At 63.1% G+C, this 55,600-nt stretch carries 56 protein-coding genes (2 of these 56 running past the window's edge); 33 read left to right on the forward strand and 23 right to left on the reverse strand.

The genetic code is table 11. The features are described 5' to 3' along the window. A protein-coding gene (locus CW305_RS05660) for a chemotaxis protein CheV (protein WP_014820785.1) crosses the window boundary here: on the forward strand, positions 1–652 show its 3' portion. It extends 281 nt beyond the left edge of the window; only the last 652 of its 933 coding nucleotides appear in the window; its start codon lies beyond the left edge, outside the window; its stop codon occupies positions 650–652. A gap of 80 nt (positions 653–732) precedes the next feature. Further along, a complete protein-coding gene (locus CW305_RS05665; protein ID WP_104097313.1) occupies positions 733–1,533 on the forward strand; it encodes an MOSC domain-containing protein in 801 nt (266 codons plus the stop codon). A 57-nt stretch (positions 1,534–1,590) separates the two neighbouring features. Here CW305_RS05665 and CW305_RS05670 read toward each other — a convergent pair whose 3' ends face one another. After that, positions 1,591–3,513 (reverse strand): transglycosylase SLT domain-containing protein, encoded by a 1,923-nt coding sequence (locus tag CW305_RS05670; protein WP_104097314.1) that lies wholly within the window; start codon positions 3,511–3,513, stop codon positions 1,591–1,593. Between the two features lie 290 nt (positions 3,514–3,803). Between CW305_RS05670 and CW305_RS05675 the strand changes: the two genes are divergently transcribed. Continuing rightward, a complete protein-coding gene (locus CW305_RS05675) occupies positions 3,804–5,714 on the forward strand; it encodes an ATP-binding cassette domain-containing protein (RefSeq protein ID WP_014820782.1) in 1,911 nt (636 codons plus the stop codon). 167 nt (positions 5,715–5,881) lie between these two features. After that, positions 5,882–6,574 (forward strand): DUF6901 family protein, encoded by a 693-nt coding sequence (locus CW305_RS05680; protein ID WP_014820781.1) that lies wholly within the window; start codon positions 5,882–5,884, stop codon positions 6,572–6,574. Positions 6,575–6,620: 46 nt separating this feature from the next. Here the strand turns inward: CW305_RS05680 and CW305_RS05685 are convergent, their stop codons facing one another. Further along, complete coding sequence (locus CW305_RS05685) at positions 6,621–7,061, reverse strand: universal stress protein (RefSeq protein WP_014820780.1); 441 nt, start codon at positions 7,059–7,061, stop codon at positions 6,621–6,623. 269 nt (positions 7,062–7,330) lie between these two features. Here CW305_RS05685 and CW305_RS05690 point away from each other — a divergent pair, with 269 nt between their 5' ends. The 3 genes from CW305_RS05690 to CW305_RS05700 are packed head-to-tail and all read left to right on the forward strand — an operon-like array spanning position 7,331 to position 9,128. After that, positions 7,331–7,801: an MFS transporter gene (locus CW305_RS05690; RefSeq protein WP_042926897.1), complete on the forward strand. Its 471-nt coding sequence runs from the start codon at positions 7,331–7,333 to the stop codon at positions 7,799–7,801. A gap of 35 nt (positions 7,802–7,836) precedes the next feature. Further along, positions 7,837–8,619, forward strand: a complete 783-nt coding sequence (locus CW305_RS05695) for a class II glutamine amidotransferase (RefSeq protein WP_023445104.1) — start codon at positions 7,837–7,839, stop codon at positions 8,617–8,619. Beyond that, entirely contained in the window at positions 8,613–9,128 is a 516-nt protein-coding gene (locus CW305_RS05700) for a DUF2937 family protein (RefSeq protein WP_041014581.1), read from the forward strand. Before CW305_RS05695 ends, CW305_RS05700 begins: the two co-directional genes overlap by 7 nt. 72 nt (positions 9,129–9,200) lie before the next feature. On the opposite strand, the gene CW305_RS05705 is transcribed toward CW305_RS05700, so the two are convergent. From CW305_RS05705 to CW305_RS05720, 4 genes are all read right to left on the reverse strand, one after another. Then, positions 9,201–10,379, reverse strand: coding sequence for a vWA domain-containing protein (locus CW305_RS05705; RefSeq protein WP_014820776.1), 1,179 nt, complete (start codon positions 10,377–10,379; stop codon positions 9,201–9,203). A 49-nt stretch (positions 10,380–10,428) separates the two neighbouring features. Next, positions 10,429–10,833 (reverse strand): GFA family protein, encoded by a 405-nt coding sequence (locus CW305_RS05710; RefSeq protein ID WP_014820775.1) that lies wholly within the window; start codon positions 10,831–10,833, stop codon positions 10,429–10,431. 51 nt (positions 10,834–10,884) lie between these two features. Further along, positions 10,885–11,733, reverse strand: coding sequence for an AAA family ATPase (locus CW305_RS05715; RefSeq protein ID WP_014820774.1), 849 nt, complete (start codon positions 11,731–11,733; stop codon positions 10,885–10,887). 143 nt (positions 11,734–11,876) lie between these two features. Continuing rightward, complete coding sequence (locus CW305_RS05720; RefSeq protein ID WP_104097315.1) at positions 11,877–12,947, reverse strand: DUF748 domain-containing protein; 1,071 nt, start codon at positions 12,945–12,947, stop codon at positions 11,877–11,879. A 123-nt stretch (positions 12,948–13,070) separates the two neighbouring features. Here CW305_RS05720 and cysK point away from each other — a divergent pair, with 123 nt between their 5' ends. Further along, positions 13,071–14,045, forward strand: coding sequence for a cysteine synthase A (gene cysK / locus CW305_RS05725; RefSeq protein ID WP_014820772.1), 975 nt, complete (start codon positions 13,071–13,073; stop codon positions 14,043–14,045). Positions 14,046–14,069: 24 nt separating this feature from the next. On the opposite strand, the gene CW305_RS05730 is transcribed toward cysK, so the two are convergent. Then, entirely contained in the window at positions 14,070–14,984 is a 915-nt protein-coding gene (locus tag CW305_RS05730) for a DMT family transporter (RefSeq protein ID WP_023445111.1), read from the reverse strand. A 126-nt stretch (positions 14,985–15,110) separates the two neighbouring features. Here CW305_RS05730 and aceK point away from each other — a divergent pair, with 126 nt between their 5' ends. Together aceK and CW305_RS23870 are read left to right on the forward strand one after the other, a co-directional pair. Further along, complete coding sequence (gene aceK / locus CW305_RS05735) at positions 15,111–16,832, forward strand: bifunctional isocitrate dehydrogenase kinase/phosphatase (protein WP_104097316.1); 1,722 nt, start codon at positions 15,111–15,113, stop codon at positions 16,830–16,832. Positions 16,833–17,025: 193 nt separating this feature from the next. Further along, positions 17,026–17,148 (forward strand): PA1414 family protein, encoded by a 123-nt coding sequence (locus CW305_RS23870; protein ID WP_260466202.1) that lies wholly within the window; start codon positions 17,026–17,028, stop codon positions 17,146–17,148. A 12-nt stretch (positions 17,149–17,160) separates the two neighbouring features. Here the strand turns inward: CW305_RS23870 and CW305_RS05740 are convergent, their stop codons facing one another. Further along, a complete protein-coding gene (locus CW305_RS05740) occupies positions 17,161–17,832 on the reverse strand; it encodes a glutathione S-transferase (RefSeq protein WP_014820768.1) in 672 nt (223 codons plus the stop codon). An 86-nt stretch (positions 17,833–17,918) separates the two neighbouring features. On the opposite strand from CW305_RS05740, the gene CW305_RS05745 reads away from it, so the two are divergent. Beyond that, the gene (locus tag CW305_RS05745) at positions 17,919–18,503 is read left to right on the forward strand and encodes a tRNA-uridine aminocarboxypropyltransferase (RefSeq protein ID WP_104097317.1); all 585 of its coding nucleotides are present in this window, start codon (positions 17,919–17,921) and stop codon (positions 18,501–18,503) included. 39 nt (positions 18,504–18,542) lie between these two features. On the opposite strand, the gene CW305_RS05750 is transcribed toward CW305_RS05745, so the two are convergent. Together CW305_RS05750 and CW305_RS05755 are read right to left on the reverse strand one after the other, a co-directional pair. Further along, entirely contained in the window at positions 18,543–18,962 is a 420-nt protein-coding gene (locus CW305_RS05750; protein WP_023445116.1) for a YbaN family protein, read from the reverse strand. A 239-nt stretch (positions 18,963–19,201) separates the two neighbouring features. Beyond that, positions 19,202–19,789, reverse strand: coding sequence for a UPF0149 family protein (locus tag CW305_RS05755; protein ID WP_102832807.1), 588 nt, complete (start codon positions 19,787–19,789; stop codon positions 19,202–19,204). 160 nt (positions 19,790–19,949) lie between these two features. Between CW305_RS05755 and recQ the strand changes: the two genes are divergently transcribed. Then, on the forward strand, positions 19,950–22,073 hold the full coding sequence (gene recQ / locus CW305_RS05760) for a DNA helicase RecQ (protein WP_104097318.1): 2,124 nt from the start codon (positions 19,950–19,952) through the stop codon (positions 22,071–22,073). A gap of 182 nt (positions 22,074–22,255) precedes the next feature. Then, on the forward strand, positions 22,256–22,687 hold the full coding sequence (locus CW305_RS05765; protein ID WP_014820763.1) for a MarR family transcriptional regulator: 432 nt from the start codon (positions 22,256–22,258) through the stop codon (positions 22,685–22,687). Between the two features lie 19 nt (positions 22,688–22,706). On the opposite strand, the gene CW305_RS05770 is transcribed toward CW305_RS05765, so the two are convergent. After that, positions 22,707–24,893, reverse strand: coding sequence for a patatin-like phospholipase family protein (locus tag CW305_RS05770; protein ID WP_104097319.1), 2,187 nt, complete (start codon positions 24,891–24,893; stop codon positions 22,707–22,709). A 69-nt stretch (positions 24,894–24,962) separates the two neighbouring features. On the opposite strand from CW305_RS05770, the gene CW305_RS05775 reads away from it, so the two are divergent. Then, the gene (locus CW305_RS05775) at positions 24,963–25,244 is read left to right on the forward strand and encodes an Rdx family protein (RefSeq protein ID WP_003300657.1); all 282 of its coding nucleotides are present in this window, start codon (positions 24,963–24,965) and stop codon (positions 25,242–25,244) included. A gap of 3 nt (positions 25,245–25,247) precedes the next feature. Here CW305_RS05775 and CW305_RS05780 read toward each other — a convergent pair whose 3' ends face one another. The 4 genes from CW305_RS05780 to CW305_RS05795 all read right to left on the reverse strand — a co-directional run bounded on the left by CW305_RS05780 (position 25,248) and on the right by CW305_RS05795 (position 29,173). Next, positions 25,248–26,126 carry a DMT family transporter gene (locus tag CW305_RS05780; RefSeq protein ID WP_104097320.1) on the reverse strand — a complete coding sequence of 293 codons (879 nt, stop codon included), beginning with the start codon at positions 26,124–26,126 and terminating at the stop codon, positions 25,248–25,250. 126 nt (positions 26,127–26,252) lie between these two features. Continuing rightward, on the reverse strand, positions 26,253–27,011 hold the full coding sequence (locus CW305_RS05785) for an AraC family transcriptional regulator (RefSeq protein WP_104097321.1): 759 nt from the start codon (positions 27,009–27,011) through the stop codon (positions 26,253–26,255). A 198-nt stretch (positions 27,012–27,209) separates the two neighbouring features. Further along, complete coding sequence (locus CW305_RS05790) at positions 27,210–28,598, reverse strand: adenylate/guanylate cyclase domain-containing protein (RefSeq protein WP_104097322.1); 1,389 nt, start codon at positions 28,596–28,598, stop codon at positions 27,210–27,212. 257 nt (positions 28,599–28,855) lie between these two features. Then, positions 28,856–29,173: an Mpo1-like protein gene (locus CW305_RS05795; RefSeq protein ID WP_003300651.1), complete on the reverse strand. Its 318-nt coding sequence runs from the start codon at positions 29,171–29,173 to the stop codon at positions 28,856–28,858. Positions 29,174–29,298: 125 nt separating this feature from the next. On the opposite strand from CW305_RS05795, the gene CW305_RS05800 reads away from it, so the two are divergent. After that, positions 29,299–30,312 carry an AraC family transcriptional regulator gene (locus CW305_RS05800; RefSeq protein ID WP_104097323.1) on the forward strand — a complete coding sequence of 338 codons (1,014 nt, stop codon included), beginning with the start codon at positions 29,299–29,301 and terminating at the stop codon, positions 30,310–30,312. Between the two features lie 79 nt (positions 30,313–30,391). Beyond that, complete coding sequence (locus CW305_RS05805; RefSeq protein WP_104097324.1) at positions 30,392–31,324, forward strand: DUF808 domain-containing protein; 933 nt, start codon at positions 30,392–30,394, stop codon at positions 31,322–31,324. Position 31,325: 1 nt separating this feature from the next. Here the strand turns inward: CW305_RS05805 and CW305_RS05810 are convergent, their stop codons facing one another. Further along, positions 31,326–32,777, reverse strand: a complete 1,452-nt coding sequence (locus CW305_RS05810) for a TrkH family potassium uptake protein (protein WP_014820755.1) — start codon at positions 32,775–32,777, stop codon at positions 31,326–31,328. 188 nt (positions 32,778–32,965) lie between these two features. On the opposite strand from CW305_RS05810, the gene CW305_RS05815 reads away from it, so the two are divergent. Together CW305_RS05815 and CW305_RS05820 are read left to right on the forward strand one after the other, a co-directional pair. Then, positions 32,966–33,337 carry a YkgJ family cysteine cluster protein gene (locus CW305_RS05815; RefSeq protein ID WP_104097325.1) on the forward strand — a complete coding sequence of 124 codons (372 nt, stop codon included), beginning with the start codon at positions 32,966–32,968 and terminating at the stop codon, positions 33,335–33,337. Between the two features lie 259 nt (positions 33,338–33,596). Further along, on the forward strand, positions 33,597–34,160 hold the full coding sequence (locus tag CW305_RS05820; RefSeq protein WP_104097326.1) for an NAD(P)H nitroreductase: 564 nt from the start codon (positions 33,597–33,599) through the stop codon (positions 34,158–34,160). Here the strand turns inward: CW305_RS05820 and CW305_RS05825 are convergent. The 5 genes from CW305_RS05825 to CW305_RS05845 form a co-directional block, all read right to left on the reverse strand. Beyond that, the gene (locus tag CW305_RS05825; protein ID WP_101274948.1) at positions 34,154–35,512 is read right to left on the reverse strand and encodes a sensor histidine kinase; all 1,359 of its coding nucleotides are present in this window, start codon (positions 35,510–35,512) and stop codon (positions 34,154–34,156) included. The two genes, CW305_RS05820 and CW305_RS05825, sit on opposite strands and share 7 nt — an antisense overlap. Positions 35,513–35,602: 90 nt before the next feature. After that, positions 35,603–36,016 carry a Spy/CpxP family protein refolding chaperone gene (locus CW305_RS05830; RefSeq protein WP_023445130.1) on the reverse strand — a complete coding sequence of 138 codons (414 nt, stop codon included), beginning with the start codon at positions 36,014–36,016 and terminating at the stop codon, positions 35,603–35,605. Positions 36,017–36,155: 139 nt separating this feature from the next. After that, positions 36,156–36,833: a response regulator transcription factor gene (locus CW305_RS05835; protein WP_014820751.1), complete on the reverse strand. Its 678-nt coding sequence runs from the start codon at positions 36,831–36,833 to the stop codon at positions 36,156–36,158. A gap of 14 nt (positions 36,834–36,847) precedes the next feature. Next, positions 36,848–37,225 (reverse strand): SH3 domain-containing protein, encoded by a 378-nt coding sequence (locus CW305_RS05840; protein ID WP_104097327.1) that lies wholly within the window; start codon positions 37,223–37,225, stop codon positions 36,848–36,850. Between the two features lie 66 nt (positions 37,226–37,291). Then, a complete protein-coding gene (locus tag CW305_RS05845; RefSeq protein WP_003294265.1) occupies positions 37,292–37,591 on the reverse strand; it encodes a YciI family protein in 300 nt (99 codons plus the stop codon). A gap of 416 nt (positions 37,592–38,007) precedes the next feature. Between CW305_RS05845 and CW305_RS05850 the strand changes: the two genes are divergently transcribed. From CW305_RS05850 to CW305_RS05915, 14 genes are all read left to right on the forward strand, one after another. Then, positions 38,008–38,874 (forward strand): PHP domain-containing protein, encoded by an 867-nt coding sequence (locus CW305_RS05850; RefSeq protein WP_041014367.1) that lies wholly within the window; start codon positions 38,008–38,010, stop codon positions 38,872–38,874. 13 nt (positions 38,875–38,887) lie between these two features. Beyond that, positions 38,888–39,511, forward strand: a complete 624-nt coding sequence (locus CW305_RS05855) for an L-threonylcarbamoyladenylate synthase (RefSeq protein WP_014820748.1) — start codon at positions 38,888–38,890, stop codon at positions 39,509–39,511. A 181-nt stretch (positions 39,512–39,692) separates the two neighbouring features. Then, positions 39,693–40,898, forward strand: coding sequence for a tryptophan--tRNA ligase (locus CW305_RS05860; protein WP_023445133.1), 1,206 nt, complete (start codon positions 39,693–39,695; stop codon positions 40,896–40,898). A 34-nt stretch (positions 40,899–40,932) separates the two neighbouring features. After that, positions 40,933–41,754 (forward strand): segregation and condensation protein A, encoded by an 822-nt coding sequence (locus CW305_RS05865; RefSeq protein ID WP_104097328.1) that lies wholly within the window; start codon positions 40,933–40,935, stop codon positions 41,752–41,754. Positions 41,755–41,773: 19 nt separating this feature from the next. Then, on the forward strand, positions 41,774–42,547 hold the full coding sequence (scpB, locus tag CW305_RS05870) for an SMC-Scp complex subunit ScpB (RefSeq protein WP_104097329.1): 774 nt from the start codon (positions 41,774–41,776) through the stop codon (positions 42,545–42,547). 168 nt (positions 42,548–42,715) lie between these two features. After that, complete coding sequence (gene edd / locus CW305_RS05875) at positions 42,716–44,545, forward strand: phosphogluconate dehydratase (RefSeq protein WP_041014363.1); 1,830 nt, start codon at positions 42,716–42,718, stop codon at positions 44,543–44,545. Beyond that, positions 44,542–45,504 carry a glucokinase gene (locus CW305_RS05880; RefSeq protein WP_014820743.1) on the forward strand — a complete coding sequence of 321 codons (963 nt, stop codon included), beginning with the start codon at positions 44,542–44,544 and terminating at the stop codon, positions 45,502–45,504. The genes edd and CW305_RS05880 overlap by 4 nt, the downstream gene beginning before the upstream one ends. Positions 45,505–45,560: 56 nt before the next feature. After that, positions 45,561–46,295 (forward strand): response regulator, encoded by a 735-nt coding sequence (locus CW305_RS05885; RefSeq protein WP_003280657.1) that lies wholly within the window; start codon positions 45,561–45,563, stop codon positions 46,293–46,295. Further along, a complete protein-coding gene (locus CW305_RS05890; protein ID WP_104097330.1) occupies positions 46,279–47,730 on the forward strand; it encodes an ATP-binding protein in 1,452 nt (483 codons plus the stop codon). Before CW305_RS05885 ends, CW305_RS05890 begins: the two co-directional genes overlap by 17 nt. Before the next feature lie 158 nt (positions 47,731–47,888). Beyond that, complete coding sequence (locus tag CW305_RS05895; protein ID WP_023445140.1) at positions 47,889–49,136, forward strand: ABC transporter substrate-binding protein; 1,248 nt, start codon at positions 47,889–47,891, stop codon at positions 49,134–49,136. A gap of 108 nt (positions 49,137–49,244) precedes the next feature. Then, a complete protein-coding gene (locus tag CW305_RS05900) occupies positions 49,245–50,162 on the forward strand; it encodes a carbohydrate ABC transporter permease (RefSeq protein ID WP_014820740.1) in 918 nt (305 codons plus the stop codon). Then, a complete protein-coding gene (locus CW305_RS05905) occupies positions 50,155–50,997 on the forward strand; it encodes a carbohydrate ABC transporter permease (RefSeq protein WP_104097331.1) in 843 nt (280 codons plus the stop codon). The genes CW305_RS05900 and CW305_RS05905 overlap by 8 nt, the downstream gene beginning before the upstream one ends. Before the next feature lie 11 nt (positions 50,998–51,008). Beyond that, the gene (locus CW305_RS05910; RefSeq protein ID WP_104097332.1) at positions 51,009–52,181 is read left to right on the forward strand and encodes an ABC transporter ATP-binding protein; all 1,173 of its coding nucleotides are present in this window, start codon (positions 51,009–51,011) and stop codon (positions 52,179–52,181) included. 110 nt (positions 52,182–52,291) lie between these two features. Beyond that, positions 52,292–53,515 (forward strand): maltoporin, encoded by a 1,224-nt coding sequence (locus CW305_RS05915; protein WP_090523053.1) that lies wholly within the window; start codon positions 52,292–52,294, stop codon positions 53,513–53,515. A 10-nt stretch (positions 53,516–53,525) separates the two neighbouring features. Here CW305_RS05915 and CW305_RS05920 read toward each other — a convergent pair whose 3' ends face one another. Both CW305_RS05920 and CW305_RS05925 read right to left on the reverse strand, forming a co-directional pair. Then, the gene (locus tag CW305_RS05920; protein ID WP_104097333.1) at positions 53,526–54,305 is read right to left on the reverse strand and encodes a hypothetical protein; all 780 of its coding nucleotides are present in this window, start codon (positions 54,303–54,305) and stop codon (positions 53,526–53,528) included. 81 nt (positions 54,306–54,386) lie between these two features. Beyond that, the gene (locus CW305_RS05925) at positions 54,387–55,349 is read right to left on the reverse strand and encodes an alpha/beta hydrolase (RefSeq protein WP_104097334.1); all 963 of its coding nucleotides are present in this window, start codon (positions 55,347–55,349) and stop codon (positions 54,387–54,389) included. A gap of 145 nt (positions 55,350–55,494) precedes the next feature. Between CW305_RS05925 and aroC the strand changes: the two genes are divergently transcribed. Next, a protein-coding gene (gene aroC, locus CW305_RS05930) for a chorismate synthase (protein WP_104097335.1) crosses the window boundary here: on the forward strand, positions 55,495–55,600 show its start. Its footprint extends 986 nt past the window's final position; the window shows 106 of its 1,092 coding nt (coding positions 1–106); the start codon lies at positions 55,495–55,497; its stop codon lies beyond the right edge, outside the window.

Consider the following 55,600-nt stretch of genomic DNA (forward strand, 5'->3'; position numbering starts at 1 on the left):
CACCGAGTACAACCGCACCGTACAGGCGTTTCTGGTCGGCGGCGTGGATCGCATCGTCAACCTGAACTGGGAAGAAGTGATGCCGCCGCCAACCACGGCCGGTCGTCAGCATTACCTCACTTCCATCACCAAGGTCGATAACGAGCTGGTGGAAGTGATCGATGTGGAGAAGGTGCTCGCCGAGATCGTGCCCTACGACACCAGCATTTCTGCCGAACGCCTGGCTGATCCGATGCTCGAGCGCGCCAGAGGCCGCGAAGTGCTTTGCGTGGACGATTCCACCGTCGCCCTCTCGCAGCTGCGCGAAACCCTCAGCCAGCTCGGGCTGAAGGTTCACACCGCCAGCGACGGACTGAAGGGCCTGAACATGCTCAAGGCCTGGGCCGATGCCGGCGAGGTGCTGACCGACAAGTTGCTGATGGTCTTCACCGACGCCGAAATGCCGGAGATGGATGGCTATCGCCTGACCACGGAAATTCGTCACGACCCGCGCCTGCGTGATCTGTACGTGGTGCTGCACACTTCGCTGTCGGGCAGTTTCAACCTGGCGATGGTGCAGAAAGTCGGTTGCGACAACTTCCTTTCCAAGTTCCAGCCGGAAAAGCTCGTGGACGTGATCCAGGACCGTCTGAAAATGGAAGAGCAGGACTGATCAGTCCCTCGCTCTGTCGGCTGCTGAACATCGCAGTCGAGCCCTGATATGCTGCTGCGCTTCCCCTCAGGAGGCGCCGCATGCATCTCTCCTCGCTCTATCGCTTCCCTCTCAAATCGGCCGCTGGCGAAGCGCTGCAGCAATGCGCGAGTGACGCGCTGGGTCTGGTCGGTGATCGGCGCTGGATGGTGGTTGCGGCCGGCACAGGTCGCTTTCTTACCCAGCGTGCTGTACCAACAATGGCGCTTTTACAGGCGCACTGGGACGGCGAAACCGCGCTGCGGCTGACTGCGCCCGGCATGCAGGAGCTGCTGGTTGCCGTGCCGGATGCCAAGGTAATGCGCTGCGTGCAGATCTGGAGTTCCAATGCCGTGGTGCCTGATGCCGGCGATGCCGCAGCGGCCTGGCTGACGGATTTTCTCGGTCAGCCCTGCCGTCTGGTGTATCTGCCCGAAGACGACGGCATTCAAGTCGATCTTGACTACGCAAGGCTGGGCGAGCGCACGGCATTCAGCGATGGATTTCCCTTTCTGCTGATCGGTCAGGGCTCTCTGGACGACCTGATTCGCCGCGTTGGGCGCCCGCTGGAAATGTTGCGGTTTCGCCCGAATCTGGTCATCAGCGGTACGCAGCCTTATGCCGAGGACGGCTGGACGCGTATTCGCATCGGTCAGCTGGCGTTTCGCATCGTCAAGCCCTGTTCACGCTGCGTCATTCCCACCCTCGACCCGTTCACCGCCGAGCGCGATCCCGATCGTGAACCGCTGAATACGCTGCTCACATATCGCAAAGGGAAGGGCGGTGTCTTCTTCGGTCAGAACCTGATCGCCGAAGGCACCGGTGAGCTGGAGGTGGGGATGCCGGTGGAAGTGCTGGAGTAATTTCAGCCAGGCCTGCCCAAGTGAGCAGGCCTGTTCGGTTGCCTGAAAGCCGCCGCATCACTGAGATTCGAAGAAGCGCTCGTGCCATTCCACCAGCGGTTGCGGCGAGTTCAGTTTCTGCCCGTAGATGACCGAGTAGGTCAGCACGTTCTGCACGTACTGGCGGGTTTCGTCGAACGGAATGCTTTCCACCCAGACATCGAATGACAAGTGCTCGGCGTTGCGCAGCCATTGACGTACGCGACCCGGCCCGGCGTTGTAGGCGGCCGAGGCGAGCACGCGGTTGCCGTTGAACTGGCCGTAGATCTGGCTCAGATAGGCGGTGCCCAGCTGGATATTGGTGTTGGGGTTGAGCACCTGCTGCTGTGAGGCCAGCGGGATATTGAAACGTCTGGCAGTTTCCTTGGCCGTGGCCGGCATCAGCTGCATCAGTCCAGTGGCGCCGACATGGGAGCGGGCGTCGGCCATGAACGCGCTTTCCTGGCGGGTGATGGCGAATGCCCAGCTCGGGTGAATCTCTCGGGCCCTGGCTGACTGAATAAGCGTGCTGCGGTGGGCCATGGGAAAGCGAATGTCCAGGTCGTCCCAATACTGCGCCTGGCTGATGGTGCGGATCGCCGGGAAATACCATTCCTTTTCATAGGCAAGCCGCGCCTGCGCCACCAGTTCGTCCCTGCTAAAGAGACGGCTGACGTGGTACCACTCGCGGCGGCCATCGACGATCTGCCCGCGGTCGTGAAATTCCAGCGCGCGGCGGATGCCAGCGGTGTTGCGCACCTTTTGCACGACCTTGCTATCGAGCGCCAGTGGCTGGTGGTTGAGCTTGTACGGTGCCTGAATGCGGTCGGCAGAAAGAAAGCCGTAGAAGTCCCGCTCCTTGGCAACCGGCTGGTAAAGCTGTGCCGCTTGCTGGCTTTCGGGCTTGGCCAGTTGCAGGCTGCGTGCCTGCCAGTAGCGCCAGCGATTGGTATTGGCCAGGTCTTCGGGGAAACGTTGGGTAAGCCGGTACGCGTCATCCCACTGGCCCAGGCGCAGCAGCAGCCGGGCGCGCCATTCGCTGACGGTGTTGTCACGCAGTTCGGGATCGTACTCGGCCATCACTTTCAGGGCGCGTGCGTCGAAACGCTTGGCCAGCGTCAGACCGATCTGCCGGGCGATGGCGACCTTCTCTTCGGCCGAGAAGGCGAAGCGCCGAGCGTAGCCGTCGAGCAGATTCAGCGCCTGCTCCGGGTCCTGACGGGCTAGGCGGCGCAATCCGAGCGACACGACGTCGGCCATTTCCGGGCTGGTTGGCACGAAGCGATCAGACTGGCGAAGCATTTGCGGCTTCTGCGCGACATCGATCATCAACTGCCCCTGAGGTTGCAGGGTCGGCAGGCGTTTGACCAGATAGCTGGCCACGCCGTAGTTACCGCTCTCGACTGCCAGCTTGGTGCGCTTCCAGCGGCGCTCTTCGGTCAGCAACCCTTTGATATCCCACAGTTCGAACAACGGATCACAGGCGTTGTGCTGCGACTTGCCGACCAGCCAAAGGCGCTCGGCCGTGGCATCGGCACCTGGCAGGTCGTTGCGTAGCTGATACTGGCCGAACAGGCAGTCGAGCTCGGTGAAATTCATCTTCGGGTCGTAGTAGCGGATGAAGGTCTGCCAGTCCCCACGCGCGGCCAGAAGACGCAGCCAACGCAGCTTCATCCAGCTGATCTGTGGCAGGTCACCGTGCTCGGCAAGAAACTTCTCCACCTCCTGGTTGCTGGCCGATTTCAGGCGATGGGTGAGGTCGTCGTACGCGAGATAAGGTTCGAGCGGGTAGTCGCGCAGGGCGTTGTAATAACGCCGGTAGGGGCCGCTGTCGCCCTTGGCCATGGCCTGCTTGGCCTGGTCGTAATACTGGCGCTGCTGACTGAGACTGGCGGCGGACGCATCCAGGCCGAGGGTTGAAACGAACAGGCAGAAACACAAACTGGAGAGTCGGCCGCGCATGGTACATCCGTAAAACGGGGGCTTGAGATGACAGGTGATCGGCTGCGCCTGGGCACAGCCGCAATCGGCCTGTTGCAGGGGCTAGCTTAGCCTGCCGCACGGGGCAGTTAAACGCGCATTAAGCTCCCGTAACAAACAAAGGCAGACTTCCGACGAGCGTACCTGCCATGGCTCGTGTGGCCATCGACAGCAAACGGATGCGATAGCCCCGTGCGGCTGATAAAGCTTGCTCACAGCGGGTGGGCCATGGCGATCTGTTAGACTGCGCGCCCTGTTTTCCGGAGGTAGTCATGACCCTGCTCAAGTTCACCGATGTATCTCTCGCCTACGGCACCACGCCGTTGCTGGACGGCGTGTCCTGGCAAATCGCGCGAGGCGAGCGGGTCTGCATCATTGGCCGTAATGGCACCGGAAAATCCAGCATGCTGCGCCTGGTCAAAGGTGATCGTGCCGCCGATGATGGGGAAATCTGGCGTGCCCCGGGGCTGAAGATCGGCGAACTGCCGCAGGAGCTCCCGCGAGCGGACGACCGCACGGTATTCGATGTGGTCGCTGAAGGCCTGGCCGGGGTCGGCGAGCTGCTCGCCGAGTACCATCACCTCAGCCAGAACATCCAGAACGACGCCGATCTCGAGAAGCTCATGCATGTGCAGCAAGCGCTCGAGGCGAAGGATGGCTGGCGCTTGCAGCAACTGGTCGACAGCACCCTGAGCCGCCTGCAGCTGCCGGCTGACCGCACCCTGGCCGAACTCTCAGGTGGCTGGCGCCGCCGCGTGCTGCTGGCCCAGGCACTGGTGTCCGAGCCGGATCTGCTGTTGCTCGACGAGCCCACCAACCACCTGGATATCGGTGCCATCGCCTGGCTGGAAGAGGCGCTTACCGGTTTCAACGGTGCCGTGCTGTTCATCACCCACGACCGGGCATTCCTGCAGAACCTGGCGACCCGCATCCTCGAACTGGACCGCGGCCACCTGATCGACTGGAATGGCGACTACGCAAGCTTCCTGGTGCACAAGGAGCAGCAGTTGGCGGCTGAGGAAACGGCCAATGCGCTGTTCGACAAGAAGCTGGCACAGGAAGAGGTGTGGATTCGCCAGGGCATCAAGGCGCGGCGTACCCGCAATGAAGGCCGCGTGCGGGCATTGAAGGCGCTGCGCGCCGAGCGCAGCGAGCGCCGTAACGTGCAGGGCAAAGCAACCTTCCAGGTGGAAACCGCTGAGAAGTCCGGCAAGCAGGTCATCGTTGCCGAGGATGTGACGTTCGCCCATGTCGGCGGCGATCCGCTGATCAAGAACTTCTCCATGGTCATCCAGCGCGGAGATCGCATCGGCTTGCTCGGTGCCAACGGTACCGGCAAGACCACGTTGCTCAAGCTGCTGCTGGGCGAGCTTCATCCGAGCAGCGGTTCCATAGAGTTCGGCACCAAGCTCGAAGTGGCGTATTTCGACCAATTGCGTCACCAGCTGGAGCTGGAAAAGACCGTGGTCGACAACCTCGCCGAAGGACGTGAGTTCATCACCATCGATGGCCAGAATCGTCATGTCCTGAGCTATCTCGGCGACTTCCTGTTCAGCCCGCAGCGGGCACGGACGCCCGTCAAGGCGCTGTCTGGAGGCGAGCGGGCACGGCTCTTGCTGGCCAAGCTGTTCAGTAAGCCGGCCAACCTGCTGGTGCTCGACGAACCGACCAACGACCTCGACGTGGAAACTCTCGAGTTGCTCGAAGAGGTGTTGCTCGGTTTCCAGGGCACCGTATTGATGGTGAGCCACGACCGGGCCTTTCTCGACAACGTGGTCACCAGCACCTTGGTGTTCCAGGGCGGCGGTGAGGTACGCGAATACGTTGGCGGCTACCAGGACTGGTTGCGCCAGGGTGGTTCGCCGCGTTTGTTGGGTGTTGCAGAGTCCGGCGGCGAGACGAAGGACGCCAAGAAAGCGCAGCAGACTCCGGTCGCGTCGGCAGCTGCCGAGGTCGCGCCGGCGAAGAAGAAGCTCAGCTACAAGTTGCAGCGCGAGCTCGAGGCCTTGCCGGGCAAGATCGATGAGGCGGAACAGGCTATCGAGGCGCTCCAGACGCAGATCTCCGATCCGGCCTTCTATCAGCAGCCGGCAGACGTGACCGCTGCGGTGCTGAGTCGCCTTGAAGCGCTGCAGCTGGAGCTGGACGGCTTGCTGGAGCGCTGGGCAGAGCTGGAGGAGTAATCCCGCCACACTGGCGAGCAGGAGTGCGGGTTGCTGGGGCCCGCGCCACACCAATCGCTGCCCGACGATGCGGCTCCCCATCACGGCTTATGAGATGGATCAATGCCCGGCGTGCTGGCGCGTAGTTAAGTATCCGCATCGGATCATGCAGTAATGATGGAGCGTTAATGGCAATCGAATACCGCATTACCCTGGATGATGAACACGACTTCAGCTACAGGATCGAGCTGGATCGTGAGTACGACAGGGAGGTCGCCGCGCAGGCGCCGAAATGGACCCGTCTGGAGCATCAGCGCTGCTCGAATTGCCCACTGAGCAAGGACGATTTCAGCCATTGCCCAGCGGCGGTCGACCTGCACCGGGTGATCGAGGATTTCCAGGGCCTGCCGGCAGTGAAGAAGGCCTTGGTATGGGTGCGCACCCCGGAGCGTGAGTACACCAAGCAGGTTGGTCTGGACGAGGGGCTGCGGGCACTGCTCGGGGTGATCATGGCTACCAGTGCCTGCCCGGTGCTCGGCGGACTCAAGCCCATGGCCAAGCAGCATTTGCCATTTGCCAGCAACAACGAGTTCGTTTTGCGGGCGGTATCGCTCTATCTGGCGCGGCAGTATTTCAACCTGCGCGAGGGTCGCCATGCGGACTGGGAACTGCGCGGGCTGGTGCGTTCATTTCAGCAGCTGCAACTGGTCAACCAGGCGTTCTGGCAGCGTATTCACGATACCTGTCACGCCGACTCCAATCTCAAGGCCTTTCTGACCTTCTTTTCCATGGCGTCGAGCCTGACCTATTCGCTCGAGACGCAACTGCAGAAGATCCGCCCGCTGGTGATGAGTGCGGGCGAGGGCGTCGAAGCGGTCTGAGCTCGCCAGCTTGCGCAGAGTGGCTTCACCCTGCGCTGCGCCCTGGCTAATCGGCCTTTTTCAAACGCACGGCCAGTACATCGCACGGCGCGCCGTGGAGGATGTCGTTGGCGGTCGACCCCAGCAGCAGGGCGAGTCCGTGGCGACCATGGCTGCCGACCACGATCAGATCACAGCCCTGTTCCTTCGCCAGGCGGTGTACTTCCTGGCGGGGCTGTCCGTAGGCGAGGTGGCGATTCTCCGGTGCCAGGCCCGGGTAGCTGTCGGCGAAGCCGTTCATGCGCTCGCGTGCCTGGTCGAACTGCTGTTGTTGCAGCATCGAAAGGTCCATCGGCACGTCGCCGCCGAAGGCCATGGCCATCGGCTCGATGATGTGCACCAGGCTCAGCTTGGCATTCGAGGTGCTGGCCAGCGCCTGGGCACGAGCCACGACCGGATGGCACTCTTCGGTCAGGTCGATGGCGACCAGTATGTGTTGGTAGGGCATGGCGTGTTTCTCCTTGCTTGCCGGTTGCCTGAGGCAGCCGTCCCGGCGATGTTTGGGGATAACCCCTCGTTTAAGAGGTTTATACGACCTTGCTTCGGCCTTCGCCAGTGGCTTGTTGTCACCATCGATGACGGCTGAGGGACACAGGCTGCTATCATGGCCGCCCTTGTCGCTGCGACGCATAGCATGCCCGTGGCGACGCTGAATGCGCCCTGTTGCCTGGCCAGCCGCCGCTGGCAGTTGTGAACGGCTGTCACCGAGAAAACACCATGCTGATGTTCGACTCCGATTACTCGCTCGCCTGGGCTCTCTACGGGATAGCCGCGCTGGGATGCCTGCTGTTCTGGTTCCGGGTGACGCGCGGAATGTGGCGCTGGTTGCGCGAGCCGCTACGACTGATCGCGGCTGTGTTGCTGTTCACGCCGACCATCGTTGACCCGGCGAAGGAACTCTTCGCGCCAGCGGTGGCCATTACCGCCATGGACATGATCTTCCAGGTGGGCAACAACGCCTGGCGCGCCGTGGCGGATCTGGCCATGTACGGGCTGATCGCGTTCGGCCTGTATCTGCTGCTCGTCGCCATACGCTGGCCGATCGAGCGAAAGTATCGACGCCGCCGCGACACTGCGGACGAAGCCGAGGACAGCCGGACGCTGCGCGAACGCATGGAAGATGACAGCGATGACGAGCTGGACTACACGCCGTCACGCGGGCGGATGCGCACCGAACCCAGGCTCTAGTCGAGCGATTCACAGAAACCGAGCGGAGATGACGCATGTGCGAGCTGCTGGGCATGAGCGCCAATGTTCCAACCGATATCGTTTTCAGCTTCACCGGTCTGATGCAGCGGGGCGGCAAGACCGGCCCACACAAGGATGGCTGGGGTATCGCCTTCTATGAGGGGCGCGGCTTGCGGTTGTTTCAGGACCCCGTCGCCAGCTGCGAATCCGAGGTGGCGAAGATGGTGCAGCGCTACCTGATCAAGAGCGAAGTGGTGATCGGCCACATTCGTCACGCCAATGTCGGCAAGGTTTCCCTGGTCAATACCCACCCCTTCGTCCGCGAACTCTGGGGGCAGCACTGGTGCTTCGCGCACAATGGTCAGCTTTCGGACTTCGAGCCTGGCAAGGGCATCTATCGCCCGGTCGGCGACACCGATAGCGAGCGCGCCTTCTGCGACCTGCTGAACCGCATCCGACTGGATTTCCCTGACCGTTGCGACCCGCAGAGCCTGCTGCCCGTGTTGCTCGGCGCCTGCAACGAGTATCGCCGCAAGGGCGTGTTCAATTGCCTGCTCAGCAACGGTGAATGGTTGTTCAGCTTCTGCAGCACCAAGCTTGCGGAAATCACCCGGCGCGCCCCGTTCGGCCCTGCTCAACTCAGAGACGCCGAGTTGACGGTGAACTTCCATGCCGAAACCACCCCTGACGATGTCGTCACCGTGCTGGCGACCGAACCGCTGACCAATAACGAGCAATGGACCCTGCACGAGCCCGGTCAATGGAGCCTCTGGCAACAGGGCGAATGCGTCGCGCAGGGCAAGGTGGCGGCATGCTGAGAAGTTATCTGCGCCTGACCCTGTTTGCGTTCGGCTTGCTGGTGGGCGTACAGGTGCCGGGATTCATCGATGCCTATGCCAAGCACGTCGAGGCGAGGCGCCTTGAGGCCGAGCAGGGTTTGCACGGCTTTCAGGACACAGCGCGGCGCTTCTTCAGCGGCGATCTGGATGCGCTAGTGCAGCACTATCGAGATAGCGACGACCCGGTTTTCCAGAACGACGCTCAAAGCGTCGAGCATCTGGTGGCGCGGGCCCGCCTGCTCGAGCGCGAGTGGCAGGCGATGCAGCGACCGTGGTACGCACGCGCCATTCACGTACTGCTCGGCGCCGAGCGCAGTCTGCGCGAGCAGGTATGGAGCAGCTATCGCTTCCAGGTCCTGCTGGCGCCCGAAGCCATTGCCTGGGGGCTGAGTTGCGCACTGTTGCTGGCCTGGCTGGTGGAGAGCCTGCTGCTGGCGGCAAGCTTCCCGTTCCGCTCGCGGCGCCGCTACCGTGCCTTTCGCTCGTGAGTTGATGGTTGCACTGCCGATTGCCTGGGCTAGTCGCGGCCCGGGTAGCGGCTGGCGAACGGACGGATCAACTCACTTCGCCAGAAACTTCATCCCGTCTTCGAGCCCGCTCAGCGTCAGCGGATACATGCGGTCCTCCACCAGCTCGCGGATGATGCCGGTGGACGTGGTGTAGCCCCAGGTGTCTTTTGGGTAGGGGTTGATCCAGATGAGCTTCTTGTACTTCTCCATGAAGCGCTGCATCCAGACGTAGCCGGCTTCCTCGTTCCAGTGCTCGACGCTACCGCCCGGCTGGGTGACCTCATAGGGTGCCATCGCCGCGTCGCCGACGAACACCACCTTGTAGTCCGCGCCGTACTTGTGCAGCACGTCCAGGGTCGACGTGCGTTCCGAAGTGCGGCGGAAATTGTTCTTCCACACCGACTCGTAAATGAAGTTGTGGAAGTAAAAGTACTCGAGGTGCTTGAACTCGGTCTTGCAGGCCGAGAACAGCTCTTCGCAGACCTTCACGTGGGCGTCCATCGAACCGCCGATGTCGAACAGGATCAGCAGCTTCACCGCATTGCGCCGCTCCGGGCGCATCTGGATGTTGAGCAGGCCGGCATCTCGCGCGGTATGGTCGATGGTGCCGTCGATATCCAGCTCGTCCGCCGCGCCCTGGCGGGCGAACTTGCGCAGGCGGCGCAGGGCGATCTTGATGTTGCGCGTACCGAGCTCGACCTGGTCGTCGAGGTTCTTGTACTCGCGCTGGTCCCAGACCTTCACCGCCTTGCCCTGGCGCTTGCCGGCGTCGCCGATGCGGATGCCTTCGGGGTTGTAGCCGCCCGAACCGAAGGGGCTGGTGCCGCCGGTGCCGATCCACTTGTTGCCGCCGGCGTGGCGCTCCTTCTGTTCCTCGAGACGCTTCTTGAACTCTTCGATCAGCTTGTCCAGGCCGCCTAGGGACTGGATTTGCGCTCGTTCCTCGTCCGTCAGGCTGCGCTCGAATTCCTTGCGCAGCCAGTCTTCGGGGATCAGCGCCTCGAGATGCTGATCGAGATTTTCCAAACCTTTGAAATAGGCACCGAAGGCCCGGTCGAACTTGTCGAAGTGGCGCTCGTCCTTGACCATAACCGTGCGTGCCAGGAAATAGAACTCGTCCATGTCGGCGAATACGACGCGGTGCTTGAGCGCATCGATCAGGTCCAGCAGTTCGCGCACCGATACCGGCACCTTGGCAGCGCGCATCTCATTGAACAGGCCAAGCAGCATGGCAGAAAACCTCTGACGCACCGTGGATAGTGCGCAATGTTCGGGGCGCTCAGCGGGGGCTGTCGCCGTTGTGTTGGGGCAGTGCGTCGTGAATCTCGTACCACGCCGCCTTGGAGTCGACGAAGATGTGCGATTGCGGCGGTGCCGGCAGCGGTGAATCGAGGGTCCCGGCAGCGACGCCGACCTCATGCTCGCGGTTGTCGACGAACAGCAGATTGGAGCCGCAGCGGATGCAGAAGGTGCGCGTCACATGTTCGGAGGAGTGGTAAACGCCCAGCTGATCCTTGCCTGACATGAAGTGCAGGGCGTCCAGTGGCACGCTCGCGTAGCTGGCGAAGGCGGCGCCATGGGCCTTGCGGCACATCTTGCAGTGGCAGTGGGTCAACTCGTCGATGGGGGCGTCGATGCGATAGCGCACGACGCCGCACAGGCAACTACCGGTATGCGTTTGCATGGTTTGTTCCTCCAGTGAGTGCGCGACCGGCGCCACCGAAGCCGGCACCGATCAGCGGCTGTTGGCGCGTCGACTCATGAAGGCTAGACGCTCCAGCAGCATCACGTCCTGCTCGTTCTTCACCAGAGCACCAGCCAGCGGCGGGATGGCGCGGGTCGGGTCGCGCTCGCGCAGCACTGCCTCGCCGATGTTGTCGGCCATCAGCAGCTTCAGCCAGTCGACCAGCTCTGAGGTCGAGGGCTTCTTCTTCAGCCCTGGCACCTTGCGCACGTCGAAGAACACGTCCAGCGCCTCGCTGACCAGATCCTTCTTGATGTCGGGGTAGTGCACATCGACGATGCGCTGCAGCGTTTCCCGGTCCGGGAAGGCGATGTAGTGGAAGAAGCAACGGCGGAGGAAGGCGTCAGGCAGCTCCTTCTCGTTGTTCGAGGTGATGATGATGATCGGCCGTTGGGTCGCCTTGATGGTTTCGTTGGTCTCGTAGACGTAGAACTCCATCTTGTCGAGCTCCTGCAACAGGTCGTTGGGGAACTCAATGTCGGCCTTGTCGATTTCGTCGATCAGCAGGATGACCCGCTCCTCGCTCTCGAAGGCCTCCCACAGCTTGCCTTTCTTGATGTAGTTGCGGACGTCATGGACCTTGTCCACGCCCAGCTGGGAGTCGCGCAGGCGGCTTACCGCATCGTATTCGTAGAGGCCCTGATGCGCCTTGGTGGTGGACTTGATGTGCCAGGTGATGAGTTTGGCATCGAAGGATTCGGCCAGTTGCTCGGCCAGCATGGTCTTGCCGGTGCCGGGTTCGCCCTTGACCAGCAACGGGCGCTGCAGGGTGATGGCGGCGTTGACCGCGAGTTTCAGGTCGTCGGTGGCGACGTAGGACTGGGTGCCTTCGAATTTCATTGCGGATTCCTTCGGCGGGCCTGGCACGCAGGCGCTCGTTGTAGTCAGGAGGGGACTATAAGGGAAGCTCGTGTGAGTGTGAACGCGAGAGCATCATTCAGTCACTGAATGGCTGCGCGTGCGCTTCTGGTGGCGCCGCTTGGTCACTCGTCATCGCTCACGGATCGTTCGAATCGAGCCGAGAAAGCTTCGACGAAGGCGTTGCGCAGTATCTCGACGAAGGCCTGGAATGGGCTCACGTCGGTTTCGCGGGTGGTGCCGGACAGCTCGACACGGGTCGCGAACTGATCCTTGCGCTGGTTTTCCAGCACCTCCTGGCCGCCGCCAACCACGGCCTCCCAGAGGCCGCGGAAGAAGCCCTTGTGCTCGTTTGCCACGTCCTGTTCGTAATCGAAGATATCCACGTTGCGCAGCAACGGCTTGATGTAGCCGTCGAGTTGACTGTCGGTGGCCTGCACTTCGAGGACGAGATCACCCGTTCCGCCGGCGAAATCGAAGTCGGCATAGGCGCGACTGAGGTCGTTCAGCTGCTTTAGCGGTACCTCGGTGACGCGCAGATTGACCTCGAAGTCCTCCCAGTCGGTAAATGGGTCGAAGCTGGCCGTCGCCTCGATCGGCGCCTGGTCGAACAGCTTGCCGGTGCCCTCGAACGCTGCCGTGCGGGTGCCATCGGTATCATCGGTGTTGGTCAGGTTATACAGGCTGGCCTGGATGTCGCTGGCGTAGACGTGCACCTGTGGGTCGGAAGAGAAGTTGCGAAAGGACAGCTGTCCATCGACAACGCGAATCTCGTTCAGCGTGATCGGTATCAGGGCATCGAGCTGGTCGCGCCAATCGACTCCTTTACCGCTTTGTGAATCGCCGCTGTCGCCGCCATCGACGAAGTTCAGGTGCGGTTGTTCGAAGATCACCTCACCGACGATCTCGCGGTGCCGCAGGATTGCGTCCCAGCTGATGGCGATATCGATACCTGGCGCCTTCAACAGCGGCGCCTGTACGCGCTTGTCCTTCTTCTCGATCAACAGCCCTTCGACGCGATAAGCCCCGCGCCACCAAGCCAGATCGACGTCTTCGACATGGCCCTGATAGTCGCCCATGTCGGCCATCTTTTCGTTCAGGTAATTGCGTACCAGGTGGGGCAGGGCGAGGTGCACCACGATCAGCAGCAGGCCGAGTGCGAGAAGAATCCACAGGGGAAGCAGGCGACGGGTCATGGCATTCCGGGGATGTGGGCGTGTTGACGATGGACCCCAGGTTTCCGCCGTGAGTTCGGCTGGACTGACGCCTGGACTGCGCATAGGCTGATTGGTCTGGTACACCTCGGACAGGGCATTCCCATGAGTCGCATATTCGCAGACAACGCACGCTCCATCGGCAACACCCCGTTGGTCATGATCAACCGCCTTGGTCCCAAGGGCGTCAGCATCATGGCCAAGATCGAAGGCCGGAACCCGGCCTACTCCGTCAAGTGCCGAATCGGTGCCGGGATGATCTGGGATGCCGAAGACAGCGGCCGGATAAAGCCCGGCATGACGCTGGTCGAGCCAACCTCGGGCAATACCGGGATCGGTCTGGCCTTCGTTGCCGCTGCACGCGGCTACAAGCTCATGCTCACCATGCCGGCTTCCATGAGCCTTGAGCGGCGCAAGGTGCTGAAAGCTCTTGGTGCCGAACTGGTGCTTACCGAGCCGGCGAAAGGCATGAAGGGCGCGATCGAGAAGGCCGCCGAAATCGCGGCTTCGAACCCCGAGCAGTACTACATGCCGCAGCAGTTCGAGAACCCGTCCAACCCGGCGATCCATGAAAAGACCACCGGCCCGGAGATCTGGAACGACACCGACGGCAGCATCGATGTGCTGGTGGCCGGCGTCGGAACGGGCGGCACCATTACCGGTGTTTCGCGCTACATCAAGAACACCAAGGGCAAGCAGATCCTCAGCGTTGCCGTGGAGCCGACCAGCTCGCCGGTTATCAGCCAGACCTTGGCGGGTGACGAGGTCAAGCCCAGCCCGCACAAGATTCAGGGGATCGGCGCAGGCTTCGTGCCAAAGAACCTCGACCTGTCCATGGTCGATCAGGTCGAACTCGTCGACGACGAGGAGGCCAAGCAGATGGCGCTGCGGCTGATGCGTGAAGAGGGCATTCTTTGCGGCATTTCCTGCGGCGCAGCGATGGCGGCGGCGGTCCGTCTGGCTGAGCGTCCAGAGATGCAGGGCAAGAACATCGTGGTGATCCTGCCGGATTCCGGCGAGCGCTACCTATCCAGCATGCTGTTCACCGACATGTTCAGCGAGCAGGAACTGGTGCAGTGATGCGGTGCGACGCAGCTGAGCAATTCAGCTGCGTCGCAACTGCGCCGTTGGCCGTGTGGTTGGCGCCTGGCGCAGAATCAACCACAGCGCGAGCGCGATCAGCGCACCGCCCTGGACGTAAGCCCAGGAAAGTGGCTCATCAAGAAAGATAACGCCCCACAGCACGCCAAATGGCGGGATCAGGAAGGTCACCGTCAGTGTCTTGACCGGTCCGATATCCGCCAGCAAGCGGAAGTAGAGGATGTAGGCGAACGCCGTACAGACCAGCCCCAGACCTAGCAGACTCAGCCAGACCGTCGAATCGCCCCAGTTCACCGGCGGCGCATTCAGTAACGACAGTCCGAACAATGGCAACAGGCACAGCGCCGCACCGAGCTGGCTACCGAACGCGACCACCTCGCTGTCCAGGCCTTCGCCCTGGTTGATCCAGCGGCGGGTGAGAAAGCCGCCGAAGCCATAACAGGCGGTGGCGCCCAGGCATGCCAGTGCGCCGAGCAGCAGCTCCGTGTCGAATGGCACCGGCCCGATTCGCATCAGCAATGCCACGCCTCCGAGCCCGCTGAAAACGCCGATAATCTTCGCGAGCGTCAACTCCTCGGCGAAGAACAGGGCGCCGATCAGTACGCCCATCATCGGCGTGGTGGCATTGAAGATCGCCGAATAGCCAGCCGGCACCAGCTGCGCGGCCACCGAATACAGTGCGAACGGCAAGCCGGAATTGATCACGCCCAGCACCAGGCACAACCCCAGCTTGCCGCGAAAATCCCAGCGCGTGCGCAGTAACAGCAGGATGACCAGCAGCCCTGCGGTTGCCAGCAACACACGAAAGAACGCCGTGGGAAAGGTGCCGAGCACTGGGGCAATGATGCGTAGAAAAAGAAAACTTGCGCCCCAGATGGCGGCGAGAGCAAGCAGGCGGAACATGTCGAGCGGGCGCATGGGGCGGCTCCACCGGAAGGGAGCTGCAAGTGTTGTCGCCCATCAGCCAACTGGCAATCCGAAACCGACTTTCAAACTGCGTGCTGCTAAGCTCGGCGGACGTTCATGTCCTGCAGTGGGTGCATCATGGTGCAGCAGAAACTGGCCGCTGAAATCGCTCGGCAGATCCTTCTGGGCTTCGACGACTACCGAGAGCACTTTCGCCTGATCACCGAAGGCGCGCGGGCGCGCTTCGAGCAGGCGCAATGGCAGGAAGCGCAGCGCGCATCGGCGGCGCGGATCAACCTCTACGAAGAGAAGGTTGGTGAAACCCGGCGTGGCCTGCTGGCCGGTTTCGATCACGCCGACCTGCTTCAGGTCGAGGCCTGGCCGCAGATCAAAAGTGCCTACATCGAGTTGATCAACCCACGCTTCGACGACGAGCTGTCGGAGACCTGGTACAACTCCATCTTCTGTGGGCTGTTCAGCCATGACTGCATCAGCGACGGCACCATGTTCATCCATACCACCCGACCGGCGGTGCGTGCTCATGAACGGCTGGCGCAAACCCGTACCTACCAGCCCAACGGCGACTTGAGCGGGATGCTCGAACAGATCCTTGGCGATTACGCATTCGCCGTGCCCTACTGCGACTTGCCAGGAGACCAGCGGCGCCTGCAGGCGCAATTGCACGAGACCCTGCCCGACTGGGTCTGCAAGGATCCGGAGCTGACCGTGGAGCTGTTCGTCTCGGTGCTCTATCGCAACAAGGGGGCATACCTGCTTGGGCGGATCTTCACCCGCGACGAACAGTGGCCGCTGGTCATCCCACTACTGCACCGCGAGGGTGAAGGCATCATTGCCGACGCGCTGATCACCGACGAGGCGGAGGTGTCGATCATCTTCTCCTTCACCCGCTCGTATTTCATGGTCGAGGTGCCGATTCCGGCGGAGTTTGTCGGCTTCCTCAAGCGCATCCTGCCCGGCAAGCACATCGCCGAGCTGTACACCTCGATCGGCTTCTACAAGCACGGTAAGTCGGAGTTCTATCGTGCGCTGATCGATCACCTGGCCAATACTGACGACCGCTTCGTCATGGCGCCCGGCGTTCGCGGTATGGTGATGACGGTGTTCACGCTGCCGGGCTTCAATACGGTGTTCAAGCTGATCAAGGACCGCTTCTCGCCGATCAAGAGCGTCAACCGAGCCACTGTGATCGAGAAGTATCGGCTGGTGAAGAGCGTCGACCGGGTAGGGCGCATGGCCGACACCCAGGAGTTCGCAGATTTCCGTTTCCCCAAGGCGAAATTCGATCCGGAATGTCTGGCCGAACTGCTGGAGGTGGCGCCGTCAACGGTCGAGGTGCAGGGCGATACCGTGCTGGTGCGCCACTGCTGGACCGAGCGCCGTATGACGCCCCTGAATCTCTACCTCGAGCATGCCAGCGACGAGCAGGTGCGCGAGGTGCTGGAAGACTACGGGCTGGCGATCAAACAGTTGGCGGCGGCGAATATCTTTCCCGGCGACATGCTGCTGAAGAACTTCGGCGTCACCCGCCATGGTCGGGTGGTGTTCTACGACTATGACGAGATCAGCTTTCTAACCGAAGTGAATTTCCGCCATATTCCGCCGCCGCGCTATCCCGAGGATGAAATGGCGTCCGAGCCCTGGTATTCGGTGGGGCCGAACGATGTATTTCCCGAGGAATTCCCGCGCTTTCTGTTCGCCGACCATGGTCAGCGCCGGCTTTTCGCCAGCTTGCATGGCGAGCTCTACGATGCTGATTACTGGAAAGGGCTGCAGGACGCCATTAGCAGCGGCAACGTGATCGATGTGTTCCCTTATCGACGCAAGGCCGATCGCAACTGAAGACCGGCGGCGAATTCGTTTGAACGCCTCAGCGCCGCCTCGGTCGCAGTTGTAAAGCGCCGTAACAAAGCGGCGCTCCATTCGGGGATTGCGCTTGCAAAGGGCACGAGCGCCGGAGCCAAAGTTGAATTATGCTGTCCACGAAGCCCGCATGGCTCCGATGTAGCCCGTTATTTCGCAGGAGGGTGTGACCATGAAAGCAAGGCTCAACGAGATGTTCTGGAAGTTGGCGGTCGCTCTTGGTTTGATCGAACCGCCTCGTATGCAACCTATCCCGGTACGTGCCCCGCGCGAGCAGGATCACCGTCGCCGCTGAGTTTGGTGGCGTCTACGCGGTGGGCAAGGCGGGTCCTCCGCGCTCCACGGCTCGTTTGTAAGCGGGCCGCTGCTGTATCCGCTGCAAAAAATCCATCAGGCGTGGGCGACTCTCGTCCAGGCCGGCTCTGGCACGGGCAGCTTCCAGCGGGAAGCTCATCTGTATATCCGCTGCGCTGAACGTGTTGCCTGCAAACCAGTCGGCCTTCTCCAGTTCCGCTTCCATGTAATCGAGATGGGTCTTCAGTTGTGGCCCGATGAAGGCGCTGTTAGCGCCCTTGGCGATTGCGCGTGCGATGGGGCGAACAAAGAACGGCATCGGCCCATTGGCGACGCGGTCGAATACCAGCCGCAGTAGCAGTGGGGGCATCGCAGAGCCTTCCGCGTAGTGCATCCAGTAGCGAAAACGACGGTATTCCGGAGTGCCGCCCTGCGGCATCAGGCGTCCGTTGCCATAGCGTTCCAGCAGGTATTCGAGGATGGCTGCCGATTCGGCCAGCGTCAGGTCGTCGTCGGTGATCACCGGAGACTTGCCCAGTGGGTGTACGGCTTTCAGCTCTGCTGGCGCGAGCATGGTCTTCGGGTCGCGCGGGTAACGCTTCAGCTCGTAAAGCAGTTCCAGTTCTTCCAGAAGCCACAGGACGCGGTGCGAGCGGGAGTGGTTCAAGTGGTGGACGGTGATCATGCCTGCTCCTCATGCGGGGACGTCGCAAGCATAGCCGCTCTGCAGAGCAGTGGCCGTTATGGCAGACTCCGCCGCCGAGGTGAACCATGTCCCGTCCACGATGCTCACGCTGCCAGCGCCCGTCTTCCCTGTGCCTTTGCGCGCTGATACCTGCGCTGGATAGCCGTACCCAGGTGCTCGTCCTCCAGCATGCCAGTGAAGCGAGTCATGCGCTCAATACGGCGCGCCTGGCCGCGTTGGGGCTGCGCAATGCAGAACTGCGGGTGGGCGAGCGCTTCGAGGACGATTGCAATGCCGCACGGCCGAGCTACCTGTTATTTCCCGGGGAAGATGCCATGCCGCTCGAGAGTCTGGCCGATGCCGCCCAACCCTTGCGCCTGATCGTGCCGGATGGGACCTGGCGAAAGGCGCGCAAGATCCTGCATGTTAATCCATGGCTGACTGGGTTGCCGCGGGTCGCGCTGCCAGAAGGGCTGAGCTCCCGCTATCGCTTGCGCAAAGCGCCAATGCCCGGCGCGTTGTCGACCATCGAGGCGATCGTTACGGCACTTAACCTGCTGGAAAGCCCCAGCCGATTCGATGAGTTGCTTTGTCCGTTCGACGCCTTGATCGAGGGCCAGATCGATGCGATGGGGCGGGAGGTATATCAGCGTAATCATGCCGACACCTAAGGTATGCGAGCGAAAGCGCTATGGCCGTGCGGAGCTGATTTACCTGAAGCCAGTGTCATTGCTGACCGGCAATGTTTTCTGCCTGAGGATGTAGAGCGTCACCAGCGTCGCGCTTAGTAGCATCCCGATGCGGGCCCACATCAGTGGCACCAGCCAGCAGGATATGCCGATGCTTATCCACATGGTGGCGATGGCGTATACCTTGCCCTTGAGCGGAATACCGTTCCCTTCCAGGTAGTCACGAAACCACGGACCGAGCCGTGGGTGGCCTACCAGCCAGTCATAGAAACGTTGCGAGCTACGCACGAAACAGGCCGCGGCCAGCAGCAGGAATGGCGTGGTCGGCAGGACGGGCAGGAAGATGCCGACGACGCCCAGCACAACGGCCAGCCAGCCGACGCCGAGCAGGATCGATCGGATCAGAGGGTTGCGATGCTGCCGGATATCGCGATGGGCCATGGTACTAGTCAGCCCGGTTCTTCGATTCGCTGCGATCTGTGCGCGGCTGGCTCACGTCAGCGTCGTCAGATATTCGCGATGGGCATCGAAATGAGCAGAACAATGCCTTTCCCTCCTGTGGTGCTAGCCAGCGGGACAGGTCCGGCAGTGGGGCGACGCGCCGGCGACTGCGCTCCGGCAGTCGCACCGTTGCAGGTGAGCGTGACGCCCACCTTGACGCTTGGCCATGTCGCAGCCGGTCAGTGGCGACGCGGCTTGAGCAGGGCTGGCTTTTCCTCGGGGGCATGGCAGATCAGGTAGAGGGCCGTCAGTAGCTCGGGGATCTGCGCCACCATTTCGTCGACCAGCTCCGGGTTGTCGGCGATATCGGCGAATTCCGGTTGCTCGTCGAACAGGCCCGAACCGACCATGATCGGCAGCAGCAGTTCGCTGACTTCCTCTTCGGAGTCCTCGAACCAGATCGCCTCGCGCATGAACACGCCTTCCATGAAGCCGATGCACCAACCGCGCAGATCGGATTCATCCGGCTCTTCACCCAGGTCCAGGTCGCACGGCAGTTCCATGTCCTCGTCACTGGCCAGCTGGCGAGCAATATGTGCCTTGAGCTGAACCAGCGTGGCCTCGATGGCTTCCCGCTCGGTGTCGTCCTTGTACTTGGGTGGTTCGGAGAACAGCGCGTCGATCCATTCACGCTCGGGCACCTGTTCGGAGCAGATGCACAGCGCTGTCAGGTAGCCATGGGCGGCGATGTAATCCAGTGCTTCCTCGTGCAGGTCATCTGCATCAAGAAAGACTTGCAGGCGGGCGAGTTGCTCGGCGAATGACATCGGGAACTACCTTGGGGGCTGGAAGACAACCCGGATTCTAGACGAGGCGCGGGGCGCAGGCTACTCGTGCCTTCGGATGACGCCTCGTCCGTATTGGCCGCGCGATCCTGAACTCCATGGTTCGCTCGCGTATACTGCGCGCCTTGTTTCGGAGACCGGCATGCTCGACCAGGCACAGCGCATCCTTAAAGACGTATTCGGCTACGACGCGTTTCGTGGCAACCAGGGCGCGATCATCGAGCGTGTCGGCAGTGGCGGCGATGCGCTGGTACTGATGCCGACCGGCGGCGGCAAGTCCCTGTGCTACCAGGTTCCGGCGCTCTTGCGCGAAGGACTGGCGGTGGTGGTTTCGCCGCTGATCGCGCTGATGGACGACCAGGTCGCGACACTCGACGAGCTGGGCGTCTCGGCCGTTGCGCTCAACTCGACGCTGAGCGCCGATGAGCAGCGCGAGATCGCTGAGCGCATCCGGCGCAGCGAGATCAAGATGCTCTATCTCGCGCCTGAGCGGCTGGTGCAGCCCCGCATGCTGGCGTTCCTGCAGCGGCTGGAGATCGCCCTGTTTGCCATCGACGAGGCCCATTGCGTCTCCCAGTGGGGGCACGACTTCCGTCCCGAGTACATGCAGCTGGGCCAGCTGGCCGAACTGTTTCCTGGCGTGCCGCGTATTGCGCTGACCGCGACGGCGGACAAGCGGACGCGGGAAGAAATCGTCCAGCGTCTGCATCTGGAGAACGCCGAACGGTTTCTCTCCAGTTTCGACCGACCGAACATCTTCTATCGCATCGTGCCCAAGGAGCAGCCGCGCAAGCAGCTGCTGGGTTTCCTAGCCGAACGCCGCGGCGATGCCGGCATTGTCTATTGCATGTCGCGCAAGAAGGTCGATGACCTGGCTGCGTTCCTCAGCGAGCAGGGCTTTCCGGCACTGCCATATCACGCGGGCCTGCCCAACGAGCTGCGCGCCTATCACCAGAAGCGTTTCCTCAACGAGGAAGGCCTGATCATGGTCGCGACCATCGCCTTCGGCATGGGGATCGACAAGCCCAACGTGCGCTTCGTCGCCCACCTCGATCTGCCCAAGTCGCTGGAAGCCTACTATCAGGAAACCGGACGGGCAGGGCGCGACGGGCTGCCTGCCGACGCCTGGATGGCCTATGGCCTGCAGGATGTGATCTTCCTCAAGCAGATGCTCAACAACTCAGAGGGTGATGAGCGGCACAAGCGGGTCGAGCAGCACAAGCTCGATGCCATGCTGGCGCTTTGCGAGGAAACCCGCTGCCGGCGCCAGGCGCTGCTCGCGTATTTCGATGAAGAGCTGCCCAAGCCCTGCGGCCATTGCGACAACTGCGTCGATGGCGTGCAGACCTGGAATGCCACCGAGCCCGCCCGTCAGGCGCTATCGGCGATCTACCGCAGCGGCCAGCGTTACGGCGTCGGCCATCTGGTGGACATCCTCCTCGGGCGTGACAATGACAAGGTCCGCGGCTTGGGCCATCAGCATCTGTCGGTGTTCGGTATGGGCAAGGCGCTGGCTGAGGCTGAGTGGCGTTCGCTGTTTCGCCAGCTGGTGGCGCGCGGGCTGGCGGACGTTGACCTGGATGGTTTCGGTGGGCTGCGTCTGAGTGACAGCTGCCGGCCATTGCTGCGTGGAGAGGTGAGCCTCGAACTTCGCCGTGATCTGACCAGCAAGGCACCGAAGCCGGCAGCCAGTGCCGCCAGCCAGCTGGTGCGCAGCGAGGAACGGGAAACCTGGGAAGCGCTGCGCACCTTGCGCCGCAAACTGGCCGAAGAACACGGTGTGCCGCCGTATGTGATTTTCCCGGATGCCACGCTGCTGGAGATGCTACGCAGCCAGCCGGCCTCGCTGTCGGACATGGCCACCATCAGCGGTGTCGGCGCGCGCAAGCTGGAGCGCTACGGTCAGGCCTTCCTGGAGGTACTGCAAGGCAGCGTCGAAGTGGCCAAGTCACCTGCCGATATACGACACGAATTGATCACGCTGGCGCGCGCAGGCATGACCCCTGCACAGATCGCGCGTCAGCTCGACTGCAGTGAGAAGAACGTCTACGCAATGCTCGCCGAAGCCATCGGTCTGCAACAGCTGAGCCTAGAACAGGCGCTGGATCTGCCCGAGGATCTGCTCGGGGAAATCCAGGAGGCCTTTCTCGACGGCGAGGGCGAGCTGCCACCGGTGAGCGCCGTGGCCGAGCAGTTCGCTGGGCGGGTACCCGAACAGGTGCTTTATTGCGTGCGTGCCGCACTGCAGGTCGAGTTCGAATTGTAACCAGGTGCATCCCTGCAGCTCGGTCGGAAGCTGCTGCGACAGCGGGTGTCTGCCGGGCTGCAACGCCCGCCGTGCCATCATTACGACTTCTGTCGCTCGATCAGGGATCGAAGGTCGTCTTGCCTGCTTTCCGGAGCTGTGGTTAGCTCACTAATAATTAGTTTTTGCAGGAATGGCCGTACATGTACGCCGAGCAACATCGCTTTGCCATGCAATTGGCGCAACTTTCTCGTGGCTGGCGCGCTGAACTGGATCGACGCCTGGCTGATCTCGGACTCTCGCAGGCGCGCTGGCTGGTGCTGTTGCACCTGGCCCGTTTCGATCACGAACCCACCCAGCGCGAGCTGGCCCAAAGCGTTGCCGTTGAAGGGCCGACGCTGGCCCGCTTGCTCGATAGTCTCGAAGCGCAGGGGCTGGTGCATCGCAAGGCGTCTGCAGAGGATCGCCGGGCCAAACGTATTTCCCTGGGTGCGCCGGCACGGCCGCTGATCGAGAAGATCGAGGCGATTTCCACACAGGTGCGTCAGGAAGCCTTTGCCGGGATCGACGAGGAAGATCTGCGCAAGTGCCAGCAGGTGCATGCACGGATCCTGGCCAATCTCGACCGGCGCTGATCCAGGCCGGGCACGCCGGCTAGAAGCTGCGCCCCAGATTCATGTACAGCGCCTGTTCGTCCTCGTCATTGAAGCCGTAGCCGAAGTTCAGTGGCCCCAGTGGCGTGTCGTAGCCGAGAAAGATGCTCGCGGCGTTGATATAGCCGCTGTCGAAGGCATTGTCGGCATTCCAGGCGCGACCGCGCTCCAGTGATCCACCGAGATAGAGCGGGAAGTCCAGCGGCTGAAACGCTCGCGGCGTCACGCGACGGTAGTACACCATGCGCGCCAGGCTGACGTTCTGGCCGGCCAGGGCATCCTGACGGAAGCCCGACAGCTGACGCGCGCCGCCAAGCAGAAAGCTCGACGTCACCACTTCCGCGTCATCCAGCGTGCGGCCATAGCGGCCACCGAGCACCCAGGTGTTGGCACCGTGACTGAGTGCCTTGTCCAGCTTGAGGTGCCACTGTCGATAACGCTGGTCCGAACTCAGGCTGGGGTCGTACTGACGCATGGTCAGGCGGATATCCTCGCCTTCGCGGGGAAAGTCGATGTTGTCGAGGGTGTCGAACGAGTACTGCAGCTCGTAGTAGCCCTCGGTAAAGCTGAAGTCGGGTAGATCCTGTTCGCCGATTCGCACATCGGCCTCACCCCAGGCCTGGCCGATTCCAAAGCGGATCTCGCCATTATTGGCGATCTGTCTGCCGAGATTGAGACCGTAGCCGTAGCGTTGCAGGCGGTACTCGGCAATCGGATCGTTGTCGAGAATGGACTCGACGTTCTGCGCCTCGAGGAACAGATTCGGCGCGACGAACCAGCGCGAGCCGGCATCCAGCGGCTGGTAGAACTCGCTGTAGAGTTCCTGCCGATCACCCAGCTGCAGCCGGGTAAGCCACTCGGCACCCAGTTCGTTGATGCCGTTCTTCCGATAACTCGCACCGAGGTTGAATACGCTGTCGCCGCGGAAGTCGTCGGACAGGCTCAGGCCCAGTCGCAGGTAATCGGTGCCGGTGCGCTTCTCGCGGGCGTTGATGACCAACGTATTGCCGAGCTTGCCGCGTTGAACGCGATATTCCACGCGCTCGAAATAGTCCAGGCCATAGAGGGTGCCCATGTCCTTCTGCAGGTCCTCCAGATCCAGCGGTTCACCAATCGGCTGGCGGACATGCCGGCGGATCACCGCATCGCTGACCTTCGAGTCGTTCTCCACCCTAATAGCGGTGATGACCGGTGTTCGCGGGTCGCTGGAGCGCGCAAGGCTCAGTGCCGGATTGCCACCGGTGGTGATGCGCATTTCGGCAAGACGTCCCTCCAGAGCCAACGTGGCACGGTAGCCGGCATCGACCAGCTGTTCGGCGCGGGCGAAGTCGGTGGAGCCGTAAGCGGCCAACGGCGGCTGGATCAGAAGGTCCTGCGACTGCAGGGTGGCCAGCTGCGCTTCGGAGTTGCGGCGGGTCATCATGGTGGTGGTCTGGTTGAGCACGTCGACTACTGTCAGCAATTCCTTGCGCGGCTTGAGCGGCGTGCCGATGTCCACCACGATCAGGCGGTCGACACCCATGTCGCGTGCCACGTCCATCGGGATGTTGTCGACCATGCCGCCATCCACCAGCAGGCGGCCGTCCAGCTCCACCGGTGCGAACACGGCCGGAATCGACATGCTGGCGCGAATCACCTGGGGCAGGTGGCCGCTGCGGAAGACCACCTTTTCATCGTTGGCAATATCCGTGGCCACCGCACGGAAGGGGATCGGCAGCTGGTCGAAGTCGCGGGTGTCGCTGGCGTGCACCAGCAGGCGCTCGAGCAGCAGCGCGAGGTTCTGCCCTTGAATCACGCCCAGCGGCAGGCCGAGGCTGCCGTCGTCGCGGAAGCTGAGCTTCTGCTTGATGAGGAAATCACGGTCGTCCTGCTTGCGGCGGTAGGGGATGTCCTGGCGCGGCGGATCGTCGGACAGCACTTGCTGCCAGTCGAGGGTCAATGCCAGGCGCTCGAGTTCGGCAACGCTATAGCCTGCTGCGTATAACCCGCCGACCACCGCGCCCATGCTGGTGCCGGCGATGGCGTCGATGCGTACGCCTTGTTCTTCCAGCGCCTTGAGCACGCCGACATGAGCCAGCCCGCGCGCCGCACCGCCAGACAGGACGAGCCCGGTCTTCGGCTGAGCCGGCTCGGCGAACAGCGGCGGCAGGGTTAACAGCATCAGCAGGGAAACGAACAGGCGGAGCATGGCTGAACCGGGGAAGGGTGGAGAGGCGGCTATTATAGGCTGCCGTATCCCCCTTCGGAGCTGTCCTGAATGACCGCAAGCAAACCGGAAATCGTCATTACGTATTGCACCCAGTGTCAGTGGCTGCTGCGTGCTGCCTGGCTCGCACAGGAGCTGCTGTCGACCTTTGCCGATGACCTGGGCCGCGTCTGTCTGGTGCCCGCCACAGGTGGCACCTTCCATATCAGCTGCGATGGCGTGCAGATCTGGGAGCGCAAGCTCGACGGCGGCTTTCCCGAGGCGAAGGAGCTCAAGCAGCGCGTGCGTGATCGCATCGACCCGCAGCGCTCGTTGGGGCATAACGACCGCTGAGCGTCAGCTGGCCAGTTTCGGAACGACACTCGGCGGGCTTTTCAAGCGGCTGGTAACCACGCTGGCGGTGATGATCAAGGCGCCGCCGAGCAGCATGCGCAGTGTTGGCTGCTCGCCGAACAGCCACCAGGCGAAGGCGATGCCGTAGACCGGTTCGAGAGCGAAGATCACCGACGTCGTACGCGCCTTCAGGACCCGCAGGCTAGCGACGAACAGGCTGTGTGCGAGTCCGGTGCAGAGCACGCCGAGCAGAGCCAGCCAGAGCCAGTCCTGCGCGGGTATCGCAGGTATCGCCGACCAGCTGAATGGCAGCAGGGCTGCGAGGATCGCCAGGTTCTGCCAGAGCGCCGAGCGAACCGGATCGAGGCCGCGGGTGACGGCACGGTTGAGCAGCGACAGGAACGCGAACAGCAGGCCGGAAAGCACACCGTAGAGCAATCCTGCAGTCGGTCCGCTGCTGAGATCGAACGCCGGCGCGACAAGCAGCAGGCCGGCACAGACCAGCCCGACCATGGCGAACTCGATGGCGCGGGTGCGTTCGCGGAACAACAGGCCTTCGAGCAGCACGGTGAAGGCGGGGAAGCTGGCAAAGCCCAGGGTCGCAATGCCGACGCCAGCGATCTTCACTGCGATGAAGAACGTCAACCAGTGCGCACCCAGCAACAGCCCGCCCAAGGCCAGACCGCCACGCTGCCGCCAGTTTGGCGTCGCCCCGCTGGGTCGCAGCAACTGCGCCACCAGTAGCAGGGCCAACACGGCGAACAGTGCACGACCTAAGGTGATGATCAGCGCCGAGCTTTCGGCCAGTTTTCCGAGCACGCCGGACAGGCCGAACATCAGCGCGCCGAGATGGATGGCCAACAGGGCGTTGCGCGGCGTCATGGAACGATCCACCCGAGCGAGTGGTGTGTGCGTGCGGTGTGGTGTGAACGGATGAGTAGGGTCATGGCTACTGAACCTTGCGAATCAGGACCATGCTAGGCCGTGGCTTGGAGTGTGTCTGTCGCGTCAGTCACCGGTTTTGTCGCGCAGCTCGCGTCGCAGTGCGCGGGGTGCGCAGCCTCGTGCGCGAACCAGTGCGGCGGTGAAGGCGCTTTGCGAGGCATAGCCCACCTGCGCGGCGATCTCGCCGATCGGCAGGAGGGTGTCCTGCAACAGCGCCTCGGCATGCTGCAAGCGGCGCTGGCGTACGTGTTCCATCGGCGTTCGGCCCGTCTCGCGAAGAAAGCGCGCGTGCAGACCTGCCACCGACAACCCGGCGATACGGGCCAGGTCGGCAACCTGAAGTGGGTGGGATAGATGCTGATCGATGAAGGCGTCGATAGCGGCGACCGGCAGCGCGTGTTGGTCATGGTGGATATGTTGTCCACTGGCCAGACTGGCGAGCAGGAGTACGGCGCCCTGTTCGGCAATCAATGGATCATTGATCGGGCTGTGCGCCAGCCAGGCGACCAGGCGCTGCTGGCTGGCGTTCAGGCGCACGGTATCCGGTCGATCGATCAGACGCAGGCTGGGTTCGGTGTGGTGGCCCAAGCGCTGACGAACCCAGCTCTCCGACGGGAGATCGAGCACCAGGCAGTGACTGCCGGTGACACTGGCACAGGCATGGTGAGTGGCGGACGGAATTACCGCGAGACTCTGCTCGCCGACGCGGCTGCCGCGCCCGGCAATCTCGAATTCCAGCAGTCCTTTCAGGCCGAACACCAGTTGCGGGTGTTCGTGGCTATGGGCGATGAGGTGGTGATGGTAGTTGCGCAGCGATAGCATCTGGCGGCTGTCCCGAAGCAGGCCCGCTGACCATTGGTCTGTGCGGTGAGTTGGTTGAGGCAAGTTCGGGTGAACATGGCTCCGAGACAATGCGCTGCGACGAGTCATAGCGGGCTATGGCGAGGAGCTGCAACACCGTATCGGGGCCTTGGGTGCCGAAATTGGTTAGTCAACGGCTGGCCGCCAGCGGTCAGAGAATCAGAGGATGACCTTGTCGCGAAGTTTCTCGGCCGCTTGCTGCAGTGCCTGAATCACGCGCTCCTTGTCGAAGTTCTGCACGCCGTTGGTATCCAGGTACATGGAGAAGCCGGGGAGTTCGTGCTCGACGAAACTGCAGGTGGCGCCAAGGTCGCGGCGGAAGTCCACCACCTGGTAGATCTGCACCGGGCGGGAGAAACCCTTGACCGCGATCTGGCCCTTGTCGCGGCACATGATGACGTCCTTGATCAGCGAATAGGTTTCGTGGGAGATCAGGATCTCGCTGGCCTCGGCGGCGCTTTCAAGACGGCTGGCCAGGTTCACTTCGCGCCCGATGATGGTGTAGTCCATGCGCGTATCGGCGCCGAAGTTGCCCACCGTGCAATAACCGGTGTTGATGCCCATGCGGATTTCCATGGGTTTGGTAATGCCCTGTGCGCGCCATTGCTGGCGCAGCACCTTCATGTGTTTGCGCATGGCGATGGCCATGGAAACCGCTGCCACCGCGTCTTTCTTGGCACCCTGGCTGGAAGGGTCACCGAAGAACACCATCACGCAGTCGCCGACGAACTTGTCGATGGTGCCACCGTACTTCAGGGCAATCTTCGACATCTCGTTTAGGTAGTTGTTGAGCAGGTCGGTAAGGGCCTCGGCCTCCAGTTCCTCGGCCAGCTCGGTGAATCCTTTGATGTCGGAGAAGAACACGGTGAGCCGCTTGCGCTGGGTTTCCAGGCGAACGCTGCGTTTGCCGGTGAAGATCGACTCCCATACCTGGGGCGAGAGGTATTTGGCGAGGTTGCGTGCCAGGCGCGCGGCCTTGGCCTGCTCCGTTTCGATCTCCTTGCGCGCCTGGGCGAGGCGCTGGCCCTGCTGGTGCACGAAGTAGGCGGTGGCGCATATGTAAAAGGTCGTGAACAGGATGCTCACCAGTGAAACCAGCGGCGGTGTCGTACCGCGGTAGCTCAGGGGAACCACGAGAGATGCCAGGCCGATCCCGACACCCGCGCAGATCAGCGAGATGGCGAGGTTGCGCAGGCTGCCGCTCACCAGCGCGCTGAAGCTGAGCGTCAGCAGAAACATCAGGCTGGGCACGATCGAGAAACCGAGCAGCAATATGCCGGCACCGGCGTTCAACGCATCCAGGCAGAGCAGAGCCAGCGCCGTACGCTCGGGATGATCGCGCTTGAAGCGATAGCTCAGGTGGTAGGCCAGGTGTGGATAGAGCAGGGTGTACGGCACCATCCACAGCAGGTCCATCGAGAAATACTGGGTGTAGGTACCAGCTGCAAGCGTGGCGGCGCAGATCAGGTAGGCGAGCACGCGGGAGTAGTACTCGCGCAACGGGCGAGTGGCGAGGCCATTGCGGCGCTCAACCGGAGTGGAAGTCATGTGTGCGTACGATCCCTGGTAGTTTTTTCGACGCCGTTCTCTCGCGCCTTGCAGACTGACGCCAGGCTCGATCGACGGGTCACCCTGCGAAGGCGACAGCTTTCGAGCACATCAGCGACAGCCTCGCGATCACGGGGCCAGCTCGGCGATGGCCGGCCCGCGCGAAAGCCGTCAGATCATAACCAAGCAACGCCGCATCGCCAAACCAGAGGATGAAAACAATGATGGCACCGGTCGGATAGCCGCTGTCATCAGGCTCAGAAGCGAATCCGGCCCGTCAGCATGTCCTTGAACATCACCCAGTCGCCGAGAAAGCTGTAGAGCGGATACTGGAATGTCGCCGGCCGGTTCTTCTCGAAGATGAAGTGGCCGACCCAGGCGAAGCCATAACCGGCCACCGGCATCGCCAGCAACCAGAGCCACTGCTGGGTAAGGAGTGCGTAGCCAAGTATGCCCAGCACCAGCAGGCTACCGACGAAGTGCAGGCGACGGCAGGTGGGGTTGCTGTGCTCGGCGAGATAGAACGGATAGAAATCGGCAAAGCGGCTGAAGCGTTCGGCGGTTTGCGTACTCATGGCGTACCTCCTGTTATTGTCGCGCACAGACTAGTCATCGCTAACCTTGCGTGTCAGTGACAATCAGGGCCAGTTTAGTAGCCTTGGGCGCAGCTGCCCCACCTATCGAAGAACAAGAAAACCCCATGACCGAACGCACCACTTCCTCGAGCTGGGCGCTGAGTATCGTCCAGGCCCTGGAATCCGCCGGGATCGATTGCCGCCAGTTGTTCATTGAGCTGCATCTGGACTATGCCGCTCTGGACGACCCCGACGCGCGCTTTGCCCAAGATGACATGACGCGCCTTTGGCAACGCGCGGTGGCGGTTTCCGGTGACCCCGCCATTGGCCTGAACATGGCGCGCCAGGCACGGCCGGCTGCGCTGAACGTGGTCGGCTATGCGCTGATGTCCAGCCGCAATCTCAAGGAAGGCTTCGCCAGATTGGTGCGCTACCAGCGGATCATCGCCGAGGGTGCCGATCTGGATTTCCAGCCCTGCGCACAGGGCTATCGGTTGAGTCTGACGATAATCGGCGACCGCTTGCCGCCAGCTAGGCAAAGTGCCGAAGGCTCCCTGGCAGGCTGCCTGACATTCTGCCGCTGGCTCACCGGAACGGCGTTGCTGCCGCTGGAAGTCAGCTTTCAGGGCCAACCGCCGGATGATCTGGAGCCCTATCGGCAGCTGTTCCAGGCGCCTTTGCGCTTCGACGCGCCTCGCTACGCGTTGCTGTTTCGCGAAGAGGATGGGGAAATGCCGTTGCCGACCGCCAATGAAGCGCTGGCGCAATTGCATGATCGTTTCGCCGGTGAGTACCTCTCACGCTTCTCCGACAGCAAAGTTATGCATCGCGCGCGGCAGATACTCTGTCGATTGCTGCCGCAGGGCGAGCCCAGGCGCGAAGTCGTGGCGCAGGCGCTGTGCCTGTCGGAGCGCACCCTGCAGCGGCGTCTGCAGGAGGAGGGCAGCAGCTTCCAGCAATTGCTCGACGATACGCGTCGCGATCTGGCGGTGCAGCACCTCGCCCAGCCGGACCTGGCGCCGCTGGAAATCGCCTATCTGCTTGGCTTCGCCGATCCGAGTAATTTCTACCGGGCGTTCAAGCGCTGGTTCGGCGTCACGCCCGGCGAATACCGTCTGGCCGCGCGCTCACGCCAGTAGGAACCTGTGAAAGCCCACATAGCCTTAGCTAGAGCAGATCGGTTACTTATATGCGCCTTTCCATGATGGAGTGACCCAATTGGCCACCAGCCTGCTCGCGTTAATAGACGATATTGCGACCGTACTCGACGACGTCTCGCTCATGACCAAGGTGGCGGCCAAGAAGACCGCTGGCGTACTGGGCGACGATCTGGCACTCAATGCGCAGCAGGTGACCGGGGTGAATGCCGACCGGGAACTGCCTGTGGTGTGGGCAGTGGCCAAGGGCTCGTTTCGCAACAAGGCGATCCTGGTCCCCGCTGCGCTGCTGATCAGTGCCTTTCTGCCCTGGGCAATCACACCGCTGTTGATGCTCGGCGGCGCGTTTCTCTGTTACGAGGGGTTCGAGAAGCTGGCACACCGCTTCCTTCATAGCGATGACAGCGATCACGCGGAGACGGTGAAGGCGCTCGCCGACCCGTCCGTGGACATGGTGGCGTTCGAGAAGAAAAAGATCAGCGGCGCGGTGCGTACCGACTTCATCCTCTCCGCCGAAATCATCGCCATCACCCTCGGCACGGTCGCGGCCGCGTCGTTCAGTCAGCAGGTCATGGTTCTAGTGGGCATCGCCATCCTGATGACGATAGGCGTCTACGGGCTGGTAGCCGCCATCGTCAAGCTCGACGATCTTGGTCTGGCCCTGAGCAAGCGGGCCAGCGGTGTGGCCAGCGCCATCGGGCGAGGCATTCTGAGCGTCGCGCCGTGGCTGATGAGGTCGCTGTCGGTCATCGGCACCGCGGCGATGTTCATGGTGGGCGGCGGCATCCTCACGCACGGTATACGCGCTGTGCATCATTTCATCGAGAACAGCGCCCACGAAGCGCTCGGACTGCCTTATATCGGAGCGGTACTCGGCGGCCTGTTGCCGACGCTGCTCGACGCCGCATTCGGCATCATCGCCGGCGGTGTGGTGTTGGCGTTGGTTACGCTTGGCGGCCGGCTGTTCAAGCGCGGCTCCGGCGCCGCGGCCTGAGTCAGTGGCGCCAGAAGGCCGGGGTCAGCAGCACCAGCACCGTGATGATCTCCAGGCGTCCCAGCAGCATGCCGATCGACAGCAGCCATTTTGCCGTGTCGGGCAGTGTGGAGAAGTTGCCGGCTGGCCCGATGATCTCGCCCAGCCCCGGGCCGACGTTGCAGACCGCGGTCGCCGCGCCCGTGAGCGCGGTGATCGGGTCGAGGCCTAGGAGCGCCAGGCACAGCGCCAGTACGCCGATGGTCATGGTGATGAAAAAGGAAAAGGTCAGGATCGAGCGAACAATTTCTTCGTCCAGATTGTGCCCGTTGTACTGCTGGCGGATTACCGCGCGGGGGTGAATCAGCTGCTTGAAGTTGGCGCGTAGCAGCGAGTAGGCCACCTGGAAGCGGAACATCTTCAGCCCGCCTGACGTCGAGCCCGAGCAGCCGCCGACGAAGGTCAGGTAGAAAAATGCCATGACGGCGAAACCGCCCCACTGGGTGTAGTCATCCACCGCGAAACCGGTCGTGGTAACCACGGAAACCACGCTGAAGGTCACGATGCGCAGTGCATCCAGCGCCGGAATGTCATTGTTCAGCCAATACCAGCCGCTGAACAGCACGCTGGTGATGGTGAGCATCAGGACGAAGCCTCGCACCTGCTGATCCTTGAGCAGCGCCGTGCGATGGCCTCGCAGCGTCATCACGTAAAGGGTGAACGGCAGACTGCCGAGCAGCATGAAGAATACTGCGACCCAGTGCGCGGACGGCCCGAACTTGCCCATCGATGCATCGGAGGTGGAAAAGCCGCCAGTGGCGACGGTCGACATCGCATGGTTGATGGCATCGAACATGCTCATGCCGGTCAACAGGAAGGCCAGAAACGCGGCGACGGTAAACGTCACGTAGATGACCAGCAGGTACTGCCCGGCCACGTGCGAGCGCGGCATCACCTTCTCCGACCAGTCCGAGGACTCGGTCTGGAACAGCCTCATGCCACCGACTCGCAGCAGCGGCAGAATCGCGATCGCCATGCCGATGAAGCCGATGCCACCTAGCCAGTGCAGCAGCGAGCGCCACATCAGCAGCCCGGGCGATGCGCTATCCAGTCCCGAGAGCACGGTGGCGCCAGTGGTGGTGATGCCGGACATGGTTTCGAAGAAGGCGTCCGAATAGCTGATGTGCTGAATCAGCATCAGCGGCAAGGCGGCGAAACAGCAGACCACCACCCAGCTGATCGTGGTCAGGAAGTACATGTCGCGCGGCCGCAGGTTGGTGTTGGCCGGTCTACCCGGTGCGACAAGGGCGAAGCCGCAGGAAAAGGTGATCAGACTGCCCCAGATGAATGCCTGCAGGTCATCGGTGCGTTCGAATGCCAGCAGGGTCAGCATCGGAATGATCATGCTGACGGCCAGGGTGATCAGGAAAATGCCGAGGATGAAACCGATGATGCGTAAGGTCGGCAGGGCCATGTAGAGGGTGCTCGGCACGGTGAAAGAGGGCGGACATTCTACTCGCGTCGCTCCGCCAGTAAACCGCCCGACGGCTGGTATAAAAATGTTTTCTCGGCAGCCGCGGAGCCTCTTCCCAAGCGCAGCGCCATGAATAGAATAGCCGCCCGGGCGCCGGCCCATTTCCGGTATCTGGGTGTTCACCTTCCATGTCAATCGACAATCCCTGCCTCACGTGCGGCGCCTGCTGCGCGTACTTTCGTGTGTCCTTCTATTTTGGTGAATGCGTTTCTGCCGGCGGTGCGGTGCCGGACCAGCTGACGGTTCAGGTTTCGCCGTTCCATGTGGCGATGCTCGGTACCGAGGGCAAGCCTGCGCGCTGCGTCGGACTGCTGGGCGATGTCGGTTGTGGCGTGCGCTGCAGCATGTACGAGCAGCGTTCGAGCACCTGCCGCGAGTTCGAGGCGTCCTGGGAGAACGGCGAGCACAACGCCCATTGCGACGCGGCGCGGGCGGCACACGGCCTGCCACCGCTGGTGCCGCCGCTGCAGCCGCATCTTTCGCCGGATCGGGTGGCTTGACCTGTGGGCTGTTTGGTAAGTTCAGTTGGTCAATTTCGGCGACCATGGCCCGATATTGCGTTGTCTGCTCCTCACCATAGCCCCGCCATGGCTCGTCGCAGCGGCTGGCCTCGGAGCCATGTTCATCCGAACTTGTCTCAACCAACTCACCGCACGGGCCACTAGCGCAAGTCGGTGCGTATTTGCCTGTCGGCCGGCCATCACTCGCGGTACGGCGCCAACACCCTCTAGAATGTCCGACCCTTTCAGGAGGTAATGGATGGACGCTCTGGACCTGTTGCTCAACCGTGTATCTGTCACTCGGCTATGCGAGCCGGCACCCGATGCCGATCAACTCGATCTGCTTTTTCGTGCAGCCTTGCGTGCGCCGGATCACGGCCAGTTGCACCCCTGGCGCTTCCTGACCGTCGAGGGCGATGCGCGCGGCAAGCTCGGTGAGCTGTTTGCCGCCGCTCTGCAGGCCCGGCAGACCGATGCCTCGGACGAAGCGCTGCAGAAGGCGCGCAACATGCCGCTGCGTGCGCCGATGTTGATCGTGGTGATCGCCAGTCCGAAGGCGCACCCGAAAGTCCCGGAAGGCGAACAGTTGCTGGCTGCCGGCTGCGCGGCGCATGGTCTGCTGTTGGCCGCCCATGCTCAGGGGATCGGCGCGGTGTGGCGCACCGGTGAGTTCGCCAATGACCCGCATGTAATGAAGGGGCTGGGCCTGGCCGAGCAGGAACGTCTGCTGGGCTTCCTGTACCTGGGCACGCCGGAGGGCCGCATCCGTAGCGCTCCGGTGCTCGAGCCCGAGGCTTTCGTCAGCGCCTGGAATGGTCAGTGATGGGCCTGGATTTCTGACACCGTGCCTGCAGCGTTTGCCAACGGCAGACGCAGGCTCGCGATGAAGCCGCCATCGGGGTGGTTGGCCAGCTGCAGCTGCCCACCGTGGCGCTCGGCCGCACGGCGGGCGATGGCCAATCCGAGGCCATGCCCGGCCGCCGTTTGTCCTGGCGCTCGGAAGAAGGGTTGGCTCAGTTGCGGCAGGTGTTCGTCGGCGACTCCTGGCCCGTGGTCGCGCACACTCAGTACCAGCTCGTCACCGTCGCGCTGCGCGCGCAGCTCTACAGGCACGCCCTCGGGGTTGAAGCGCAGGGCGTTGCGCAACAGATTGTCCAGCGCACGTTCGAGCATTTCCGTCCAGCCAGTGAATGCCAGGCCTGGCTCGACCCGGCTGTCGATACGCTGAGCGGGCGCGACGATCCGGGCGTTGTCCTCCAGTTGTTCGAACATCGCTGGCAGGTCGACGGCCGTTGTCGTGCCGGGTTCCGCATCCAAGCGCGAGAGTTCGAGAATCTCGCTGATCAACGCTTCCAGCCGATCGCATTCCTTTGCCAGTCGCGGCCAGATCACTTCGCGTTCGCTCGGGCTGGCGCGCTCGGCCAGTGCCTGGGCAATACGCAGGCGCGCCAGCGGTGAGCGCAGTTCATGGGATACGTCGCGCAATAACTGGCGCTGACTGCCGATCAGCGCCTGCAGCCGTGCGCCCATGCGGTTGAAATCGCTCGCCAGCACGCCGAGTTCGTCGCGCCGTGTTGCCAGGCGGGCAAGGGACTGCTGCTGATAGCTGGTCTGTCCCAGATCGTGCACGGCACGGCGCAGGCGATCCAATGGGCGGGTGATGGACAGCGTCAGTAGCAGGCTGAAACCGGTGAGCACCACCAGCGCGATGCCCAGCGCGCTGAGCGGCCACGCCAGGCTGCCGCGATGCCAGGCCTGCAGTTCGGGATAGGGAATGCGGTAGATGAACAGGTAGGTTTCACCGCTGGTCGGGCTGGTGTAATCGGCGGTGAGGCGTCGCCAGGGCAGTGGGCGCTCGCGATCCTGATGGCGCGCCTCGAAGGCGGCGGCGCGGGCGGGGAAGGTGCCGCGGATGATTGGCTGGCCGTTTTCCGCCAGCACCTGTACATCGACCCGTGCACGATGGCGGTGTTGTTCCAGCAGGCGCTGTGCAGCCAGGGGGCCCTGGCGCTCGTAGACCTCGGTCCAGGTTTCGGCGAGACCTTGCAGCGCCGGGTGGCGGCCGAGAATCCAGGCGTCCTGGTTCAACGCATGGCCGAGCAGCATGGCCAAGCCGGCAACCAGCGCAATGGCCAGCCAGAAGGTTGCGAGTATGCGCCAGAACAGTGATCGCACTGGATCTCTCCACGGCAAAGCCCGGCAGCTCCCACCGGCGTTCTGAACGCTTGGCGGAGCCTGTCGGGCAGGTTTCAGGAAGGGCGCAGATCAGTTCTTCTGATCGCGGTCCGCTTTCCATTTGAGGAACTCGGCACGTTCGGCGCGCTTTTCTTCCATCTTCTTCATGCCTTCGTCGAAGGCCTTGTGCTGCTCGGGCTTGAGCAGCGCGCGCATGCTCTGGTGGGTCTTCTCGCGGCTGGCGTCGAGATCGTTCTGCATGGCCTTGCGCTCGGCTTCGGGCAGCTTGTCGAGGTAGCGCTGGGTGATCTGCTGGCGCTGGCGCATCTGCTCGCCCATCAGCTTGCGCATTTCGCGTTGCTGGTCCTTTGTCAGGTCCAGGTCCTGAAACATGTGCGGGGCGTTCTTGCCGCCGTGATGACCGTCCTGCATGCCGCCAGGCATGGCGAAAGCGAGGGTCGGAACGGCAGCGGCGAACAGTAGGGCTACGAGTGATTTGCGCATGGTGAAAACTCTCCTGTGTAGGTAAACCGGCCATACCGACGCGTTGCTCATTGGCGGCAGGTCTGTGACCGGATGAGTTCAGTCTACGCAGGGTAAGGTCAAGGGCAGTCAGCTCAGGGTAAAGCCTCGGTAAAGACGATCAGACGGCGTACAGATAGCCGCGACTGCGCAGGGCGACGATCCGTGGGCTGCCGTCGGCGTGCGGACCAAGCTTGCGCCGCAGGTTGCTGACGTGCATGTCGAGGCTGCGGTCGTAGAGGGTGAGCTTGCGTCCCAGGGCGTGCTGGGCAAGGGTCTGCTTGTCGATCGGCTCGCCTGGTTGCGCGAGCAGCGTTTCGAGGATGCGGCCTTCGGAGAGCGTCAGGCTGACGTCATGACCGCCGACGCTGGCCACGCCGCGTGCCGGGCTGTAGCAGAGATCGCCGAACTCGACCTGGCTGGGCGTCGCGGTCGGCTGGCTGCGGCGCAACACGGCACGCAGGCGTGCGGTGAGCTCGCGCGGGTCGCAGGGCTTGGCCAGGTAATCGTCTGCGCCAAGTTCGAGGCCGAGAATCCGATCCAGCGGCTCGCCGCGACCCGACAGCATCAGCACCGGCAGATCGGGATGTTCACTGCGCAGTTGCTTGAGCAGCTCCAGGCCACTGCCGTCGGGCAGCATCACGTCCAGGACCACCGCGGCTGGCTGGTGCTGCGCCAGCGCTTGGCGTGCACTGTTGCCATCGTGGCAGGCATGGGCGACGAAACCTTCCTGAGCGAGCCAGCTGATCAGCAGCTCGCAGAGTTCTTCGTCATCGTCGATAAGCAGCAATTCACTCATGTCGGCTCAGGTACTCAGTTGAGCCACTGGCGTCGACGGCGACCGCGCGTGACCAGCAGGCCCAGGGTGAAACTGACGACCCCGACAGCACCACCGACGGCGAACCACTGTTGCTGTTCGTTCAACATCGCGGGCAGCACTTTTGCCTGCTCGGTCTGCAACTGCAGGCGCAAGCGGCGATTTTCCTCGCGCAGACGCAGCAGCAAGGCCTCCGTGGTGTCGGTGCTCGGGCCGGCAGGCTCTGGCTCGGCTACGGCGTCAAGCTCGTCGTATTCGGCGGGGTCGCCGGGCTCGGTCACCGGAACAGCAGGTTCCGTTATTGCTTCCTCGGCATACAGCGGCGGGGTGAGCAGGGTCAGGGCAAACAGCAGGGCAAGCGATCGTTGACGCATCGGAACTCCTATTTCCTTACGAGGCCGTGGGCTGCCAGCGGCCGGGCTATTCCCTGCTGTGTCGGCTCAGGGCAGTACTTTCTTGAAGGGCTTGACCACCACGTTCACGTATACGCCGGCGGCCTTGTACGGATCGGCGTCGGCCCACTGCTGCGCGGCTTCCAGCGAATCGAACTCGGCGACTACCAGACTGCCGCTGAACCCGGCTTCGCCCGGGTCGTTGCTGTCGATGGCTGGGTGCGGGCCGGCGAGAACCAGGCGACCTTCGTTCTTCAGCTGCTCCAGGCGTGCCAGGTGGGCCGGGCGAGTGGCGAGGCGGTCCTGCAGGGAATTCGGTGCGTCGGTGGCGATAACGGCGTAGAGCATGGTCGATCCTCGTTCGCGTAGGGGCGTATATAAAAAGTACAGAAAGCCCGGCATGGTGACAGTGCCGGCGCGGCTTCTTTGTCGCGCGGGTCCAGGCGCTACACACAACGGACCGCGCCGTGCAGCGCGGCATCATAGCAAACGGCGCTTGCGACGGAAGCGCTGCGCTTTCCCCCGCTGCAGCGGTTGATGGCACGCAGGATCGTATCGGCGGTCGAAGTAAGAGCGGTTTGCGGCGCCTGCAGCGCTGGCTGGCCGTAATGACGGTGACGACACGAGCCAAAGCGCCGGTGCGGCGTTAGACTAGTCGGCCGTTTGCGCCGGAGCACCCCGTCTTTCGGGCCGGTGAAGCCTTACCGCCGCAGGCTTACGGATTCTTATCGAGGTGTCTGCATCTCACTGGAGCGCGTAACCAGATGATTGTCGATCTGCATTGCCACAGCACCGCCTCGGACGGCGCGCTGGCGCCTGCCAAGCTGGTGGAGCGAGCCCATGCGCGTGGTATCGAGATGCTGGCGCTCACCGACCACGACACGGTCGACGGCCTTGCCGAGGCGCGGGCAACTGCGCAGGCGCTCGGTATGCAGCTGGTCAATGGCATCGAGCTTTCTTGCCTGTGGAACGGGGCTACCATTCATGTATTGGGCTACGCCTTCGACGCTGATGCGCCTGCGCTGCAGCAGGCGATCGCACAACTGCACGAAGGACGTTGGCGCCGCGCCGAACTGATCGGCCAGCGCCTCGAAGCGAAGGGGATGCCGGGTGCGCTGGAAGGCGCGCGGGCGCTTCAGCAGGAACTCGGCGACAGTGGCAACGCACCGGCGCGGCCGCATTTCGCCGATTTTCTCGTGCGTGCCGGTCATGTCCGCGACCGTGCCGAAGCGTTTCGCAAATGGCTGGGTTCGGGCAAGCTCGGCGACGTCAAGCAGCATTGGCCGAGCCTGGAGCAGACGGTCCAGACCTTGCGTGACGCAGGTGCGTGGATCAGCCTGGCGCACCCGTGGCAGTACGATTTCACTCGCAGCAAGCGGCGCCGGCTGGTGATCGATTTCGCCCAGGCCGGCGGTCACGCGCTGGAGGTGGTCAACGGCATGCAGCCGCTGGAACAGGTCGGCGGTCTGTCGATCCTGGTACGTGAGTTGGGCCTGATGGCCACAGTGGGCAGTGATTTCCATGCGCCCGGCGACTGGTCGGAACTGGGGCTGTACCGCAGCCTGCCGGAGGACCTGTCGCCGCTTTGGAGACATTTCGATCATGAGCGCCGCATACCTGCTGCCAGCTGAACAGGGAGTTTCCATGAGCCAGTTCTTTCAGATCCATCCGGACAACCCGCAACCGCGCCTGATCAAACAGGCCGTGGAAATCATCCGCAAGGGCGGGGTAGTGGTCTACCCGACCGACTCCAGTTATGCCGTCGGCTGCTCGATGGGTAACAAGGCCGGCATCGAACGCATTCGCCGGCTGCGCCAGCTCGATGACAAGCACAACTTTACGCTGGCCTGTCGCGATCTGTCGCAGCTTGGCCTTTTCGCCAAGGTCGATACCGCGGCCTTTCGCCTGCTCAAGGCTCATCTGCCCGGTCCCTACACTATCATCCTGTCGGCTACCCGCGAGGTGCCGCGCATGTTGCTGCACCCCAAGCGCCGCACCATCGGCCTGCGCGTGCCGGCACAGCCGATCGCCCAGGCGCTGCTGGAAGAACTCGGTGAGCCGCTGATGAGCGTCAGCCTGATCCTTCCCGGTGAAGACCTGCCGATGAGCGACCCCTACGAGATGCGTGACGCGCTGGAGCATCAGGTAGACCTGATCATCGATGGCGGTTACGGTGGCCTCGAAGCATCGACGGTGGTCAGTCTGGTCGACGATCGGCCTGAAGTGATACGGGTCGGCTGCGGCGATCCCGAACCCTTCATGGCTTGAGCCTGGATGGCGAGCGTGCCTGTACACCATCTGGCCTGTCGGTGAGAGGGTTGAGGCAAGTTCGGGTGAACATGGCTCCGAGACAGGGCGCAGCAACGCGGTATCTGGGCCATGGCCGCCGAAATTGACCAACTGAACTTACCAAACAGGCCAATTAATCAAGGACACCCTTTTGAGCTCCATGGATTCACAGCGGCGCGTGGTTTCCGGCATGCGTCCCAGCGGCCGGCTTCATCTCGGTCATTACAACGGCGTATTGAAGAACTGGGTCAGGCTGCAGCACGAGTACGAGTGTTTCTTCTGCATCGTCGACTGGCACGCGCTGACCACCGACTACGAAAGCTCCGGCGAAATCTCGCAGAACATCATGGATATGGCGGTGGACTGGCTGGCTGCCGGCGTCAGTCCCAGTTCAGCGACGCTGTTCATCCAGTCACAGGTGCCGGAGCACGCCGAGCTGCACCTGCTGCTGTCGATGATCTGCCCACTGGGCTGGCTGGAGCGGGTGCCATCCTACAAGGAGCTGCAGCAGAATCTGCAGCACAAGGACCTGGATACCTATGGCTTCCTCGGATATCCACTGCTGCAGGCCGCGGACATCCTGATCTATCGTGCCGGGCTGGTGCCGGTCGGCGCCGACCAGCTGCCGCATATCGAATTCGCCCGCGACGTGGCGCGACGTTTCAACCATCTCTATGGCCGCGAAGCGGATTTCGAGGATAAGGCCGAAGCGGCGATCCGAAAGCTCGGCAAGAAGACCTCCAAGCTGTACGTCAGCCTGCGTAAGAGCTATCAGGAGCAAGGCGACGTCGAGGCGTTGAACACCGCCCGTGCGGTCATCAAGGAACAGCAGACCATCACCATCGGCGATCAGGAGCGGCTTTACGGCTACCTGGAAGGCTGCGGCAAGCTGCTGCTGCCGGAACCGCAGGCGCTGCTCGGCGAGCAACCGAAGATTTCCGGGCTCGATGGCGGCAAGATGGCCAAGTCCAACAGCAATGCGATCTACCTGCGTGATACGTCGAACGAGATCGAGGAGAAGATTCGCCGTATGCCCACCGATCCGGCCCGCGTGCATCGCAGCGACCCTGGTGAACCGACGCGCTGCCCGGTGTGGCAGATGCATCTGGTGCACTCCGAAGAGGCCGTCTGCCAGTGGGCAGAGCAGGGTTGCCGCAGCGCCGGCATCGGCTGCCTGGAGTGCAAGGGGCCGCTGATCGACTCGATCAAGGCTGATCTGACACCCCTGCAGGAACGCGCGCTGGACTACGAGCAGAATCCCGACCTGGTCCGCAGCATCCTCGCAGAAGGTGCGGAGCACGCTCGTGACGAGGCCCGTGAGACGCTGATCGAAGTTCGCCAGGCGATGGGCCTGAATTACCGCTGAGCGGCGCCTAAGCGGCCGGCTCCGAAGGATTTTCATGCAGCACACCGAGTCCCCCAGTCCCGAAGCGATCCAGCCCGGCGAGCAGCTACGCCTGGCGCTGGTCTATGGCGAGGCGGTGACCGAGCTGCCGCTGGACCTCTACATTCCGCCGGATGCGCTGGAAGTCTTTCTCGAAGCCTTCGAAGGCCCGCTGGATCTTCTGCTCTACCTGATCCGCAAGCAGAACATCGACATCCTCGATATTCCGGTGGCCGAGATCACCCGGCAGTACATGGGTTACGTCGAGCTGATGAAATCGGTGCGCCTGGAGCTGGCCGCCGAGTATCTGGTGATGGCTGCGATGCTCGCCGAGATCAAGTCACGCATGCTGCTGCCGCGCTCGGCCGAGGTCGCCGAAGAAGAGGATGATCCGCGCGCCGAGCTGATCCGCCGGCTGCAGGAGTACGAACGTTTCAAGGCCGCCGCCGAAGACATCGACGAGCTGCCACGGGTCGGCCGCGACCTGCAGGTGCCGCGTCTCGATGCACCCGAGGCGCGGGCGCGCAAGCTGCTGCCGGAAGTCAGTCTGGAAGAGCTGCTGGTGTCGATGGCCGAAGTGCTGCGCCGCGCCGATATGTTCGAGAGTCACCAGGTCACCCGCGAAGCGCTGTCGACCCGCGAGCGCATGAGCGAAGTGCTCGAACGACTGAAGGACGGTGGTTTCGTCCCCTTCGTGACGCTGTTCCGCATCGAGGAAGGGCGACTCGGCGTGGTGGTGACCTTCATGGCTGTGCTCGAGCTGATCAAGGAGTCGCTGGTCGAGCTGGTGCAGAACGAACCCTTTGCGCCGATTCATGTGCGCAGCCGTACCGAATAGGCATTTGCAGGAGTCAATCGTGGACCTGTCCGATCCAAAGGATCTCGCTTCGCTGCTCGAAGCCTTTCTGCTCGCATCCGGCAAACCGCTCTCCCTGGAGCGCCTCGGCGAACTCTTCGAGGAAGCCGAGCGGCCGTCTTCGGCACAGCTGAAGAAGGCCCTCGAAGTGCTGGAAAAGTCCTGCAAGGGCCGCGCCTTTGAACTCAAGGAGGTCGCCAGCGGTTACCGCCTGCAGGTGCGTCAGCGCTTTTCGCCGTGGGTCGGTCGGCTCTGGGAAGAGCGTCCGCAGCGTTACTCCCGGGCGATGCTGGAAACCCTGGCGCTGATCGCCTATCGCCAGCCGATTACCCGTGGTGAGATCGAGGACATCCGCGGCGTCGCGGTTAACAGCCAGATCGTCAAGACGCTGCAGGAGCGCGAGTGGATTCGTGTGGTTGGCCATCGTGACGTGCCGGGACGCCCGGCGATGTTCGCCACTACCCGGCAGTTTCTCGACCATTTCAACCTGAAGAACCTCGATGAGCTGCCGCCACTCGCTGTATTGCGCGAGATGGAACCGGAGCTCCGTCCGATGCTAGACGACGAGGATGCCCCCGTGCCTGTCGCCTTGCAGGCGCGGGCCGATGAAGCTGCAGATGAGCCGCAGGCCCCGCTGCGTGAACAGACCAGCTTCCGCAGCCTGCTGGCCGAACTCGACGGCATGGAGCAGGGCCTGAAGACCGACTTCGACGATCTGCTGGAAGCCGAAGAGACATCGGTAGACGAGCCGCGCGGAGACGAGCCCGCGCACTAAGCGCCAAGCCACCCCAACCGGCGTACTCAGGCTCCTGGTTGCCGCTTCCACGCCGGCATCGCGTCGTATCCGAACGCCAACTGACCCTGGATGGTTTATGGTTGTCTGAGCTTTCAACCAAGCGTTGAGCCCTTCAACCACAGTTGAATTTTGCAGCAGGAGTGAGGCATGCATCCGCGAGTTCTAGAAGTCACCGAGCGCCTGGTCGAGCGCAGCCGCAAGACCCGCGAGCGCTATCTGGCGATGATGGCCGCCGCCGCCAGTGAGGGTCCGCAGCGCGGCAAGCTGCAGTGTGCCAACTTTGCCCACGGTGTCGCCGGCTGCAATTCCGGCGAGGACAAGCAGAGCCTGCGCCTGATGAACGCGGCAAACGTGGCCATCGTCTCGGCGTACAACGACATGCTCTCGGCGCATCAGCCCTATGAGCATTTCCCGGAAATGATTCGCCAGGCGCTGCGTGAGATCGGCTCGGTCGGCCAGTACGCCGGCGGCGTCCCGGCGATGTGCGATGGCGTGACCCAGGGCGAGGCGGGCATGGAAATGAGCCTGGCCAGCCGCGAAGTGATCGCCATGAGCACGGCAGTCGCGCTGTCGCACAACATGTTCGATGCGGCATTGATGCTCGGCATCTGCGACAAGATCGTCCCGGGTCTGATGATCGGCGCGCTGCGCTTCGGCCATCTGCCGACCATCTTCGTGCCGGGCGGGCCGATGCCCTCGGGAATTCCGAACAAGGCGAAGGCCGAGGTGCGCCAGCGTTACGCCGAAGGCAAGGCCAGCCGCGAGGAGCTGCTGGAGTCGGAGATGAAGTCCTATCACAGCCCCGGCACCTGCACCTTCTACGGCACCGCCAACACCAATCAGGTGGTGATGGAGATCATGGGCCTGCACCTGCCGGGCTCGTCGTTCGTCAACCCTTACACGCCGCTGCGCGATGCGCTGACCCGGGAGGCGGCGCATCAGGTCACGCGCCTGACCCATCAGGCCGGCAACTACACACCGCTATGTCAGGTGGTCGACGAGAAATCCATCGTCAACTCGGTGGTCGCGCTCAATGCCACCGGCGGTTCGACCAACCACACCCTGCATATCCCTGCGTTCGCCCGCGCCGCCGGCATCCAGCTGACCTGGCAGGACATGGCCGATCTTTCCGAGGTGGTGCCGACGCTGGCCAAGGTCTACCCCAACGGCCAGGCCGACGTGAACCATTTCCACGCCTGTGGCGGGGTGCCGTTCATGGTGCGCACGCTGCTCGACGCCGGTCTGTTGCACGAGGACGTGCATACCGTCGTCGGCAAGGGCCTGCGGCGCTACATCCAGGAGCCGTTCCTCGACGGTGACAAGCTGGTGTGGCGCGATGGCCCGGCGCAGAGCCTTGACGAAAACATCCTCCGCCCGGCCGAGCGGCCATTCTCGCCGGAGGGCGGGCTGCGTGTGCTGGAAGGCAACCTCGGCCGCGGCGTGACGAAGATTTCTGCCGTGGCGCCCGAGCACCGTTTTGTCGAGGCGCCGGCGCGGGTATTCATCGACCAGAGCGAGCTGGCGGCAGCGTTCAAGGCCGGCGAGCTTGAGCGCGACTTCATTGCCGTGGTGCGTTTCCAGGGGCCGAAAGCCAATGGCATGCCCGAACTGCACAAGCTCACGCCGTTTCTTGGTGTGCTGCAGGACCGCGGCTACAAGGTGGCGCTGGTCACCGACGGGCGCATGTCCGGTGCATCGGGCAAGGTGCCGGCGGCCATTCATGTCTGCCCGGAGGCACTGGACGGCGGGCCGCTGGCGCGGGTGCGCGATGGCGACATCCTCCGCGTCGACGGCGAGAACGGCGAACTGCGAGCACTGGTCGATCCCGCCGAATGGGATGCGCGGGAACCGGCGATTCGGCCTGAAGACATGGGCATCGGCTGCGGTCGGGAGCTCTTTGCCTTCATGCGCGCCTCGTTCAGCACGGCAGAGCAGGGCGCCAGTGCCTTTACCGAGAGTCTGGAGGCGCTGAAGTGAAGACGGCGCTGGTTGGAGATATTGGCGGTACCAATGCACGTTTCGCGCTGTGGCGCGACCAGCGAATCGAGCAGATTCGCGTGATTCCCACGGCCGACCATGCGCGGCCGGAGCTGGCGATCCTCGCGTACCTGAGTGAAGTCGATCAGCCGCTGGAAACCCTCGAGGCGGTGTGCCTGGCCTGTGCCGGGCCGGTCGGCGGCGATCTGTTTCGCTTCACCAACAACCATTGGCAGCTGAGCCGCGAAGCCTTCTGCCGCGAGCTGGGTGTGAAGGAGCTGTTGCTAATCAACGACTTCACCGCCATGGCCCTCGGCATGACGCGGCTGCACGATGGTGAGCGCATCACGGTTTGCGATGGCGAGCCTGAACCGGGGCGGCCGCGGCTGGTCATAGGGCCCGGCACCGGGCTCGGAGTCGCCGGATTGCTGCCACTGTCTGGCGGCGGTTGGCGCGCCTTGCCGGGCGAGGGCGGGCATATCTGCCTTCCCGTCGGCAGCGAGCGCGAGGCGGCGATCTGGGCGCATCTGCATCGTTCGCTCGGCCATGTAAATGCCGAGGCAGTGCTCAGCGGTCCAGGGCTGCTGACGCTCTACCGCGCATGCTGCGCGCTGGATGGACAGCAGGTGGCGCTCGATTCGCCCGCAGCTATCACCAAGGCCGCGCTGGCCGGCGATGCCTACGCCGCGGCGGTGCTGGAGCAGTTCTGCCGCTGGTTGGGGCGTATCGTCGGCGATAACGTGCTGACCCTCGGTGCCCGCGGCGGCGTTTACATCGTCGGTGGCGTGGTGCCGCGTTTCGCCGAGATGTTCCTGCGCAGCGGTTTCAGCGAGGCGTTGCGTGAGAAGGGGCAGATGAGCCGCTATTTCGATCGCCTGCCGGTCTGGCTGGTGACCGCGCCGTATCCGGGCCTCGAGGGCGCGGGCGTGGCATTGCAACCGTTGTTGGAGGGAGCCTAGGCTGCGACATGACGGGTCGACGGGTGACCCCATAACAACAAGAAAAGGGACGTGACGTGAGCCAAGCAGGTAAGAACATCCTTCTGGTCGATGACGATCAGGAAATCCGCGAACTGTTGCAGACCTACCTCAGCCGCTCGGGCTTTCATGTGCGCGGCGTGCCGGACGGCGGGCAGTTTCGCGCGGCGCTGTGTGCCGAGCCGGCCGATCTGGTGATTCTCGACGTGATGCTGCCCGACGAGGACGGCTTCAGCCTGTGCCGCTGGATTCGCCAGCACGAGCGGTTGGCTTCGATGCCGATCATCATGCTCACCGCCAGCTCCGACGAGGCCGATCGGGTCGTCGGCCTGGAGCTGGGCGCCGACGACTACCTGGGTAAGCCGTTCAGCCCGCGCGAATTGCTCGCGCGGATCAAGGCACTGCTGCGACGCGTCAGCTTCGCCCAGGAGCGCGGCAGCGACGTGCTGGCCTTCGATGAGTGGCGCCTGGACATGATCAGCCACCGCCTGTTCCACGCCGACGGCGAGGAGGTCTTTCTCTCCGGCGCCGATTTCGCCCTGCTCAAGCTGTTTCTCGATCATCCGCAGCAGATCCTCGACCGCGACACCATCGCCAACGCCACCCGTGGTCGCGAGGTGATGCCGCTGGAGCGTATCGTCGACATGGCGGTCAGTCGCCTGCGCCAGCGCCTGCGCGACACCGGCAAGTCGCCGCGGCTGATACGCACGGTACGTGGCAGCGGTTACTTGTTGGCTACCCAGGTGACGCCGCACCATGAATCTGCGCACTGAGCGGGGGCGCCTGCGGCTGGTGCCACGTTCGCTGCTCGGACGGATGCTGTTGCTGACCCTGCTGGCGGTGTTGCTGGCCCAGGGGCTTTCGAGCCTGATCTGGCTGTCCCAGCTACGCGCCAGCCAGATGGAAGGCTTGCTCACCAGCGCCCGCAGTCTGGCGCAGTCGATGGCGGCCAGCGTCAGCTACTTCCGTTCGCTGCCGCTGGGCTATCGCCCATTGGTGCTCGATCAGTTGCGCAGCATGGGCGGTACACGTTTCTTCGTGTCGCTCAACGACAAGCCGCTGGACATGGAGATCCTCCCGGAAACGCCGCGCAAGCGTGCTGTCCTGCATGAGGTGGAGCAGATATTGCGCCAGCGTTTGGGCGGCGCGGTGGACCTGAACATCGAGTTCGTCAGCCCCGATGACCTGCGCATCTTCAACAGCGGCATCACGCTCGATGAGTTGCCGCGCTCCTGGGCGCACTACGCGCTGGGCCTTGAACCACTGTCACCGCCGGTGCTGGTGACGCAGATCCAGATCGCCCCGCAGGAATGGCTCTATCTGGCCTCGCTGATGCCGGCTCCCTACGTCAGCCTGGAGGACGAGGGGCTGCCGGCCCAGCAGTTGTGGTTCATCGTGCTCACCAGCGCCTTTCTGCTGCTGTTCATCGGCCTGCTGGTGCGCTGGCAGAGCCGGCCGCTGAAGCGCCTGGCCAAGGCGGCGCGGGAGTTGTCGCTGGGCGCCGAGGTGCAGCCGCTGACCGAGGCCGGCGCCAGCGAGATCGTCGAGGTGAGCCGTGCCTTCAACAACATGCGCCAGCGCATCAGTCGCTACCTGACCGAGCGAGGCCAATTGTTCAGCGCGATTTCCCATGACCTGCGCACGCCCATCACGCGGCTGCGTCTGCGTGTCGAGCTGCTGGAAGATGAAGCCCAGCAGATCAAGTTCACCCGTGACCTCGACGAGCTGGAGCTGCTGGTCAAGGGCGCACTGCAATGCGTGAAGGACACCGACATCCACGAGAACATCGAGGCGGTGGATCTAAATCTGCTGCTCGAGCATATCGTCGAGCCCTATCAGGCCTGCGACCAGACCCGCGTGACCCTTGACGGCCGGGCTTCGGCACCTTATCCGGGCAAACCGCTGGCTCTCAAGCGCTGCATCGGTAATTTGCTGGACAATGCCCTGAAGTACGGTGAGCGCGCCCACCTGCATGTCGAGGACGGCAAGGAGTCGCTGGTGCTGCACGTCGATGACGAGGGCCCGGGCGTGCCCGAGCAGCGTCTTGAGCATGTCTTCGAACCCCACGTGCGGCTCTCGGGGCAGCAGCAGGGCTACGGGCTGGGGCTCGGTATCGCACGGAATATCGCCCACGCCCACGGTGGCGAACTGAGCATGCGCAATCTGCAGCAGGGAGGGCTGAGGGTGACGCTGACCTTGCCGCGCTGATCTGGCTCAGTGCACCTCGTTACGATCGCTGCGGCTTTGTAACGGCTCTGTGACCATCGCCCATCCCTTCGTTACCCAGTGTCCATTTCCCTGCGCATAGACTCGGTCCATCGCAAGCGACCATGACTTGCCGGATAAAAACAAGAAGGTGCCTCTACATGAACGCGATCCATCGTCTCGCTCTTTCCGTTTCCCTTGCCCTGCCATTGCTCGCCCATGCCGGCGAGGTCGAAGTTCTACACTGGTGGACCTCCGGCGGTGAAAAGCGCGCGGCCGATACCCTGCAGAAGCTGGTCGAGCAGAAAGGCCATACCTGGAAGGACTTCGCCGTCGCCGGCGGTGGTGGCGAGGCTGCCATGACCGTACTGAAGACCCGCGCCGTTTCCGGCAACCCGCCGTCCGCCGCACAGATCAAGGGCCCGGACATCCAGGAGTGGGGCGAACTCGGCCTGCTCGCCAATCTCGATGACACCGCCAAGGCAGAACGCTGGGACGAGATGCTGCCCGAGCAGGTGCGCAAGATCATGCAGTACGACGGTTCCTATGTGGCCGTCCCGGTCAACGTACACCGGGTCAACTGGCTGTGGATCAACCCGGAGGTGTTCGAGAAGGCCGGCGCCACGCCGCCGAAGACCCTCGACGAGTTCTTCGCCGCGGCCGACAAGCTCAAGGCTGCCGGCTTCATTCCGGTTGCCCACGGCGGCCAGCCCTGGCAGGACGGCACCGTGTTCGAGGGTTTTGTACTGAGCATTCTCGGCCCGGACGACTATCACAAGGCCTTCGTCGAGCTGGATAACGACACCCTGACCGGCGACAAGATGGTTCAGGCCTTCACCGCACTGAAGAAGTTGCGCGACTACATCGACGCCGACGCGGCCGGGCGCGAATGGAACCGTGCCACCGGCATGGTCATCGACGGCAAGGCCGGCATGCAGATTATGGGCGACTGGGCCAAGAGCGAGTTCACCGCCGCCAACAAGGTGGCTGGCGAGGACTACCAGTGCCTGCCGTTCCCCGGCACCCAGGGCAGTTTTGCCTTTAATATCGATTCGCTGGCCATGTTCAAGCTCAGCAACGATGACAACCGCAAGGCTCAGGAAGACCTGGCGCGCACGGTGCTGGAACCGGAATTCCAGACCTTCTTCAATCAGAACAAGGGCTCTATCCCGGTTCGTCAGGACCAGGACATGAGCGAGTTCGACGCCTGCGCCCAGCAGTCGATGACCGACTTCAAGGAGGCCGCCAAGGGCAGCGGCCTGCAGCCCAGCCTGACCCATGGCATGGCGGCTTCGAGCTATGTGCAGGGCGCGGTGTTCGACGTCGTCACCAACTTCTTCAACGACCCCAAGGCCGACCCGCAAAAGGCGGCCAAGCAACTGGCGGCGGCGATCCAGGCCGTGCAGTAACGCTGAGGGCGGACCGTTCCGCCCGCTTCCCGAAACGTTCGTCCCGGCACAGGCCTCGGTCTGTGCCGCGGGCGACGACATCCCCGATTTCCATGAGGGATCACACCCATGAGCTCCATCGCGCTTCAAGCCAGGCCTGCCAAAGCCTCGCCGCTCGACGCCCTGCAGCGCTGGCTGCCCAAGCTGGTTCTGGCGCCGAGCATGCTGATCGTACTGGTCGGCTTCTACGCCTACATCGGCTGGACCTTCCTGCTCTCGTTCACCAACTCACGCTTCATGCCCAGCTACAAATGGGCCGGCCTGCAGCAGTACGAGCGCCTGTGGGACAACGATCGCTGGTGGGTCGCCAGCCAGAACCTGCTGGTGTTCGGTGGCATGTTCATCGCCATCAGTCTGCTGATCGGCGTGGTGCTCGCCGTACTGCTGGACCAGCGCATTCGCCGCGAAGGGCTCATCCGCACCATCTACCTGTACCCCATGGCGCTGTCGATGATCGTCACCGGCACCGCCTGGCAGTGGCTGCTCAATCCCGGCCTGGGCCTGGACAAGTTGCTGCGCGACTGGGGCTGGGAAGGCTTTCGCTTCGACTGGTTGGTCGATCCGGATCGGGTCATCTATTGCCTGGTGATCGCCGCGGTGTGGCAGGCCTCGGGCTTCGTCATGGCGCTGTTTCTCGCCGGTCTGCGCAGCGTCGATCAGTCGATCATCCGCGCCGCCCAGGTGGATGGTGCGAGCCTGCCGACCATCTACCTGCGCATCGTGCTGCCGAGCCTGCGCCCGGTGTTCTTCAGTGCCTTGATGATTCTGGCCCATATCGCGATCAAGAGCTTCGACCTGGTCGCGGCGATGACTGCCGGTGGTCCGGGGTATTCCAGCGATCTGCCGGCGATGTTCATGTACGCCCATACCTTCACCCGTGGCCAGATGGGCCTGGGTGCGGCGAGCGCCATGCTGATGCTCGGCGCGGTGATGGCGATCATCGTGCCTTATCTGTACTCCGAGCTAAGGAACAAGCGCCATGTCTGACTTCGCGCAACCGCGCCTGACCCTCGGGCGCCTGACCATCCATGCCACCCTGTTGTTGGCCTGTGCCGTCTACCTGGTACCGCTGGTCGTGATGCTGCTGACCAGCTTCAAGACCCCGGAAGACATCCGTACCGGCAACCTGCTGAGCTGGCCGGAAGCGTTCAGCGCCATGGGCTGGCTGACGGCCTGGGACAGTATCGGCGGCTACTTCTGGAACTCGGTGAAGATCGTCATCCCAGCCGTGCTGATTTCCACCGCGCTGGGCGCGCTGAACGGCTATGTGCTGTCAATGTGGCGCTTCCGTGGCTCGCAGCTGTTCTTCGGTCTGCTGCTGTTCGGCTGCTTCCTGCCGTTCCAGGTGATCCTGCTGCCGGCGTCCTTCACCCTCGGCAAGCTGGGCCTGGCCAATACCACCACCGGTCTGGTGTTGGTCCATGTGGTCTACGGCCTGGCCTTCACCACACTGTTCTTCCGCAACTTCTACGTCAGCGTGCCGGACGCGCTGGTGCGCGCGGCGCGGCTGGATGGTGCGGGCTTCTTTACCATCTTCGGCCGCATCCTGCTGCCGATGTCGGTGCCGATCATCATGGTCTGCCTGATCTGGCAGTTCACCCAGATCTGGAACGACTTCCTCTTCGGCGTGGTGTTCGCCAGTGGCGACACCCAGCCGGTCACTGTGGCGCTGAACAATCTGGTGAACACCAGCACTGGCGCCAAGCAATACAACGTCGACATGGCCGCGGCGATGATCGCCGGCCTGCCCACGCTGGTGGTCTACGTGGTCGCCGGCAAATATTTCCTGCGCGGGCTGACTGCCGGCGCCGTCAAGGGTTGAGGAGAACAACGATGGCTTCCCTGGAACTGCGCAATGTTCAAAAGAGTTATGGCAACAGCCAGGTCGCAACGCTGAAGGACATCGCGCTGAAGATCGACGCCGGTGAGTTCCTGATCCTGGTCGGGCCTTCGGGCTGCGGAAAATCCACCCTGATGAACTGTATCGCCGGGCTGGAGAACATCACCGGCGGCGAGATTCTCGTCGACGGCGAGGACATCAGCCAGGCCAGCCCGAAGGATCGCGACATCGCCATGGTGTTCCAGTCCTACGCGCTGTATCCGACCATGAGCGTACGCGACAACATTGCCTTCGGCCTGAAGATGCGCAAGGTGCCGGCGGCGAAGATCGAGGAGGAGGTGGCGCGGGTCGCCAAGCTGCTGCAGATCGAACCGTTGCTCGAGCGCAAGCCGTCGCAGCTCTCCGGTGGCCAGCAGCAGCGCGTGGCCATGGGCCGGGCGCTGGCGCGGCGGCCGAAGATCTACCTGTTCGACGAGCCGCTGTCGAACCTCGATGCCAAGCTGCGGGTGGAGATGCGCACCGAGATCAAGCTGATGCACCAGCGGCTGAAGACCACCACGGTGTACGTCACCCATGACCAGATCGAGGCGATGACCCTCGGCGACAAGGTCGCGGTGATGAAGGATGGCGTGATCCAGCAGTTCGGCACGCCCCACGAGATCTACAACAACCCGGCCAATCTGTTCGTTGCCAGCTTCATCGGCTCGCCGCCGATGAACTTCGTACCGTTGCGCATCCGCCAGCGCGACGGACGCTGGGTGGGTGTGCTCAACAGCGAGCAGGGCAGCTGTGAATTGCCGTTGCCGATTACCAGCGACGACGGGTTGCGTGATCGCGAACTCATTCTCGGCATCCGACCGGAACAAATCGGCCTGGCTCCAGCAGGATCAGCGGATTTTTCTCTGGCGGTCGATATCGAAGTGGTGGAACCCACCGGGCCAGACACCCTGGTGGTGTTCACGCTGAATCAGGTCAAGGCCTGCTGCCGCTTGGCGCCGGATCAGGCGCCGCGGGTGGGGGAAACGCTCAATCTGCAGTTCGACCCGCGCAAGGCGCTGCTCTTCGATGCGCAGACCGGCGAGCGGCTTGGCGTTGTGCAGCCGGAGCCGGTGCGCGAGAGCAAGGTCCCCCGGCTGGTTTCCAACGGAGCGGGCACAGCGCAGTGAACTGCCGCCTGCCTTGCCAGCAGGCGGTCGATGAAAGTGGACGGTTACAGGAATGAACAGAGCCGTCTCGGCTCGATCCAGCGATCAATAACAACAAAAGCGGAGTGGATATGAAAAGAACACTGACAGCCCTGGGCGTTGCGACTGCCGTTGTCGGGATGGCCCTGCCGTTGAGCGGCCATGCCCTGGAATTCACCGGCTACATGCGTAGCGGCGTGGGTGAATCGGTCAACAGCGATTCGCAATCATGCTTCCAGTTGCCCGGCGCGCCGAGCAAGTACCGTCTCGGTAACGAGTGCGAGCAGTACGCCGAGCTGGACCTGCGCCAGGACCTCTACACTTTCGCCGATGGCTCGGTACTGAGCCTGGAAGGCATGGCGGCGCTGTACAACCAGTACAACCACACCCCGGAATTCACCGGCGACCATGGCTGGGCGCGGATGGTCCAGGCCTACGCCGAGTGGAGCAAGGTGCCGGCGCTGAACAACGGCTCGCTGTGGGCGGGCCGCCGCTTCTACAAGCGTAACGACATCCATATCTCCGACTTCTACTACTGGAACCAGAGCGCTACCGGCGCCGGCGTCGAGGACATGGAGATCGGCGGGCTGAAGTACAGCTATGCCTTCTCGCGCAAGGACAGCGTGTTTCAGGAAGAGTACGTCACTCGCCACGATTTCAACGTCGGCGGCTTCGATAGCAACCCGGGCGGTGAGCTGGAATTCGGCCTGAGCTACCTCGACAAGCCCAGTCGTGACGACGCCAACAGTGGTTGGGCGGTGACGGTGCAGCATGTGCAGTCGGACTTTCTAGGCGGCAAGAACACACTGGCACTGCAATACGGTGAAGGGCCGGGCACCGGCCTCGGCTATACCGGCGACGTGACCCTGGACGACAGCGCCAAGAGCTGGCGGGTGGTGGAGTACTTCGACTGGCAGGTGACCCCGCGCTTCGGTGGCCAGGCTCAGGTGGTCTATCAGAAGGACAAGCGCGCCGACGGTGGCGATCAGGACTGGTGGTCGGTGGGGGCTCGCCCGGTCTATGCGTTCAGCGAGCAGTTCAAGCTCGTCGCCGAGGTCGGCCATGATCAGATCGACGCCACCGACGGCACGCGCAAACTGACGAAGTTCACCATCGCGCCGACCTGGTCACCCGCCGGCCCTGGCTTCTGGGCACGGCCGGAGTTCCGGCTGTACTACACCTATGCCAGCTGGAATGAGGCGGCGCAGCGTGCCGCCAACCTGATGGCCGAAGGCTCGGCGTTGTCGGACACCGGTGCATTCGGCAATGCCCGCCATGGTTCGAACTTCGGCGTGCAGGTGGAGCATTGGTGGTAAAAGTCGCGGATTAGCGCGTTGCCATCCAGATCAGCAGGCCGGCCTGGAACAGCGCCAGCGCAATCAGGCAAACAATGGTGAATCGCAGCGCACCGTCCTCACGACGGAAGCGGGCGATTCGCTCCTGCAGTTCACGAATCTGGTTCTCCTGTGCCTGCAGGTTGCGGTCGGCCTGTTCCAGCATCGCCGCCGCCTCCTGCAGCTCCACTACCTGCACCTTCTCGCTGTTCCAGTCCGCTCGCAGGGCGCTGACCCGCGGTGCGCCGTAGGTTGGCTTGAGCGGCGTCGCCTGGGGGTAGTCGATATCGAAGCCCTGGGTGCGCAGGCAGTGATCGCGACGCAGGCGCTGGTCTTCGCTCGCCACATCCTTCGGCAACGCGCCGCCCTCGACCAGATAGTGGCTCCAGCGCTTCTGCGCCCATGCCGCGCCCTGGGCCAGCAGAAAGCGGCCGAGGCCTCGATTGGCCGGGTCCAGTTGTAATCCGCTATCCGGCCCGAAGCGCAGTTCCTTGCTGCGGTGATCGGCCCACACCTCCAGCACGTTGTGCTTGCGCGAGCGCACCTGGCCGGGGATGTTGATGAACATCCGCAGCAGGCTCTGCTCCGGCGTATGCCGTTCCAGTTGCGCAAGTTCGACGAATCGCAGCGGGCGCACGCCGCCGTCGCGCTCGGTGGGCAGTGGTGCCAGGCGCAGCAGGCGGAAACGGTCGGGCTTGAGCTCCGTCCACGGATGCTTCGGTGCTGCCGGCTGGTCTTTTTCAGTGCTCTGGGTGGTTTCGCTGTCGGTCATCTGCGCGTTCCTGGGCCTGCGCGGCGGCTCGTTCAGGAGCCGATCGGGCCCTCGTCATGCGGGCTATCGGCAGCGCGGCGCCTAACTGGAGGCTGGCAGGATGCCATTGGCCTGCAGGAAGTGTCGGATACGTTCCTGCAGGCCCCAGGCGAGCGGCAGGTCGGGGTCATCATAGGAGGCCAACTGTTGCGCATTCGCCGGGACGATGCGCAGCACATGGTTCATGCCATCGATCAGCGCCAGCTTGGCGTCGGGTTTTGCGCGCCGCAGGGCTTCGGCGTCCTCGATGCCGACCTGGATGTCGTGGCGGCCCTGGACGATCAGCGCGGGTGTCTCGACGGCCGCGAAGGCCTCCGCCGGGTCGTAGGCGAACAGCGAAACCAGGTACGGCTGCACGCTGGGGCGGAACAGCACCTGCAGGGGCTCCGGCACTTCGGCGTGGGTTCGGCCGGCCTTGAGCTCGTCGATCAGAAAATAACTGGTGGCGAGCAGTGCCGGCGGCAGGCGACCCTGCAGTTGCTCGCGCAGCACCTCGTCGATCGGTCGGCCGCTGCCGGCGATGCTGATCAGCGCCGCGGCGCCCGACTTCGGCGCGGCGAGACTGGCGATCAGCGCTCCTTCGCTGTGGCCGATCAGGATCAGTCGGCTGAAACGGGGATCGCCCTTGAGCTTCGCGCTCCAGGCCAGCGCATCGCTGACATAGCCCTCGACGCTCAGCTCGCGCTCGTCCGGTGCGGCCGCCAGGCTGGCGCCGACGCCGCGCTTGTCGTAGCGCAGGCTGGCCACGCCCAGCTTGGCCAGGCCCTGGGCCAGGCGCTTGAGGCTATCGTTGCGTCCGGCCGGGTTGTTGCCGTTGCGATCGGTCGGGCCGGAACCTGCGATCAGCAGCGCTACCGGTACCGGTTGGTCGCTTTTCGGCAGCAACAGACTGCCCTGCAGTACGCCGCTGCCGGTATCCAGGTTCAGGGTCTGATTGAGCAGGGTCTGCGCCTGCAGGAACGAAGGGGACATGGTCAGTAGCAGCAGTATCAGCAGGGCACGCATGGAAGGATTTCGTTGGTCACGGAGCAGGTTGGACGCGGCAATCGACGTAAAGGTCAGTATGCGCCGGCAACAGGAGCGATGACACCGTAGCGGCCTCAGGTATACTTCCGGCCCCTGTTTTTCGGTCGATCGCGGAGCGTCCTGCATGTCCGGCAATACCTACGGCAAGCTGTTCACCGTCACCACTGCCGGCGAAAGCCATGGTCCTGCGCTGGTGGCCATCGTCGACGGTTGCCCGCCCGGGCTGGAGC

The organism is Stutzerimonas kunmingensis (genome assembly GCF_002929225.1).
In the GTDB taxonomy this organism is placed as follows: Bacteria; Pseudomonadota; Gammaproteobacteria; order Pseudomonadales; family Pseudomonadaceae; genus Stutzerimonas.

Bases quoted from the DNA above. Each gene is read 5' to 3' on its own strand.
- CW305_RS05700 (WP_041014581.1), top strand. From the start codon at position 8,613: ATGCTGAGAAGTTATCTGCGCCTGACCCTGTTTGCGTTCGGCTTGCTG.
- CW305_RS05675 (WP_014820782.1), top strand. From the start codon at position 3,804: ATGACCCTGCTCAAGTTCACCGATGTATCTCTCGCCTACGGCACCACG.
- CW305_RS05690 (WP_042926897.1), top strand. From the start codon at position 7,331: ATGCTGATGTTCGACTCCGATTACTCGCTCGCCTGGGCTCTCTACGGG.
- CW305_RS05720 (WP_104097315.1), bottom strand. From the start codon at position 12,947: ATGACCCGTCGCCTGCTTCCCCTGTGGATTCTTCTCGCACTCGGCCTG.
- CW305_RS05765 (WP_014820763.1), top strand. From the start codon at position 22,256: ATGTACGCCGAGCAACATCGCTTTGCCATGCAATTGGCGCAACTTTCT.
- CW305_RS05755 (WP_102832807.1), bottom strand. From the start codon at position 19,789: ATGTCATTCGCCGAGCAACTCGCCCGCCTGCAAGTCTTTCTTGATGCA.
- CW305_RS05785 (WP_104097321.1), bottom strand. From the start codon at position 27,011: ATGCTATCGCTGCGCAACTACCATCACCACCTCATCGCCCATAGCCAC.
- CW305_RS05695 (WP_023445104.1), top strand. From the start codon at position 7,837: ATGTGCGAGCTGCTGGGCATGAGCGCCAATGTTCCAACCGATATCGTT.
- CW305_RS05710 (WP_014820775.1), bottom strand. From the start codon at position 10,833: ATGCAAACGCATACCGGTAGTTGCCTGTGCGGCGTCGTGCGCTATCGC.
- CW305_RS05770 (WP_104097319.1), bottom strand. From the start codon at position 24,893: ATGCTCCGCCTGTTCGTTTCCCTGCTGATGCTGTTAACCCTGCCGCCG.
- CW305_RS05775 (WP_003300657.1), top strand. From the start codon at position 24,963: ATGACCGCAAGCAAACCGGAAATCGTCATTACGTATTGCACCCAGTGT.
- CW305_RS05895 (WP_023445140.1), top strand. From the start codon at position 47,889: ATGAACGCGATCCATCGTCTCGCTCTTTCCGTTTCCCTTGCCCTGCCA.
- CW305_RS05780 (WP_104097320.1), bottom strand. From the start codon at position 26,126: ATGACGCCGCGCAACGCCCTGTTGGCCATCCATCTCGGCGCGCTGATG.
- CW305_RS05680 (WP_014820781.1), top strand. From the start codon at position 5,882: ATGGCAATCGAATACCGCATTACCCTGGATGATGAACACGACTTCAGC.
- CW305_RS05915 (WP_090523053.1), top strand. From the start codon at position 52,292: ATGAAAAGAACACTGACAGCCCTGGGCGTTGCGACTGCCGTTGTCGGG.
- CW305_RS05925 (WP_104097334.1), bottom strand. From the start codon at position 55,349: ATGCGTGCCCTGCTGATACTGCTGCTACTGACCATGTCCCCTTCGTTC.
- CW305_RS05830 (WP_023445130.1), bottom strand. From the start codon at position 36,016: ATGCGCAAATCACTCGTAGCCCTACTGTTCGCCGCTGCCGTTCCGACC.
- CW305_RS05815 (WP_104097325.1), top strand. From the start codon at position 32,966: ATGTCAATCGACAATCCCTGCCTCACGTGCGGCGCCTGCTGCGCGTAC.
- CW305_RS05800 (WP_104097323.1), top strand. From the start codon at position 29,299: ATGACCGAACGCACCACTTCCTCGAGCTGGGCGCTGAGTATCGTCCAG.
- CW305_RS05835 (WP_014820751.1), bottom strand. From the start codon at position 36,833: ATGAGTGAATTGCTGCTTATCGACGATGACGAAGAACTCTGCGAGCTG.
- CW305_RS05865 (WP_104097328.1), top strand. From the start codon at position 40,933: ATGCAGCACACCGAGTCCCCCAGTCCCGAAGCGATCCAGCCCGGCGAG.
- CW305_RS05910 (WP_104097332.1), top strand. From the start codon at position 51,009: ATGGCTTCCCTGGAACTGCGCAATGTTCAAAAGAGTTATGGCAACAGC.
- CW305_RS05920 (WP_104097333.1), bottom strand. From the start codon at position 54,305: ATGACCGACAGCGAAACCACCCAGAGCACTGAAAAAGACCAGCCGGCA.
- CW305_RS05810 (WP_014820755.1), bottom strand. From the start codon at position 32,777: ATGGCCCTGCCGACCTTACGCATCATCGGTTTCATCCTCGGCATTTTC.
- CW305_RS05820 (WP_104097326.1), top strand. From the start codon at position 33,597: ATGGACGCTCTGGACCTGTTGCTCAACCGTGTATCTGTCACTCGGCTA.
- CW305_RS23870 (WP_260466202.1), top strand. From the start codon at position 17,026: ATGAAAGCAAGGCTCAACGAGATGTTCTGGAAGTTGGCGGTCGCTCTT.
- CW305_RS05795 (WP_003300651.1), bottom strand. From the start codon at position 29,173: ATGAGTACGCAAACCGCCGAACGCTTCAGCCGCTTTGCCGATTTCTAT.
- CW305_RS05905 (WP_104097331.1), top strand. From the start codon at position 50,155: ATGTCTGACTTCGCGCAACCGCGCCTGACCCTCGGGCGCCTGACCATC.
- CW305_RS05750 (WP_023445116.1), bottom strand. From the start codon at position 18,962: ATGGCCCATCGCGATATCCGGCAGCATCGCAACCCTCTGATCCGATCG.
- CW305_RS05845 (WP_003294265.1), bottom strand. From the start codon at position 37,591: ATGCTCTACGCCGTTATCGCCACCGACGCACCGAATTCCCTGCAGGAC.
- recQ (WP_104097318.1), top strand. From the start codon at position 19,950: ATGCTCGACCAGGCACAGCGCATCCTTAAAGACGTATTCGGCTACGAC.
- aceK (WP_104097316.1), top strand. From the start codon at position 15,111: ATGGTGCAGCAGAAACTGGCCGCTGAAATCGCTCGGCAGATCCTTCTG.
- CW305_RS05860 (WP_023445133.1), top strand. From the start codon at position 39,693: ATGGATTCACAGCGGCGCGTGGTTTCCGGCATGCGTCCCAGCGGCCGG.
- CW305_RS05730 (WP_023445111.1), bottom strand. From the start codon at position 14,984: ATGCGCCCGCTCGACATGTTCCGCCTGCTTGCTCTCGCCGCCATCTGG.
- CW305_RS05665 (WP_104097313.1), top strand. From the start codon at position 733: ATGCATCTCTCCTCGCTCTATCGCTTCCCTCTCAAATCGGCCGCTGGC.
- CW305_RS05745 (WP_104097317.1), top strand. From the start codon at position 17,919: ATGTCCCGTCCACGATGCTCACGCTGCCAGCGCCCGTCTTCCCTGTGC.
- CW305_RS05740 (WP_014820768.1), bottom strand. From the start codon at position 17,832: ATGATCACCGTCCACCACTTGAACCACTCCCGCTCGCACCGCGTCCTG.
- CW305_RS05715 (WP_014820774.1), bottom strand. From the start codon at position 11,733: ATGAAATTCGAAGGCACCCAGTCCTACGTCGCCACCGACGACCTGAAA.
- CW305_RS05840 (WP_104097327.1), bottom strand. From the start codon at position 37,225: ATGCGTCAACGATCGCTTGCCCTGCTGTTTGCCCTGACCCTGCTCACC.
- CW305_RS05850 (WP_041014367.1), top strand. From the start codon at position 38,008: ATGATTGTCGATCTGCATTGCCACAGCACCGCCTCGGACGGCGCGCTG.
- cysK (WP_014820772.1), top strand. From the start codon at position 13,071: ATGAGTCGCATATTCGCAGACAACGCACGCTCCATCGGCAACACCCCG.
- CW305_RS05670 (WP_104097314.1), bottom strand. From the start codon at position 3,513: ATGCGCGGCCGACTCTCCAGTTTGTGTTTCTGCCTGTTCGTTTCAACC.
- CW305_RS05855 (WP_014820748.1), top strand. From the start codon at position 38,888: ATGAGCCAGTTCTTTCAGATCCATCCGGACAACCCGCAACCGCGCCTG.
- CW305_RS05900 (WP_014820740.1), top strand. From the start codon at position 49,245: ATGAGCTCCATCGCGCTTCAAGCCAGGCCTGCCAAAGCCTCGCCGCTC.
- CW305_RS05790 (WP_104097322.1), bottom strand. From the start codon at position 28,598: ATGACTTCCACTCCGGTTGAGCGCCGCAATGGCCTCGCCACTCGCCCG.
- edd (WP_041014363.1), top strand. From the start codon at position 42,716: ATGCATCCGCGAGTTCTAGAAGTCACCGAGCGCCTGGTCGAGCGCAGC.
- CW305_RS05705 (WP_014820776.1), bottom strand. From the start codon at position 10,379: ATGCTGCTTGGCCTGTTCAATGAGATGCGCGCTGCCAAGGTGCCGGTA.
- CW305_RS05685 (WP_014820780.1), bottom strand. From the start codon at position 7,061: ATGCCCTACCAACACATACTGGTCGCCATCGACCTGACCGAAGAGTGC.
- CW305_RS05890 (WP_104097330.1), top strand. From the start codon at position 46,279: ATGAATCTGCGCACTGAGCGGGGGCGCCTGCGGCTGGTGCCACGTTCG.